Here is a 56,186-nt window from a genome sequence, read left to right on the forward strand (position 1 = left end):
GGCCCGGCGTGTGGCCGGGCGTGTGCACCGGGACCGGACGGCCGGGCAGGTCGAGCGGGCCCTCGTGCGGGAAGGCCTCGGGCTTCGTCATGGTCACGTCCGCCGTGCCGCCGGACCGGATGGCGTGCACCGCCCAGGGCAGCACCCCGGGGCGCCACGCCTGCCGCATGACCTGTCCGATGCTCACCTGGTGGAGGAACTCGCGGCGCGCGTGCGGAACTTCGGCCGTGTGCAACTGGACCGGGGTCCCGTAGGTGCTGTTCAGGAACTCGGCGGAGCCGAGGTGGTCGCTGTGCGCGTGGGTGATGAGCACGGCGGTCACGGCCTCGGGCGCGTGGCCGAGGGTCTTCAGTGACGCCAGGAGTTCCGCGCGGTCACCGGGATACCCGGTGTCGATGAGGGTGACGGAGTCGCCCTCGGACAGCACCACCCAGTTCGTGTTGCTGCCGTGCACCAGATGAACTCCGGCGGCTGCCTCGACGATCGCTTCCTCGCGCATGACCATCCTGACGTTGGATATCTGCTGGTGCCCAAGGGCCCTGACAGGGCGAAAGGTATCGCGAGCGTGTGCCCGGCGGCGTAAGGCCGCCGCTCCTGGCCCTGTTCGTCCTCCCCGCCCCGTTCGTCCGCTTCGGCGCCGTCGGTGCCGGACACCGGCACGGTTGCTCCAGTGACGGGGTGAACGGGCCGTGCGTTCGCCCCGGGCGTGCGCGCGGTCGGTGAAGGGCGGTCCGAAGGTGAACGGCCCTTTGTGGCAAGGGACTTGACGTGGCCCGGCCGAGGCGCTGCCATATGGCGAGCCGCGTTGACTTTTGTTCGACTCTGCGAACGAACCCCTCAAGGGAGAGCCGTATGTCCCCTCTTTCGAACATGCTGTGTCTGGTGCGCCTCCTCAGACGGGCGGGTGTCCAAGGTGCCGTCCTGCTCCTCGCCGTCGCCGCACTGACCGGACTCGGCCGCCCGGCCGCGCCGCTCCGGGCCGCACCGGCCGCGGTCGCCACCAGCCAGGCGCCGGTCACCCCGGCCCCGATGGGCTGGGCGTCCTGGAACAGCTTCGCCAGCGCCATCGACTACGCCACCATCAAGGCCCAGGCGGACGCCCTCGTCTCCTCCGGCATGGCCGCCGCCGGATACAAGTACGTCAACATCGACGAGGGCTGGTGGCAGGGCGCCCGCGACAGCAGCGGCAACATCAGTGTCGACACCGCCCAGTGGCCCGGCGGCATGAAGGCCATCGCCGACTACATCCACGGCAAGGGACTCAAGGCCGGTATCTACACCGACGCCGGGAAGAACGGCTGCGGCTACTACTACCCGACCCCCTCCACGACCCCGGCCACCCCCGGCACCGGTCTCGAGGGCCACAACCAGCAGGACCTCCAGACCTTCCAGAACTGGGGCTTCGACTTCGTCAAGGTCGACTGGTGCGGCGGGGACGCCGAGGGTCTCGACCAGGAGACGACGTACAAGGCGATCCGCGACGCGAACACCGCCGCCACCGCGGTCACCGGACACTCCCTCGTCCTGTCCCTGTGCGAATGGGGCACGGGCAACCCGTGGAACTGGGCCGCCGGCACCGGCGACATGTGGCGCACCAGCACCGACATCGTCTACTGGCCCGACAACCCCTCGATGACGAGCGTCCTCGCGAACTTCGACAAGTCGCTGCACCCCGCCGCCCAGCACACCGGCTTCTACAACGACCCCGACATGATGACGGTCGGCATGACGGGTCTGAGCGCCGCCCAGAACCGTACCCACATGGGCCTTTGGGCCATCTCCGGCGCACCGCTGCTCGCGGGCGACAATCTCGCCACGATGACCTCGTCGACCGCGTCGATCCTCACCAACTCCGAGGCCATCGCCGTCGACCAGGATCCGCGCGGACTCCAGGGCGTGAAGGTCGCCGAGGACACGACGGGCCTTCAGGTCTACAGCAAGGTCCTCGCCGGCACCGGCAAGCGCGCGGTCCTGCTGCTCAACCGCACGTCCGCCGCCGCCGACATCACCGCCCGCTGGGCCGACATGGGCCTGACCACGGCAGCCGCCTCGGTCCGCAATGTGTGGACGGCCACCAACGCCGGTTCCTACACGACGAGTTACACCACCAGCGTGCCCGCGGGCGAGGCCGTCCTGCTCACCGTCGGCGGCACCGAGGGCTCCGGGACGACCTACGAGGACACCACCTCGGCCACGACGCCGACCTTCACCGGCGTCGGCGCGGCCGCCGCCGGTACCGAGCTCGTCGACATCAGCTACGCCAACGGCGGTTCCACGGCCCGCAGGGCGACTCTCCAGGTCGACGGCCAGTACGCGCAGACCCTCGCCTTCCCGCCCACCGGGTCGTCGACCACGTACCGCACCGTGTCCGTCCTCGCCGCACTGGCCAAGGGCTCCAATACCCTGACCTTCGCGGCCTCGGGCACCGCGCCCGACGTGGACGCCGTCACCCTCCGCACCCTCCCCGGGACCAACGGCACCGCGATCGTCGGCACCGGCTCCGGGCGCTGCCTCGACTTCTTCAGGAGCGCCATCGCCAACAACACCCAGGCCGAACTGTGGGACTGCGGCGGAGGCCAGAACCAGACGTTCACCGCCACCTCGCGCGGCGAACTCGTCGTCTACGGCAACAAGTGCCTGGACGCCTACAACAGCGGCACCGCGAACGGCACTCGGGTCGTCCTGTGGGACTGCAACGGCGGCACCAACCAGAAGTGGACCGTCAACTCCAGCGGCACCATCACCAACAGGGTCTCCGGGCTGTGCCTCGACGCGTCGGGCAACGGCACGGCGAACGGGACCGCGATCGTCCTGTGGTCGTGCAACGGGGGAACCAACCAGCAGTGGAGCCGCAACTGAGTGAACCGGGCCTCGACGGCGCCCTGTCGACGCCGATGGACCAGTGAGCGGGCCGGGGAAAAACCCGGTGCGCGTCCCGCGCCCGGTTCCCTACACTCGCCACGGAATCACACACCACCCCTTCCGGTGCCGTGTGTGTCGTGACGAACGAGGGGAGCCGGGCCGTGCGTTACCGCACCGCTGTCGTCGTTCCCCGGTCACAGTACGAGGTGATCCTCGTGTCTCCGTGGGCCCGGTACCGGCTGCGCGGCCGGAACCGGAAGCCCGCGACGACCCTCTGACCTCCGCCCGCACGGTGGGCGACCGTATGTCCGGTCGCCGTGCACCCTGCCCGCCGGAGGTCCGTCACCGCCTGAACTCAGGTGTGTCGTCCGGGAATCGCGCCGACCCGTCTCCGGATCGTCCGAAAGGCCCTGGGCCGTGCGTACCGACCTGCACCGTCACCTCACCGACCCCGACCCCCTCGCCGCCGTCCGCAACCTGGGCATCCTCGCCCATGTCGACGCGGGCAAGACCACCGTCACCGAACGGATCCTCTATCTCACCGGGACCACCCACAAACGGGGCGAGGTCCACGACGGCACCACCGTCACCGACTTCGACTCCCAGGAGCGCGACCGCGGCATCACCATCTTCGCCGCGGCCGTGAGCTGCGCCTGGGACGGCCACCGGATCAACCTGATCGACACACCGGGCCACGTCGACTTCTCCGACGAGGTGGAGCGCTCGCTCCGCGTCCTCGACGGCGCCGTCGCCGTGTTCGACGCCGTGGCGGGCGTCGAACCGCAGAGCGAGTCGGTGTGGCGACGGGCCGACCGGCACGGCGTCCCGCGGATCGCCTTCGTGAACAAGCTGGACCGGGCCGGCGCCGACCTCGACACCGCGGTCGCGTCGATCCGGGAACGGCTGCATCCGGCGCCGCTGGTCGTCCAGTTGCCGATCGGAACGGAGGACGCCTTCACGGGCGTGGTCGATCTGCTCCGGATGCGCGCGCTCGTGTGGGCCGACGGCGGCGAGTCGGCCGAGGAGATCCCGGTGCCGCTCGACCTGCTGGAGGAGGCCCGACGACGACGCCGGCTGCTGGAGGAGGCGGTGGCGGAACTCCACCCGGTCGCCCTGGAGGAGTTCTGCGCCCGCTCCACCCTCTCGGCGAGGACCCTTGCGACGGCGCTCCGCGACCTGACCCGTACCGGCGAGGGCGTGGTGGTGCTGTGCGGCTCGGCCTACCGCAACCGCGGTATCGAACCGCTGCTGGAGGCCGTGGTGGCCTACCTGCCCTCGCCGCTCGACGTGCCCGCGGTCCGCGGCACGCACGCAGGCACGGAACAGGAACGCGCGGCGGACCCCCAAGCACCGTTCGCGGGGCTGGTGTTCAAGGTGAACGCCACCGCGACCGGACGGATGACGTATCTGCGTGTCTACGCGGGCACGGTGGAGAAGGGACAGGCGGTGATGGACGCGGGCACGGGACGCACCGAGCGGATCGGACGGATCCTCCGCGTCCGGGCCGACCGCCACGCGGAGCTGGAACGCGCGGTGGCCGGTGACATCGTCGCCGTGATCGGGCCGAAGTCCGCCCGGGCCGGGGCGACCCTGTGCGCCCCCGCGGCGCCGTTGCTCCTCGAACCGCCGGTCGTCGCCGATCCGGTGGTGTCCGTGGCGGTCGAGGCGCGCAGGAGCACCGAGACCGACCGTCTGGTGACGGCGCTGGCGCGGCTGGTCGAGGAGGATCCCTCGCTGGTCGTCCGCACGGACCCCGAGACCGGGCAGACGGTGCTCTCGGGCATGGGAGAACTGCATCTGGAGGTGGCGGTGGAGAAGATCCGGCGTTCCCACGGGCTCGACGTCGCCGTCGGACGGCCGAGGGTGTCCTACCGCGAGACGGTCGCCCGCGGGGTGTCGGGTCTGGTCTACCGGCACGTCAAACAGGACGGCGGCGCGGGCCAGTTCGCCCATGTCGTCCTCGACGTGGAACCGCTGGGGACCGACTCCGGCGGAGTGGAGGGGAGCCCGGCGGGCTTCGTGTTCACTTCGACGGTCGTCGGTGGCCGGGTGCCGCAGGAGTACGTCCGTGCCGTGGAGGCCGGCTGCCGGGACGCGCTCGCCGAGGGTCCCCTCGGCGGACACCCGGTGACGGGGCTGCGCGTCACCCTCACGGACGGGGCGACCCACTCGAAGGACTCTTCGGAAATGGCGTTCCGCACGGCCGGCCGGTTCGGGCTGCGTGAGGCACTGCGCGCCAGTGCCATGGTCCTGCTGGAACCGGTGGCCGAGGTCACCGTCACCGTGCCCGAGGACGCGGTCGGCGGGGTGCTCGGCGACCTCGCGGCCCGGCGCGGCCGGGTCTCCGGCTCGCTCACCCGCTCGGGTGCGTCGGTGATCACCGCCACCGTGCCGCTGGCCGAACTCTTCGGCTACGCGACCCGGTTGCGCAGCCGGACCCAGGGCCGGGGTGTCTTCACGACCCGTCCCACCGGCCTGGCCCCGGCACCCTCGCAGGGGGCACCGGCCCGGTAACCGCGCGGTCCCGCGCCTGACGACGGCCCCGCCCCGACCACTAGAACTCAAGGACAAGGGCGGGGCCGTCCTCACGTCGGGCGGGCGTGAGGTCGCCTTTCCCCGCGAACGGGTGGGGCCGCCTTTCGCCGCGGGAGGGGTGGAAGGCGGCCGTCCGTGTCCTCAACGGCTCTTGCGGGCCCGGGCCTCGCGGGGCGGGCGGACGAACTGGAGCTCCAGCGTTTCCGGTGGCGCGGCGACGCCCGGCCCGCCGGCCTCGGCCCAGGCCAGGAGTTCGTCGGTGCAGTCGTCGTCCATGGCGAAACCGATCCAGGTCGGCCGGCCGCCCGCGCGCCGCCCGTCGCCCGACGGCTGCACCACGATCACGTTCGCCTGGTCGCAGGGCCCGAGGCAATCCGTGGTCCGGACGGCGAACCGTCCCCCGGACGCCTCGGCACCGGCCCGCAACCGCTCCAACTGCCAGACGTGATCGGTGTCCGGGAACTTGCGCGGGTCGCCGCAGCAGCAGCCCCGGCAGACGACGAGGGTGCACGGCCGTGAACGGGCGGCACCGATCGCCGCCGTGCGGACACGTTCGCGCGGGGCTTCGACGGGCACGGGGTGGGGCCTTTCCTCCGGGGATCGGGCGACCCCACGGGCGATCCCTCACGAGCGGGGTGTCCGGCGCGCGGACGCGATGTCCCGGACGCCGATGATCACCGTACGAGACGCGCCCGACGCGCCGGAGGCCGCCCCGTGCGCCGGACACTCCCCGTTCCACGTTGCCCTCCGGACCGACCGAGCCCCCTTGCCCGCTTCTCCGCACCCGGGAGCGGCTCAGGGCGCTGAACCGGCCCCGCTCGCCCCGGTCCCGACGGCTCGCCGTACATGCCCTGCGATGAGGGCGTAGATCTCCCGTGCCAGGGTGTCGTCCGTGCCGTCGTAGCCGTGATCCGCCTTCGGTACGTCGATGTGGCCGGCCAGCGCGCCCGCCGTCCGCAGCCGTTCCGCGTAGCGTTCGCCCTCCGGTCTGAGGAGGTCGAACTCCGCGGTGACGAGGAGGGCGGGCGCGATGCCTTTCAGGTCACCGGTGTCCGAAGCGTGGGCGGGTGACACCAGCCGGTCGGAGCGCTCGCGCGGGTTCGGCACGTACGAGGAGTCGAAGACCTCGCCCATCCAGGGACGCAGCACCGGCCGGGGGATGGGCGCAGGTTTGTCCTTGACGCTCGTCACCAGATCGAGCGGCGGGTAGTGCAGGACCTGCAGGGCGATCGTGGGTCCGCCCTCCTCCAGGGCCTGGCGGGCCACGGCCGCGGCGAGCCCGCCGCCCGCGCTCTGCCCGCCGATCGTGAGGCGGTTGCCGTCCCAGCCCTGCTCGCCGCCGTGCTGGGCGATCCACCGCACGGCCTCGAAGGCCTGCCGGGGCGGCGCGGGGAACGGGTGCTGCGGTGCGACCACGTAGTCCACGTTGACCACGACGACACCTGCCGTGGCGGCGAGGCAGCGGCACAGGGGGTCGTCCAGCTCCGTCAGCGGCATCACATAGCCACCCCCGTGGAAGTTGACGTGCACCGGCGGTGGCGGCCCCTCGGACGTCGGCAGATACACCGTGGCGCGGGCCGGGGCGACCGAGGTGGGGATCGTCAACTCTCTTGTGCGGCGCGGGAATTCCGGCAGGCGGGCGTGCGAGGCGGCGGCGGAGCCGCGTCCGGCCGGCCGCCGGTCGGCGAGGACCGCGAGACGTTGCAGGGACCTGGCGGCGAGCGAGGCCACCGCCGGACGGGCGAGGAGTGACATACGGGTCCGTTCGTCGGGCGCCCTCGGGCGCTATGCGAAGTCGCAGCCGGGGTTGGGGGCGTCCTCGGAGAAGGGCGCGCCGTGCGGCAGTACATAGAGCACGTCCAGGACCAGTGGCTTCCTGCCGAGGTTGCGTCCGATGTGGACGTTCGTGGGGCCGGGCGGCTCGGTGAGGGAGTCGCCCGCCCGGTAGAGGCCGTCCTTCGCGCACGTCGAGTCGAAGTGGCTGAGGGTGCCCTGCTCGACGTATCCGTACAGCGGGCCGTCGTGGTAGTGCCAGCCGGTCGCCTGGCCGGGCGGGATGGTGATCTCCCGGAGGATGTAGTCCGTGCCGCCCACGGTGGTCTGCGCGATGACCTTGCCGCTGACCCCGGGGCCGGGAGGAGTCGCGTGAGCGGGGGTGGCGACGAGAGCCAGGCACAGGGCGGCGATTGCTGCCGACCCGGTGCGGAGCGAGACGCGCATTCGGGAAGTCCCTTCGGCTGAGGGTGAGTTGGCGTTCGCGCTGTGGTGCGTGCGGCATCCGGGCCCGGGATCCCGGAGTCCGGGTCCTCGGCACACGTGGAGGGGGCGGACCGCCGTCGGCCCCGCGGACCGCGGCGGTCGAGGTTCATGGTGAGGCTGTCCCTCACGCACCACAAGCGGTAGCGGCGGACGACCGGAACGCCTGCCCGGCCGACATCGGCCCCGCGACAGGCGTCAGGGCATGTCGGCAACATACCGAACAAAATTGTTGACAATCTTGTTGGTCTAGATTTACGTTCGACAGGCACTCACTCAGGGAGGGCAGCAATGCAGAAGGAAGCCCGTCCAGGCACCGGCGAGCAGGCCAAGCAGCACGCGTTGGTGCAGCTGCGGCAGGCGATTCTGCGCGGAGAGATGGCACCGGCCCAGCGGCTGGTGGAGAACGAGCTCGCCGAGCAGTTCGGTGTCACCCGGGCCAGCGCGCGGGCGGCACTCATCGAGCTGGAATCGGAGGGACTGGTCGAGCGGATCCGTAACCGCGGATCACGCGTCCGGGTGGTGACGGTGGACGAAGCGGTCGCCATCACCGAGTGCCGCATGGCGCTCGAAGGGCTCTGCGCGGCCAAGGCGGCCGCGCTGGCCACCGACGACCAGCTCGCGGAACTGGCGGACCTGGGCGCCGCCATGGTCAAGGCGGTCGCCGACGGCGAACCGGTCACCTACTCCGAGCTCAACCACGAAGTACACGCCCGGATCAGGGAGTTCTCCGGCCAGCAGACGGCCGTCGGACTCCTGGAACGGCTCAACGCCCAACTGGTGCGCCACCGGTTCCAGTTGGCGCTGCGCCCCGGTCGTGCGCAGCAGTCCCTGAGTGAACACCTGGCCATGATCGAGGCGATCGGGGCCAGGGACCCGCAGGCGGCCGAAGCGGCCGTCCGCGCTCACCTCGGCAGTGTGATCGAAGCGCTGCGCGACTGACGTGCCGCGCGGCGACGCGCGGCACGACGGACAGCCGAGGCGGGCGCTCACCTGTCCACCAAGGAGATTGCTGCAATGACGCACGGCAACGCGCCCGCCGCCCCCGAGCCCTCGGCCCCGCCCGAGCAGGGGGGACGCCCATCACGATCGACCCTGGTGGTCACCGCGCACGCCGGAGACTTCGTGTGGCGGGCCGGGGGAGCCATCGCCCTGGCCGCCTCCCGAGGGGAGAAGGTCACCATCGCGTGCCTGACGTTCGGCGAGCGCGGTGAGTCCGCCAAGGCCTGGCGTGAGGGCAGGAAGCTCGACGAGATCAAGGCGATACGCCGTGAGGAGGCCGAGAAGGCGGCCGCCGCACTCGGCGCCGCGGTCCGCTTCTTCGACGCCGGCGACTACCCGCTGACCCCCACCGCCGAACTCACCGACAAACTGGTGGCCCTCTACCGCGAGACCCAGCCGGACGTCGTCCTCACCCACCCGGCCGAGGACCCGTACAACGGCGACCACCCGGCCGCCCACCGCATGGCGCTGGAGGCCCGGATCCTCGCCCAGGCCATCGGCTACCCCGGTGAGGGCGAGATCATCGGCGCCCCGCCCGTCTTCTTCTTCGAGCCCCACCAGCCCGAGATGAGCGGCTTCCGGCCCGAAGTGCTCCTCGACATCACCGAGGTGTGGGAGACCAAGCGCAAGGCGATGGAATGCCTCGGCGCCCAGCAGCACCTGTGGGACTACTACACCGACCTCGCCGTACGCCGCGGGGTCCAGCTCAAGCGCAACGCGGGCCCCAACCTGGGCCTGGCGCACAAGACCCGGGCCGAGGCGTTCATGCGCCCCTTCCCGCAGATCGCCAAGGAGCTGGCATGAGCGGCGTGATCGTCACCGGCCCGCCGAAGGCGGACGCGAAGGACGTCGAGGCGATCGCCGGGTACGGCACCGCGACCGTGCACGAGGCCATGGGCCGGACCGGCCTGCTCGGCACCCGTCTGCGCCCCATCCAGCAGGGCGTGCGTGTCGCGGGGACCGCGGTCACCGTGCTGTCCTGGCCCGGGGACAACCTCATGATCCACGCCGCCGTCGAGCAGTGCGGCGACGGCGACATCCTGGTCGTCACCACCACCTCGCCCTCCACCGACGGCATGTTCGGCGAACTGTTCGCCACCGCGCTGAAGCGGCGCGGCGTGCGCGGCCTGGTCATCAACGCGGGCATCCGGGACACCGCCGAACTGCGCGACATGGGATTCCCCGCCTGGTCCGCCGCGGTCAGCCCGCAGGGCACCGTGAAGGCGACCGGCGGTTCCGTCAACGTTCCGGTGGCTCTCGGTGGCCAGATCGTCCGGCCCGGCGACGTGATCCTCGCCGACGACGACGGCGTGGTGTGCGTGCCCCGCGAGGACTCCCGCCGCGTCGCCGAGGCCTCCGAGGCCCGTGAACGCAAGGAAGCCCTGGCCCGCGCCGCCTTTCTCGACGGCGAACTCGGCCTGGACCGCTACGGGTTGCGCGAGACCCTCGTACGCCTGGGGGTGACCTACACGTCGTACGACGCGTACGTCCGGGACGGAGCCGCGCCGTGAGCGGGCCCGAAGGGGTGCGCTGCATGCTGCTGCGCGGCGGCACCTCCAAGGGCGCCTACTTCCTGGCCGGGGACCTGCCCGCCGACCCCGCCGAACGCGACGACCTGCTGCTGCGCGTGATGGGCAGCCCCGACCCGCGTCAGATCGACGGCCTGGGCGGCGCGCACCCGCTGACCAGCAAGGTGGCCGTGGTCTCGGTCTCCGCCGATCCGGCCGCCGACGTCGACTACCTGTTCCTCCAAGTCGCTGTCGAGAGGGCCGAGGTGTCGGACCGTCAGAACTGCGGCAACCTGCTCGCCGGTGTCGGCCCGTTCGCCGTCGAACGCGGACTCGTCGAGCCGGGGGAGGGCCGTACGTCGGTACGCGTCCGTATGGTCAACTCGGGTGACCTGGCGGTCGCGAGCTTCCCCACCGAGGGCGGGCGGGTGGTCTACGAGGGCTCCGCCGAGATCTCCGGGGTACCGGGGACCGCGGCGCCCGTGGTGATCGAATTCCCGCGGGGGAGGGCCCCGTTGCTGCCGACCGGCCATGCCCGGGACCTCGTCGCCGGCACCCCGGTGACCTGCGTGGACAACGGCATGCCGACCGTGCTGATCGTCGCGTCCTCGCTGGGCGTCACCGGCTACGAGAGTCCGAAGGACCTGGAGGAGGATCGGGCCCTGGCCGGCCGGCTCCGTGAAATCCGCCTGGAGGCGGGCAAGTCGATGGGCCTCGGGGATGTCGGGAACGCCACCGTGCCCAAGCTGACCCTGCTCGCTCCACCCCGCTCCGGCGGAGCCGTGATGACCCGCACCTTCATCCCGGTGCGCTGCCACACCTCCATCGGCGTCCTCGGCGCCGCGAGCGTCGCCGCAGGGCTGCGCGTCGAGGGCGGTGTCGGACACGCCGTGGCCCGCCCGCCCGAACGGGGCGACCGGCTGCGTATCGAACACCCCACCGGATTCCTCGACATCGAAGCCGGTGTCGACCACGGCCCCGGGGGCGCCGCCCCCGTGGCCCGGCGCACCGCCGTCGTCCGCACCGCACGCAAGATCTTCGACGGCACGGTCTTCCCCCGGCCGGCCGGAGCCGCACACCACTGAGGAGGCCCCATGGCCCCGCCGCTCGGCGACATCGCCCACCTCGGGCACGTCGAACTGCTCACCCCCGACCTGGACGCCAGCGTCCGGTTCTTCACGGACTACCTCGGCCTGACCGAGAACGGCCGCTCCGGAGACTCCGTCCATCTGCGGACCTGGGACGACTACGAGCACCACAGCCTGACCCTCACCGCCCACACGACCTCGGGCCTGCGCCGCACCGCCCTGCGCGCCTCCAGCGAGGAGGCCCTCCAGCGCAGGGTCAAGGAGATCGAGAGCGCCGGCCGCGAGGGCCGCTGGGTGAACGACGAGCCCGGCCTCGGCCCGCTCTACGTCACCACCGACCCCGACGGCCACGAACTCGCCCTGTACTGGGAGAGCGAGTGGTACCAGGCGCCCGACCATCTCAAGCCCGGTCTCAAGAACCAGCCGCAGGCCAAACCCGGCCACGGGGTCGGCGTACGGCGCCTGGACCACGTGAACTACCTGGCCTCCGACGTCGCCGCCAACGGGGACTTCGTCCGCGACGCGCTCGGGGCCCGCCCGACCGAGCAGATCCAGCTCGACAGCGGCCGGATCGCCGCCCAGTGGCTGACCTTCAGCAACAAGTCGTACGACGTCGTCTACACGGAGGACTGGACGGGTTCGAGCGGACGCCTGCACCACATCGCGTTCGCCACGGACACCCGCGAGGACATCCTGCGCGCCGCCGATCTCGCCATCGACACCGGTGTGTTCATCGAGACGGGCCCGCACAAGCACGCCATCCAGCAGACGTTCTTCCTGTACGTCTACGAACCCGGCGGCAACCGCGTCGAGTTGTGCAACCCGCTCACCCGTCTCGTCCTGGCCCCCGACTGGCCGCTCATCACGTGGACCGAGGACGAGCGGAAGAAGGGCCAGGCCTGGGGCCTGAAGACCATCGAGTCCTTCCACACCCACGGCACACCGCCCATCGGCTGACCGGCCTCGGGCGGCTTCCTGTCGGGCGGACAACCGAGCGACCGGATCCAGCCGGTACATACGCGCGGGTGGCATCGAAGGTGTGCCGCCCGCGCGCGTCTTCACCTGCTTCTCAGCCGTCCGCGCGACGGTCGCGGAGGGTGGCCTGATTGTTTCCTCGATTGTTGACAAAAACGTTGACACTCCGGGAGTCCACTCCTTAGCGTCTGTCGCACACTCGGGTCAGCCGCACGAGCCGCGTCGACCCGCACCCCCGATCCCCTTCCAGGGCCCACGCCTCCTGGACGAGAGGAAACAACGATGTCCTCCTCCCTCGCCCTGCCCGCTCGCGGCGGCAGCAGACTGGCCGCACTGGTCGTCGGCCTCTGCTGGCTGGTCGTCCTCTTCGACGGCCTCGACATGTTCATCTACGGCTCCGTGCTGCCGCACATGCTGGAGACGAAGGCGCTCGGCATCGACCCCGGCAAGGCCGGCGACGTCGGCTCGTACGCCACCTTCGGCATGCTGATCGGCGCCCTGTGCTCGGGCACCGTCAGTGACTGGGTCGGCCGCAAGAAGACGATCATCGCCTCGACCGCCGTGTTCTCCCTGGCCTCCGCGGTCTGCGCCTCCGCCGGGAGCCTGGGCGTCTTCAGCCTCGGCCGCTTCCTGGCCGGCCTCGGCCTCGGCGGCCTGCTGCCGAGCGCGATCACCATGGTCACCGAGTACGCCCCGAAGGGCCGCCGCGCCCTGATCGTGGGCTCCCTGATGACCGCGCACCAGGCCGGCGGCATCGTCGCCGGATTCGTGGCGCTGGGGACGGGCGACTGGCGTGTCTCCTTCTGGATCTGCGTGATACCGCTGTTCATCGGGGTGCCGCTGGCGGCCGTGTACCTGCCCGAGTCGATGGCCTTCCTCCAGGCCAAGGGCCGTACCGACGAGGCCCGCGCGCTCGCCGACCGCCACGGCGTCGACCTGGCCGCCCGCGCCGCGGAGCGCCAGGCGGCGGCCGACCGCTTCAGCGCCGTCACCGCCCTGTTCCGCGGCGGCCGCTGGGTCCAGACCCTGCTGTTCTGGATCGCGTCCTTCGGCGGTCTCCTCCTCGTCTACGGCGTCTCGCAGTGGCTGCCCTCGCTGATGAAGGCCAACGGCTACGACCTCGGCTCCTCGATCGGCTTCGTGATCGTCATCAACCTCGGCGGCATCGTCGGCATGCTGATCGGCGGCCGCCTCACCGACCGGTTCGGCGGCTCGCGCATCTCCGCCATCTGGTTCGGCGCCACCGCCGTCGGGATCTACTCCCTCAGCTTCAGGATGGCGCTGCCCCTCACCTACACCGTCGTCTTCCTGACGGGCCTGTTCCTCTTCTCGGCGCAGGCCATGATCTACGCGACCGTGGCCCACCGCTCCGGGGACGACAACCGCGCCACCGCCGTCGGCTGGACCTCCGGCATGGGACGCTTCGGCGCCGTCTTCGGCCCCTGGCTCGGCGGTCAGCTCCTCGCCACCGGATCGACCACCGCCGGCTTCACCGCCTTCGCCCTCGCGGGTGTCTTCTCCCTGGTGTTCGTCAGCCTGACCGGCCTGCGCCGTGTCCAGGTGACGCCCCCGAGCTCCGTGCGGCAGCAGGAACTGGCCGTCAGCGGCTGACCGGAGCGGCGTGGAAACCGCGTCCGGGCGGGGCCTGACCAAGGGTCCGCCCGGACGCCCTCGTGTCCGGGACCGGGCCACCGTGTCCTTCCGGAGAACCCATGGCCCCCTAATTCCCGTTGCCCCAGTCGTCCCGGGGTGCTGGAGTGACCCCATGGATCACGTTGCGGTACTCGCCCTGTTCGACCGGGACATGCGGGAAGGCGCGCGGCCCGACGCGCCGGGCGCCCGGGTCGAGCGCGTCGGTGAGGTGGTGCGCCATGTCGGCGCCGACACGGGCTGGAACGGGGTGATCTGGTCCGACCTGGACGAGACGAGCGCCGACGCGGCCATCGCCGCGCAGGTGCGGTTCTTCTCCGGGCTCGGGGGCGGCTTCGAGTGGAAGCTGTACGGGCACGACCGGCCGGAGGACCTGGGGCAGCGGCTGCGGGCCGCGGGCTTCGTCGCCGAACCCGAGGAGACGCTGATGATCGCCGAGCTGGGCGATCTGGCCCTCGACGCGGAACCGCCCGAGGGCGTACGGCTGCTGCCGGTCACCGACCGCGCGGGCGTCGCCCTCGTGGCCGACGTCCATGAGCAGGCGTTCGGCGGCGACAGCACGCTGCTGCGCCACCAACTGCTCGCCCAGCTCACCGGCGACGCGGACACGGTCGTCGCGGTCGTGGCCCTCGTCGGCGACGTGCCCGTGAGCGCGGCCCGCATGGAGCTTCCGCCAGGGGCCCGGTTCGCCGGGCTGTGGGGCGGCGGCACCGTCGAGGCCTGGCGGGGCCGCGGCATCTACCGCGCCCTCGTCGCCCACCGCGCCCGGGTGGCGGCGGCGCGCGGCTACCGCTACGTCCAGGTCGACGCCTCCAGCCAGAGCCGTCCCATCCTCGCCCGGCTGGGCTTCCAGCCGCTCACCACGACCACCCCGTACGTCTACGAGGGGTGAGGTAGCCTCCGCGGTTCGCCGGCGCGGCCGGGGCCGATGTCACATCCCCGCGTCCGTGATCCGTCGCATCGGTATGACGACGAACCAGAGCGTTCTCCTGGCCGGCGCGAGCGGTGTCCTCGGCCGGCACATCACCCGGGCCCTGACCGAAGCGGGCCACAAGGTCACCGGCCTCGGCCGCGGCCCCGCCAACGACGTCCGGGCCGATCTGATGGACCGCGACGCCGTGCTGCGAGCCGTCGACGGACAGCACTACGACACGGTCGTGCTGGCCGCGACCGCCCTGCGCAAGGCACCCCTGCGCCATCACGACATGTACGCGACCGACGCCCTGCGCGTCGACGGCACCGCCCATCTGATCGAGGCGGCGCGGGCCACCGGCGCACGCCGGCTCGTCGCCGAGTCGATGGTCTTCGGGTACGGATTCGGCGACCACGGGGACCAGGTCGTCACCGAGTCCGACACGTTCGGCCCGCAGGGGACCACGCTCCAACTGGAACGGCACATCGCGGCCATGCGCATCAAGGAGCGACTGGTCCTCGGGGCCGCAGGTCTGGACGGGATCGCGCTGCGCTTCGGGCTCTTCTACGGAGAGGGCGGCACCGACGCCCTGCTGCCCATGCTGCGCGGGAGGCGGCTCCCCGTGGCCGACGACCACGGCCGGGTCCTGCCATGGGTCGACCTCGCGGACGCCGCGCGGGCGGTGGCCGCCGCCGTGGAACACGGCCGCCCGGGTCAGGCGTACAACGTCGCCGACCGTACACCGCTGGGTTTCGCGGCCCATGTCCGCGCCGTGGCCGAGGAGTTCGACCTGCCGAAGCCGATGACCGTACCGCTGTGGATGATGAGGCCCATGGCGTACGCGCATGGCGTGATGCGTACGACGCTGCGGGTGTCGTCGGCGAAGGCGGAGCGGGAACTGGGCTGGACGCCCGCGCATCCGTCCGCCTACGACGGTCTCGCCGCGCTCAAGGCAGCCGCCCGCCCCTGAACACGGTCCCTCGTCGGCTCTCAGAGGTCCAGCCGGTACTCCAGTTCGCGATGGGTGGGCCGATAGCCGAGGGTGTCGTTGATGCCGATCATGGGTGCGTTGCTGTCGGCCGTGTCGGTCAGCAGACCGGCGAGTTCCGGGTACCGCAGACGGGTGCGGCGGATCGACTCCGCCTTCATCCACAGCCCGAGGCCGTGACCGCGGTGCTCGGGCAGGACGCCTGTTCCGTAGTGCTGGGCGTCGCCCCGGCCGTCGCCCGGGACGACGAGTTCCGAGAATCCGACGACGGAGCCGTCCGAGCGGTCCACCACGGCCACGGTGTGGAGCGCGTCGCCCCGTTCGAGGACGATCTCGGCCACCGCCACGACCCGCTCCACGTCCCAGACGTCGATACCGTGATCGCTGTCCTCCATCGGCATGTCGTCCATGGCCCGCCGGGAGTCCGCGTAGGTGTGCGCCAGCCCGGGCGGCACGACGCCGTCCCAGTGCGTCAACTCGTAGCCCGGGTGCGGGCTTTCGGCGATCCGGGTCACGGACGGGAGGTCCGCTTCCGGCAGCGGGAGGCGTGCGAACGTCAGGGCCAGCACCGGGTGGAAGCCGCGCGCCGCGAGAAACCCGTCGCCGGGGGAGCCGGCCGTGACCCGGGAGACCAGTGACCGCCGTCCATCGCTTCGCGCGGCGGACACGGCGGCGTCCAGAAGAGCGCCGCCGACTCCCTTACACCGTTCGGCGGGGTGCACGGCGATCTCCAGCTCGGCGCGATGCTCCTGGCCCTCCTCGGTGAACAGCCGGAGGAACGCCGAGCCCACCGGAGCCCCTTCGGCATCCGAGGCCAGCCAGGCCTGCCGGCGGCTCGACGCGGTGGTCTCGGGATCGGTCAGCGGCGTGATGCGTGGCGGCAAGATCTCTCCGTGGCGTCGGGCGTGCGAGTGCGAAGCCCGCAGACCGTAGCCGCACGCACCCGCGCCCCGCAACGGAATTCAGCGACGTCACGTTGCGGGTCTTCCGACACGTTGCGCCGGTGTCCCGGACCGGATCCGGGTGGCGTGAGGTCGTGGGTCTTCCGGCACTCCGCATCGGCGTCCCGCAACGGAATTCAGCGGCGTGACGTTGTGGGTCCTCCGGCACTCCTCATCGGCGTCCCGCACCGGAACTCGGCGGCGTGGCCTCGCAGGTCGACCAGTACTCCGTACCAGGGCCCCGGCCCCGTCCGCTGATCCCCGGCCGGTCAGCCCGCCGGTCGGCGCCGGCCGCGCGGCCCCCGCTGAACAGCGCAGGCCGCGCAGCCTCGCGCGATCAGCGACGGCCGATGACCCGGCCCATCAGTGCCGCCCCCTCGCCCGGTCCAGTGCCGCGACGCCCAGTGCGGCCAGGCCGATCTGGATGAGCCATTCGATCCAGTCGACGCCCTTGGTGTCGGCGACGCCGAACGCGGCGGCGACCCCCGACCCGATGAAGGCGGCCACGATGCCGACCGCGATCGTCCACAGGATGCCGATGCGCTGGCGTCCCGGCACGACGAGCCGGCCCAGTACACCGATGATGATGCCGATGAGGATGGCACTGATGATGCCCGAGATCTCCATCTCCGCCCCTCTTGGTCGGTCCCCGCAGCTTTGCCTTTGTATCTGCCCCCTACGGGCGGAGCCAGTCCGTTCCGGCGCCCGCACCCCGTGACGCACCCGTCCGGCCTCTGTGCAGCCGCCGTTTGGTCATGTACCGTTCAATAATCTGTTGAGCGGAGGACGGCCAACTTCCGTTCTACGCGCGCAGACTTAGCGCCCGCACCGCCTCTCCCCCACTCCTGACGGAGGTTCGCCGGATGCTCGGATTCAGGAAGTCCCGCCACAGACTCACCACGGCACTCGCCGTGTTCGGACTGCTCCTCACAGGGGCCGCCGTTCAGGCGGCCACCGCCGTCCCCGCCCACGCGGCCACCCCCCACCGCGTGTTGTTCGACAACGGCCACGCCGAGACCGCGGGCAACGCCGACTGGATCATCTCCACCAGCCAGCCCGACCCGCTCGGCCAGAACTCCAGCCCGACCTCGGAGACTTCCTGGACGGGCGCCCTGTCCTCCTGGGGCGTGGCTCTTCAGAAGACCGGCAACTACAGCCTGAAGACGCTGCCTTCGGGCTCCAGTCTCAGCTACGGCGGCAGCGCCGCGACCGACCTGTCGAACTTCGACGAGCTGGTCCTGCCCGAGCCCAACACGCTGTTCACCACCGCCGAGAAGACCGCCATCATGACGTTCGTCAAGAACGGCGGCGGCCTCTTCATGATCTCCGACCACACCGGCGCCGACCGCAACAGCGACGGCTACGACGCGGTCGAGATCTTCAACGACCTGATGACGAACAACAGCGTCGACAGCACCGACCCGTTCGGCTTCTCCATCGACACGCTGGACGTCAGCTCCGACTACCCGACCGCCATCAGTGACAGCACCAACGCGGTCCTGCACGGCTCGTTCGGCACCGTCACCAAGAGCCTGATCGCGGACGGGACCACGGCCACGCTCAAGCCGGCGGACAACTCGGCCGTCAAGGGCTTGGTCTACCGCACCGGTTACTCCGGGAACACCGGCGCGTTCTTCGCGACCAGCACCTTCGGCAGCGGCAAGGTCGCCTTCTGGGGCGACAGTTCACCGATCGACGACGGCACCGGCCAGTCGGGCAACACCCTGTACGACGGCTGGAACGACACCGGCGCCACCAACGCCGCGCTCGCCCTCAACGCCACCGACTGGCTCGCCGGCACGACCAGCAGTGGTGGCGGTGGCGGCGGAACCGGCACCTGCACGGCCGCGCAGCTGCTCGCCAACCCCGGCTTCGAGTCCGGCAGCACGTCCTGGACCGGCACCAGCGGTGTGATCACCAACAGCTCCAGCGAGGCGGCGCGCACCGGCTCGTACAAGGCGTGGCTCAACGGCTACGGGTCGGCCAACACCGACACGCTCTCCCAGGCCGTGACCATCCCCTCGGGCTGCTCGGCCACCCTGAGCTTCTATCTGCACGTGGACACGGCCGAGACGACCACGACCACGGCGTACGACACCCTCAAGGCGCAGGTCGTCAACAGCAGTGGCACCGTGCTGTCGACCCTGGCCACGTACTCCAACCTGAACGCCGCGTCCGGGTACACGCAGCGCTCGTTCAGCCTCGGCACCACCTACGCCGGGCAGACCGTCACGATCAAGTTCACCGGCGTCGAGGGCTCCACGCTCCAGACGTCGTTCGTCCTCGACGACACCGCGCTCAACGTCAGCTGAGCACTCGCCGGACGAGGGGCGGGCCCGAACCGGGTCCGCCCCTCGCGCAGTTCCACCGGTCCGACGGCTCTACCGGGCCCGGACCGTCCGCTCCGGCGTGTTCCACCCGGAGATCCGCACCGCCGGCCCGGCCCCGTGCAGATCGGCCGTCCGGCAGGTCGCCGTCAGTGTCACCGACTCACCCGGCCACAGGCTCACCTGGTTGTCGGACCACCGCACCGGAAGCACCGGCCTGCCCCTGCCGTCCACGAGATGCGCGTCGGTGAGGAGGGCGGGCGTCTTCCCGCTCCCGTCGTTGCGCAGGACGACCCTCGTCGTGGAGGTCCCGCCAGGACCGGAGGTGGTCGACACCGAGGCCGAAACCGGCACCCGCGCCATGGAGTTGAGCCCCTTGAGGTCCGCGTAGCTCGTCGTCGGCGTGTAGTACCAGTCGGTGTTCGCCCAGTCGATGGTGTCCGGCCGGGTCGACAGCCAGTAGACGTTGCGGCTGACCTCCCTGCCCCCGGCGTCGCGCAGGACCAGCCGCGCGAGATACGTCGTCGAGAGACCCCTCACCGAGGACGGCACCGTGAGCGCGGTGCCGCGCGCCCCGTCGCCGCGCACGGTGAGACCGGTCGCCGTCCTGTCGTACCTCTGCGTGCCGTCGGTGTCGAAGAGCGTGACGCGCGCCGTGAGGCCGGACACGGGCGCGTGCCGGTTGTTCACGACGACGACGGACCGGTCGTCGTACGAATACTGGATGTGCAGGGGCTCGTTGGCCTTCTTCGCCCCGAAGTAGGCCCCGCCCTGGTCCAGGTAACGGTCCATCAACTGCCAGTGCAGCGAGGTCCATCCACTGTTGAGCATCCAGTGGACGACCCCGGTCGAGGGCTTCGAGGCGTCGGTGGCATTGCGCCCGTACGCCTCGAACTGCGCCCGCACGTTCTCGTACTGGGCGAGCTGCGCCTTGCGTACGTAGTCGGTGAGGCCGGTCGGCGCGCCGTAGCGGCCGGCGAGGGCGGCGTCGTAGATCTTGAGGGTGCCGAAGACCGGTGACGGTGAGCGGTGGTACTGCTTGACGTCGGGGTTCTTCCAGAGGGTGTCCAGTTCGGCGGGCGACATCATGCGGCGCAGGGTGTCGAGGGTGGGGATGTCGGGGCCCGCCCCGGTCTCGGAGTTGAAGCCGGTGGCGCCGCCCTCGCGCTTGGCGTACCAGTAGCCCGGCGGGATCCAGTCGTATGGCCCGGTCATCTTCATGCCCGAACTGCCGGACACGGGGGAGGACTTGTCGGACGCGGCGGCGACCACGGGGGTCGGCCAGTCGGCTGCCTTCAGCGCGTCGAGGTAGGTCTTCTCGATCCTGGCGTCCGGCGCGAAGTCGCTGCCGATCAGGAAGGAGATGACGCTCGGGTGGTCGCGCAGCCGGGCGGCCTCGGCGGCCATCGACGCCTGGGCGACCGGGTAGTCGGCGGCGGTCCATTTGTCGCCGGTCTCCGTGCCGTTGACCTGTCCCTCCCACTTGTCGCAGCACTCCCAGCCGGGCAGGGTGAGAATGCCGTAGCGGTCGGCGAGGTCGAAGAACTCGTCCGGCTCGATGTGGCCTTCGAGGCGGATGGTGTTGAGGCCCAGGTCGAGCACGTACTTCAGCCGGTCCTCGACGTACCTCCGGTCCCAGCGCAGGAACTCGTCCGGGGACCAGCCGCCGCCCTTGATGAGCAGCCTGCGGCCGTTGACGCTGTACTGCCGGGCGCCGTCGGAGTCCAGGGGTGCCTTCACATCGCGGACGCCGAAGTCCTCGTGCGCGGTGTCGGAGACGGCACCGGCGACGGAGACTGTCAGATCGAGGCCGTACAGCGGCTGCCCGCCCATGCCCGCGGGCCACCACACCTTCGGTGAGGTCAGGTGCAGCCCGGGGACCTCTGACGGCGAGAAGGTGACCGCTCTCGTCTGGTGAGCAGCGAGCGGGACCGTCTTCGAGAACGACACCGGGCCGATGCGGCCGGACACCGTGGCGGTGACGGCCGAGCCGGTCTCGTTGCGCGCCCGCGCCTTGACCGTGAGATCCGCGGACCGGAGCGAGGGGACGTCGAGACGGGTCAGCACGTGCGCGTCGCGCAGCGCGACCGGGCCGCCGCGGCGGACGAGGACGTCACGGACGATGCCCATGTTCTGGTCGGGCGGCGGCTGGAGCCAGTCGATCCAGCCCATGGTCAGGTTCTTGTTCGGGTCGTTGGGCCGGATACGGAAGGCGACCGTGTTGGTGCCCGCGCGCACCAGCGAGGTGATGTCCAACTCGTGGTGCGTGTAGGCGCCGGCCACCTCGGCCGCGTCCGCGACCCGGCGGCCGTCGACGTAGACGTCCGCCGCGGAGATCACCCCGCTGAAGTCCAGATAGCTGCGCTCGGAGGTGTCGGTGACCGTGAAGTCCGAGCGGTACCACCAGGGCACGGTGAAGTCGGCCTTCGGGATCTTCCGCAGGTTCGTCGAGTAGAACGGATCCGCGTACGTCCCGTTCGCGAGCAGTGCCGCGAGGACCGTGGAGCGGGAGCCGGCCGGGTACCAGCCGTCCACCCGGTAGCCGGGGCTGGAGACGGCGGACGCCGGGTCGGCCACCTTGGCGCTGGACTGGATCGCATACCCCGACAGAGCCGTCGCGCTGCCCGGCGCGGAGGCCACCGGTGTGACGCGGACGTGCGGCGCGGCGGCTGTTTCGGGGTCGGGCCCGTCGGCCCAGGCGCTCGCGGAGAGGGTGCACAGCAGGCCCAGGGCGACGGCGGCCGTGGCGAGGCGCCGCCGGGAGGCAGGGCGGTGGAACACGGTGATCTCCTTGGGAGGTGGGGGAGCATCCGCGCTTCGGCACTGCAAGTTAGGAAACTTTACTAACTAGGCCCACAAGCTAGGCCGGTGAGTAAGCCATGTCAATCACCGGCCCCCGCCCGGCCCGGCGCCGCATGCCGCCCGGCTCGCCCCCGGCACCCAACTCACGCCGACCCCACGACCACACACCCGCGGCGCCGACCGCACCACCACACCCGCGGCGCCTACCGTACGACCGCGCCGGACGCGCCCACGGCACGGACTGCGCCCGCCTGGCCGTCCGTGCAGGCCGCGCCAACCGCGCCGGACGCGCCGGTTGCGCAAGCTGCGCCGACCGAGCCCGACCTGCCCGGCGTGCTGAGTGCGTCGGCCGCGCTGGGCCCGCCCGGCGTGCAGGTCGGGCCGGTTGTGTCGCACGCGGGTGGTGGCCTTCCGTTCAGGAGGCCGATCTGCGCTCGAACACCACATCGCGGGCCGTGCCCAGTGCGGTGGCCACCGCGCCGAGCAGCACGGCGTCCTCGCCCAGACGGCCGGGCGCGATCCGGGGGCGCAGGGGTGTGAGGGCGCGCAGGGTCTCGCGGACGGGCCGCAGCAGCAGATCGACGCTGTGGCCGACCCCGCCCCCCAGGACGACCAGATCGGGATCGAGCACCGCCGTCGCGGCCGCCACCGTGTGCGCGATCCGTTCGCCCTCCAGCCGGACCGCCTCGACGGCGGGCCCGTGACCCTCCCGCGCCGCGTCGAAGACGGCCTTCGCGGTCAGCGGCCCGGTCATGCCGAAATGCCGGGCGGCTTCGACGACCGCTTCGCCGGACACCGCGTCCTCGAGGGTCTCGGGCTTGTGCCGGCCCGGCCACGGCAGGAATCCGATCTCCCCGGCCCCGCCGTGCGCCCCCGTGAACAGCCGCCCCTCGCTGACGACACCCATGCCGAGGCCGGTGCCGATCATGATGTAGGCGAACAGCCGGCTGCCGGCGCCGACCCCGTAGGTGTACTCGCCGAGCGCCGCGAGGTTCGCGTCGTTGTGCACCTCCAGCGGGATGCCCAGTTCCTCCCGCATCCGGTCGAACAGGCCCGCCCGGCCCCACCCCGGCAGATGCATCGCGTACCGCACCCGGCGCTGTCTCTCGTCGTACACCCCGGGTGTGCCCACCACCGCGTGGGCCACCTCGTGCGCGCCGACACCGGAGTTGGCGACGACCTGGTGGGCGGTGGCGACCACGAGGTCGGCCATGGCCCCGGAGGTACGGGCGCGGTTGCGCACGTCGGCGCGCGCGACCACCGCGCCGTCGAGATCGGCGACCGCCACGCGCAGCCAGCTACGGCCGATGTCGATGCCGAGCGCGTACCCGGCCGCGGGGTCGGGGGCGTACAGGACGGCGACCCGGCCGCGCTCGGGGGCCCGCGTCCCGACCTCGTGGACGAGTCCCGCCTCCTCCAGCGCGGCGAGCGCGCTGGAGACCGTCGGCTTCGACAGACCCGTCTCGCGGGCGAGTTGAGCGCGCGAGGCGGCACCGCCGGTGCGCAGCCGGTCGAGGAGCAGCCGCTCGTTGGTGCTGCGCAGCCGCCGGCGGTTCCAGGGCTGTTCGGGCTGCTCTGCGGCGTCGCCGGCGGGCATCGGACCATTCTCACTCATTCGTGACGCCCCCTTGACGTGCTTAGTAAGGCTCCTTAACTTTATCGCCCAGTCAGCCTCGCCGGGCGAGCCGAGGGGAGCCCAGCGCCGGCCGGTCACCCGCCGCCCTTGATCCGTCGGCCGCCATCGAAGTCCGGCCGTCACCTCGTACCTCTCCCCGCGTCCTGTCCTGAGGAGGACCCGTGTCCGGTACCCCGCCACCCACCGGCGGTTTCGTTCGCCGTGTCGGCCTGTTCCAGGCCATCGCCATCAACATGAGCCAGATGTGCGGCATCGGGCCGTTCGTGACGATCCCGCTGATGGTCGCCGCGTTCGGTGGCCCGCAAGCGGTCATCGGCTTCATCGCGGGCGCTCTGCTGGCGCTCGCCGACGGGCTCATCTGGGCCGAGCTCGGCGCCGCCATGCCCGGTTCCGGCGGCAGTTACGTCTATCTGCGCCAGGCCTTCCAGTACCGGTCCGGGCGCCTGATGCCGTTCCTCTTCGTGTGGACGGCGATGCTCTTCATCCCGCTGATCATGTCCACCGGCGTGGTCGGCTTCGTCCAGTACCTGGGCTATCTGGCCCCTGACATGGGCAAGACCACCGGCGACCTCGTCGGACTCGGCATGGTGGCCGTCGTGGTCCTCCTGCTGTGGCGGGGGATCGAGCACATCGCGCGGATCACCGCCGTCATGTGGGTGGTGATGATCACCTCGGTCCTCCTGGTGATCGTCGCCGCCGCCACCCACTTCAGCGCCGACCTAGCCTTCACCTACCCGGCGCACGCCTTCGAACTGTCCGGCAGCCACTTCTGGATCGGCTTCGCGGCCGGCCTGACCATCGGCATCTACGACTACCTCGGCTACAACACCACCGCGTACATGGGCGCCGAGATCAAGGACCCCGGCCGCGTCCTGCCCCGCTCCATCGTCTACTCGATCCTCGGCATCATGGTGATCTACCTGCTGCTCCAGATCGGCACCCTCGGTGTCATCGACTGGCACCGGATGAAGAACCCCGGCGACATCGCCTCCACCTCGGTGGCCTCGGCGGTCATGGAGGAGACCTGGGGCAAGGGTGCCGCCGACACGGTCACCGTCCTCATCCTGATCACCGCGTTCGCCTCGGTCTTCACCGGGCTGCTCGGCGGTTCGCGCGTGCCCTACGACGCCGCCCGCGAGCGGGTCTTCTTCCGTCCGTACGCCAAGCTGCACGCCAAGCACCGCTTCCCGACGGTGGGTCTGGCCACCATGGGCGTCATCACGGCGATCGGGTTCCTGATCGGCCGCCACACCGACCTGGCCACCCTCATCCAACTGCTGACCACGGTCATGGTGATCGTCCAGGCGCTGGCCCAGATCGTCGCCCTGTCGGTGCTGCGCAAACGGCAGCCGGGCCTGCGCCGCCCGTACCGGATGTGGCTCTACCCGCTACCGAGTTTCCTGGCCCTCGCCGGCTGGCTCACCATCTACGGCTACGCGGACAAGAACTCCCCGGGCCGCCACCCCATCGAGTGGTCGCTGGCCTGGCTCGCCCTCGGGCTCGTCGCCTTCGTCGTCTGGGCGCGCCTGGAGAAGGTGTGGCCCTTCGGCCCGAAGGAGGTCACCGAGGAGTATCTGGCGGCCCCGACTCCGCAGACGGAGCCCGCCGGGGCGTGAGGGCCCCGTTGGCGCCCCCGGACGCGTGATGCCCGGGGGCGCCCACCGGAATCCGACCGGCTGGGCAGACTTCGGCCGCCGGGCCTGCCGGGCCTGTTAGACCCGCCGGGCCTGCCGGGCCTGCCGGGCTTGCCGGGCCTGCCGGGCCTGCTGGGCCTGTCTGGCCTGCCGGGCCCGCTGGACCCGCGGGGCAGCCAGTCGCCCCGGCCACGGAGCAGCCCCCGGCCACGGAGCGGGCGGTCAGCTCATCGCGGGTGAGTGGGACGGCCGGCCATGGCCGTCGTCTTCCAGATGGCTCCAGGTCCGAAGGACCACGGCCCGGCCCTTCGCCGTGCGCAGGACGGGCTCGTCACCGGCGAGAACGAAACCCGCCGCCTTGGCGACCCCCTCGCTCGCGGTGTTCCCGTCCTCGATGCACAGCACGATGCGCCGCCCGCCGACGTGACGGTGCGCGAAGTCCACCACGAGCCGGACCGCGCGGGTCGCGAGCCCCCGGCCCCGGTAGGCGGCCCCGACGCCGTAGGCCAGTTCGACGTCCCGCTCGTCACCCGTGCCGGGGAACAGCAGGATCTCCCCCCGGGGCCGCTCACCGTCCGTGGTGATCGCCAGGTGCACGCCCCGCCCCTCGGCGTTCTTCTGCTCGGCCGCCGCGAGGTACGCGAGCGCCGCCTCGGTGTCGAACGGCGAGGCGACCGGCGTCCACCGGTCGATCTCGGGATCGTCGTAGAGCGTGACGAGATCCGCGGCGTCGTCGTCGGACCACTCGCGCAGATGAAGCCCCAGCCCGTCGATACGCAGCGGCCCGGGGAAGTCGAACGTCGGTCGGCTGTCCATCGGACGATCGTGGCGCCTCGGGCGGGCGACGGCCAAGGAGGCCGGGGCACGCACATGGATACGGACGCGGGCACGGACATGGACGCGGGCACGGACATGGATGCGGACGCCGACGCGGACACCACGCCGAGGACCACTTGGTGGTTGTCGGGGTGCGCCGGGGCCCGGCCGGGATAGAACTTGGACATCGTCCGATCGTCGGGAGGCCGTGATGCTCGTCCCCTTCGGGGCCCGTGATTTCCTGGACCGCGCCGTGACCGTGTACGGCGACCGCGTGGGTGTCGTCGACGAACCCGACCAGCCGGCCGAGTCCTGGGAGGGGCTGACCTACCGGCGCGTCGGAGAGCTGGCCAGGGCCCAGGCCGCCGGGCTCGACGCGCTGGACGTCCCGCACGGCGCGCGCGTGGCCGTCGTCTCGCCCAACAGTGCCAGGCTGCTCACCTCGTTCTTCGGCGTCAGCGGCCACGGCCGGGTCCTCGTGCCGGTCAACTTCCGTCTGACGGCCGACGAGGTGAGTTACATCGTCGAGCACTCGGGCGCGAGCGTCCTGCTCGTCGACCCCGAACTGACCGACCGATTCGCCGGGGTCCACTGCAAACACCGCTTCACCCTCGGCGCCGGCTCGGACGCCGAGCTGTACCGCTTCGACACCGAACCCCGTCCCTGGGAGGCGGACGAGAACGCCACCGCGACGATCAACTACACCAGCGGAACGACGGCCCGGCCCAAGGGCGTACAGATCACCCACCGCAACATCTGGGTCAACGCCACGACCTTCGCACTGCACGCCGGTGTCACCGACCGCGATGTGTACCTGCACACCCTGCCCATGTTCCACGCGAACGGGTGGGGGATGCCCTTCGCGATGGCGGGCCTCGGCGTCCGGCAGATCGCGCTGCGCAAGGTCGACGGGGCGGAGATCCTGCGCCGGGTGGCCGAGCACGGGGTGACGGTGATGTGCGCGGCCCCGGCCGTCGTGAACGCGGTGCTGGCCGCCGCCGAGTCCTGGGAGGGCGAGATCCCCGGCCGCGACCGGGTCCGTATCATCGTCGCCGGCGCGCCGCCGCCGACCAAGACCGTCGCACGGGTCGAGTCCCTGCTGGGCTGGGAGTTCATCCAGATCTACGGCCTCACGGAGACCTCGCCCCTGCTCACCGTCAACCGCACCCGCTCCGAGTGGGACGACCTCGACCCGCAGGCCCGCGCCGAGAAACTGGTGCGCGCGGGCGCCCCGGCGCTGGGCGTGACCCTGCGCACCGCCGGCGACGGCGAGATCCTCGCGCGCTCCAACGTCGTCCTGGAGGGGTACTGGGAGCAGCCCGCGGAGACCGAACGGGCACTGGCCGACGGCTGGTTCCACACCGGTGACGGCGGGTCCATCGGCGAGGACGGCTATCTGACGATCAGCGACCGAAAGAAGGACGTGATCATCACGGGCGGTGAGAACGTCTCCTCGATCGAGGTGGAGGACGCGCTCTTCAGCCATCCCGCGGTCGCCGAGGTCGCGGTGATCGGCGTTCCGCACGAGAAGTGGGGCGAGACGGTCAAGGCCCTGGTGGTCCTCGCGCCGGGCGCGGAGGCGACGGAGGGTGAGCTGATCCAGTACTGCAAGGAGCGCCTCGCCGGGTACAAGGCGCCGACCTCGGTCGAGTTCCGTAGCGGGCTGGCCCGGACGGCGACGGGCAAGCTCCAGAAGTACAAGCTGCGCGAGCCGTACTGGGAGGGCCGCGACCGGGACGTCAACTGACCGTTTCCCTCGGCCGTCCGCCGACCGGGGCGGACGGGGACACACCGGGCGAGGGCGCGCGGGGCGCACGACGAGGGCACCCGGCCCCCTGAGGCCGGGTGCCCGTACCTCCCCGGGCCTACATCCGTCTGCCGCTTCGGTCCGCCGTGAGCGCGCACACCGCGCCGAGCAGCACGGCCAGGGCGCCGATGATGATGCTGTTGAGCGCGACTCCGGTGTCCGGGCTGCTGCCGACGATCCACGGCGAGATGATCATCCAGGTCCCCATCGCGCAGATCGCCCAGCTGAGGCCGTACATCCTCCCCGGTCTGGCGGTGAACCCCAGAGCCAGAACACCGATCGCGATTCCCATGATCAGGTTGTGTGTCGCCAGGTCGGGCTGGCTCGTCGTGTAGTGGAGTATCCACGGCGACGCGGCGCAGTACAGGCCGAGCAGGAACACCGGCCCGTCCACGAGGGGTACGTCGCGAGCACCGATCACGCGCTCGTACCGGGCGCGCATTTCGGATGCGTCCGGGTGGCTGGTGAAGTCACCCCTGTGATGTGAGACGTCGGCCATGACTCGTCTCCTTCGATCTGTTCCGATCTCCACGGCCGGACCGCGCCCGAAGCGGTGCGCGGTCGACGCCGCGTGCTCCCATTCTGCGCTTATTTCGTCCTTATGTGTAGAGGTATCGCATAGATGTCGATAGGGGTGACCGGCTCGGCGGACCCGCGGGGTGGGCCGGTCCCGCGAGGCCGCGTCAGGGGGCGACGAGCAGACGGGCGATGGCGCGGCGTGCCCGGGTCGGTGCCTGCGGATCGTGGTGCAGCTTGATCGACTGGCCGGCCGCGAGAATCACACCGCCCAGCTCGAAGGCGAGTTGGTCCACATCGGTGCGCTCGGGGAGCTGGCGGGTCTCGATCGCCGTGTTCAGTTCCGCCAGGACGTACGCCGTCCATGCGCCCAGCGCGGTCCTGACCGCGTCGCGGACCGGGCCGGGGCGGCCGTCGAACTCGCTCGCCACCGAGGTGAGGAGGCAGCCCCCGTGCCCCTCGCCCTCGGACATGTAGGCGATCCATTCGTCGTAGGCGCGTGCCAGTCGCTCCGTGCCGGGTCGGGCCCCGACGGCCCGGGCCGGCACGCGCAGGGTGAACCGCTCGACCGCCGCGTCCAGCACGGCGAGCTGGAGCGCTTCCTTGCTGCCGAAGTGGCCGATCACGCCGGCCTTGCTCATCGACAGGTCGGTGGCGAGGCGTCCGATGGTGAGGCCTTCGAGGCCCTCGGTGGAGGCCAGCGCGAGGGCGCTCTTGAGGATCCGGTCGCGGGTGGCGGCTGTTTCGGCGACGGACTTGCGCGGGCTCATGCGGCGAGTTTAACCTAACGATCGTTCGCAATTAGATTACGAACGTTCGTCATCTATGGGGCGACACGGCGCCGTTCCGCTGCCCACGGGCATCCGGGGGCGGCGCCTGAAGGGACTCATCGTGAAGATCCACCACCTGAACTGCGGCTCCCTGCGGACGATCGACAGCGAGGAGGGAAGCCTGCCCGCCGTGTGCCACTGCCTGCTCGTCGAAACCGACCGGGACGGACTCGTCCTGGTCGAGAGCGGCATCGGTACGACCGATGTGGCGCGCCCGGAGGAGAACCTCGGCGCGGAATTCCTCGGCCGCGCCCAGCCGGTCCTGGACCTCGCCGAGACCGCGCTGCACCAGGTCACCGCCCTCGGCTTCCGGCCCGAGGACGTACGGCACATCGTGCTCAGCCATCTCGACCTCGACCACGCCGGCGGCCTTCCCGACTTCCCGTGGGCCAAGGTCCATCTGAGCGAGGCCGAGCATCGCGCGGCCCTGGCGGCACCGGGCGCCCACCCCGAGGACCGCGTCCGCTACCGCCCGGCCCAGTGGGCCCACCGCCCGCACTGGGTGACGTACGCGGAGCCCGCGGGAGACCCCTGGTTCGGCTTCGACGCCGTCCGCCCGCTGGAGGGCCTGGACGCGGAGATCCTGCTCGTCCCGCTCGGCGGGCACACCAGGGGCCACAGCGCGACAGCCGTCGAGGACTCCGGACGATGGCTCCTGCACTGCGGTGACGCCTACTACTTCCACCGCGAGATCGACCCCGACCGTCCCACCGGCCACCCCGGCACGGACCTCCTCCAGCAGATCACCGAGGTGGACCGGCCCCTGCGGCTCGGCAATCACGCCCGGCTGCGGGAACTCGTCCGCCTGCACGGCGACGAGGTCGACGTCTTCAGCGCCCACGACCCCTGGGAACTGGCCCGGTACACGGGCGGAGCCGGGGACGCGGGCGTCCGGTAGCCCGCCGGTCCGGCAGGGCGGCCCGGCGCCTTCGGCGTTCGCGCGCGGTGTTCTCCGACGGTCTTCCGCCCGATCCGAGGAAGATCGTGCCTCGGCCAATCCGTAAGGGCCTCTGCTTCGGAATACCTCCGAGAGCTCCGATCGGGAGCGGGTCGGGAGGAAACCGATGAGGCACAGGTCCGCAGACGCTCCGGACAGCGGCGCGGGGCGCACCGGACGCGGGTGGCAAGAGGGCCGCCGCCCCACGGCCGTGATCGGCGCGGGAGTGGCCGGGCTCACCGCCGCCTACGTGCTGAGCCGTGAGCGGCCCGTCGTCCTCTACGAGGCGGACGACCGGCTCGGCGGCCACGCGCACACCCACGACCTGACCTCGTCCGACGGACGCCTGCACCGCGTCGACTCGGGCTTCATCGTGCACAACCACCGTACCTACCCGAACCTGTTGCGGCTGTTCGCCGAACTCGGCGTCGCCACCCAGGAGTCCGAGATGAGCATGTCGGTGCGGTGCGAGGGATGCGGACTCGAGTACGCGGGCGCGCGGGGCCCCGCCGGACTGTTCGCCAGTCCGCGCAACGCACTGCGCGGCCCCTATCTGCGGATGCTCACCGAAGTCCCGGCCTTCCACCGCGCCGCCCGCCGACTGCTGGCCCAGGGCGGCGAAGACACCCTCACCCTGGGCGAGTTCCTGGCCCGGCAGCGGTTCTCACCCTATTTCACCCGGCACTTCACGACCCCGCTCGTCTCCGCGGTGTGGTCGTGCGACGCGGCCACCGCCCGCCGCTACCCGGCCGCCTATCTGTTCCGCTTCATGGACCACCACGGCATGCTCTCGGTGGGCGACTCGCCCGTCTGGCGCACGGTGACCGGCGGCTCCCGCTCCTACGTCGACCGGCTGGCCAAGGAACTCGACGCGGTGCACACCTCCACCCCCGTCCGGGCCGTGCGCCGCCACACCGACGGCGTGGACATCACCACCGAGGACGGCGCCACCGCCTCGTACGCCTCCGTCGTCATCGCGGTCCATCCCGACCAGGCGCTGCGACTGCTCGCGGACCCCACCCACCCGGAGCGCGAGGTGCTCGGCGCGTTCCGCTACTCCCGCAACAGCACCCTTCTGCACACCGACACCGCGCTGCTGCCGCGTGCCCGCGGGGCCAGGGCCTCCTGGAACTACCTGATGCCCAGCTGCGCCTCCGACGCGGACCGGGTCCGGGTGAGCTACGACATGAACCGCCTCCAGCGGCTGGACGCGCCCGAGACCTATGTCGTCACCCTCGGCGGCGAGGACCGCGTCGACCCGGCCCGAGTGCTGGCCCGCATGGAGTACGAACACCCCGTCTACACCCCCGAGTCCGTCGCCGCCCAACGCCAACTACCCGCCCTGAACGGCCCGGTGACCGCCTTCGCCGGCGCCTACCACGGCTGGGGATTCCACGAGGACGGCTGCCGATCCGGCGTCGAGGCGGCCCGGGCGCTGGGGGTGACCTGGTGACCGACAGCCCCGCCCTGTATCCCTGCACGGTCGCGCACATACGGACGAAGCCCACCCGGTACGCGCTCCGCCACCGCACGTACATGTGGCTGACCGACCCCGACCGTCCGCCCGAACTGCCGTACCCGCTCCGCCCGTTGGCTCGCTTCGATCCCCGCGACCACTTCGACGGCGACCAGCCGACCATCCGGGCGGGCCTGGACCGCTTCCTCGCCTCGCACGGCGTCGACCTGCGCGGCGGACCGGTGCGGATGCTCGCCCACGCCCGCGTCCTCGGCCATGTCTTCAACCCGCTGACCCTGTACTGGTGTCACGACCCCGACGGCACCGCGCGCTGCGTCGTCGCCGAGGTGCACAACACCTACGGCGAACGGCACTGCTATCTGCTGCACCCCGACGACAGCGGCACCGCGCGCACCCGCAAGGAGTTCTACGTCTCGCCGTTCTTCCCCGTCGACGGCGCCTACCGGATGCGGCTGCCCGAGCCCGACAGCCGCCTCGATCTGACGGTGCATCTGGAACGTGAGGGCGCCCGGCCCTTCACCGCCACCGTACGCGGAACGCGACGCGCCGCGACCGTCGGCGCGCTGCTGCGGCAGGCGCTGCGCCACCCGTGGCCCACCGTCGCCGTGTCCGCCGCCATCCGGTTGCACGGCATCCGCCTGTACCTGCGCGGACTGCCCGTCCAGCCCCGCACCCCGCAACGAGCCCAGGAGAGCGTGAAATGAGGACAGCCGAGTCCTGCCCCGTCGAGGCACCCCGACAGGACACCGACCCGCTCCGCTGGCCGGACGTGGTGACCCGGCCGGAATCCTCGCGGGCCCGCACCGCCGTCACCCGGACCCTGCTGCGCCGGGCGCTGGAACGCCTGCCCGTGCAGGCACGGTTCGCCGACGGAACGCGCGTCGGGCTCGGCGGCCCGGCCATCGAGATCCACGACCCGTCCGCCTTCCACCGCCGCATCGGCGCCCAGGGCCTCGTCGGCTTCGGCGAGTCCTACATGGCGGGGGAGTGGGACGCGCCGGACCTGGTCGCCGCGCTCACCGTGCTCGCGGGCAACGCGGCCGAGCTGATCCCGGCCCCGCTCCAGAAGCTGCGGGGACTCTGGGCGACGCGCCGGCCCGACGTCCAGCGCAACACCCCCACCGGCGCCCGCGACAACATCAGCCACCACTACGACCTGTCCAACGACCTGTTCGCGCTCTTCCTCGACGACACCCTCAGCTATTCGGCGGCGCTCTTCCGGGGCTTCCCCGCGTCCTGGCCGCTGCTGGCAGCCGCCCAACACCGCAAGATCGACCGGCTGCTGGATCTCGCCGAGGTCGGCCCCGGCACCCGCCTCCTCGAAATCGGCACCGGCTGGGGCGAGTTGGCGATCCGTGCGGCAGCGCGCGGCGCCCGTGTCACCTCGCTGACCCTCTCCCGGGAGCAACGGGCCCTGGCCCAGGAGCGGGTACGCGCGGCAGGACTCGACGACCGGGTGACCATCGAACTGTGCGACTACCGCGAGGCAACGGGGACGTACGACGCCGTGGTCAGTGTCGAGATGGTCGAGGCGGTCGGCGAGGAGTTCTGGCCCGTCTACTTCACCACCCTCGACGCGCGGCTCGCCCCCGGCGGCCGGGCCGCGCTCCAGGCGATCACCATGCCGCACGACCGCCTGCTCGCCTCCCGCGACACCTTCACCTGGATCCAGAAGTACGTCTTCCCCGGCGGACTTCTGCCCTCCGTGGAGGCGGTCGAAGAGGTGACCCGCGCCCACACCGGCCTGCGCACCACCCGCAGGGACGCCTTCGGGGCGCACTACGCGGAGACCCTGCGCCTGTGGCGCGAACGGTTCGCCGAGCGGGCCGACGAGGTCGCGGCGCTCGGCTTCGACGCGACCTTCCGCCGGATGTGGACCTTCTATCTCGCGTACTCCGAAGCCGGGTTCCGCTCCGGCTATCTGGACGTCCAGCAGTACCTGTTCACGAAGGAGGACAACACGCGATGAGCGGATTCCCCTGGGCGGCGTTCGCGCAGAACCTCGCGCTCGCGGCCGGCGCGGCCTTCGCCGTCATGCTCGCCACGTTCGCCGTCGCCGTACGCAAGGGCCTGCACCGGATCGTGGACGTCGCCTGGGGGACCGCCTTCACCGCGGTGGCCCTCGTCACCTTCCTGGCATCGGCCGGCGAGGGCGACGAGGCCCGCCGTGCGCTGGTCACCGTCCTCACCGCGGTGTGGGGGCTGCGGCTGGCCGCGCACATCGCGCGGCGCGGCCGGGGGCACGGCGAGGACCCGCGCTACGAAGCCCTGCTGGCCAAGGCCCCCGGCAGCCGTGACCTCTACGCCCTGCGCGTGGTGTACCTCCTGCAAGGGGCCCTGGTGTGGCTGGTGTCGCTGCCTGTCCAGGCCGCGCAGTACATTCCCGGGCCCCTGACGGGCTTCGCGTGGGCGGGCGGCGCGCTGTGGGCGTTCGGCCTGTTCTTCGAGGCGGTGGGCGACGCCCAACTGGCCCGGTTCAAGGCCGATCCGGCCCACCGGGGCCGCATCATGGACCGCGGCCTGTGGAGCTGGACCCGCCACCCCAACTACTTCGGGGACTTCTGCGTCTGGTGGGGCCTGTTCCTGCTCGCCTGCGACAGCCCGCAGTCGGCCGCCGTGTCGGTGGTGTCACCGCTGGTGATGAGCTACCTCCTGATCAACGGCAGCGGAAAGCCCATGCTGGAGCGCCACATGGCACAGCGCCCGGGCTTCACCGCGTACGCGGCGCGCACCAGCGGCTTCTTCCCGCTGCCGCCGAAGCGTCGCGGCTGAGCGGTCCGGGTTCTCTCGTCGGCACCGCGGCGTCGCCTGTGGGTCCCCTCCCGCCGGAGGGGACCCACAGGCGGTGCGGCGAGCACTTCGTGCCCTCACCGGTGCAGTGGGTGAGAGCACGAACGCTCAGGTGGGGAAACTCAGCAGAGCCAGCGGATCGGAGGTGGGTTCGGCCGAACCACCGGCCGGTTCCACCGTGATCCCCATACCGGACGCGCCGTCGACGGAACCCTCCATCAGCACCGCCTCGGTGCTGCGGCCCGGGTCCATCAGCCCGGCGGACCGCATGGTGCCCCCGTCGTCGAACCACAGCTGGTAGACCTTGCCGCCCGGCGGCTTCGCCATGCGCGCCGCGATGAACACCGCCTGGTCCCGGCCCTCGGACACCACGACCGTGCCGCTCGCCCCGCCCGACAGCTTCGCCGTACGCGAGGTGGCGTCCGGGGCGGCGAGGACCGCGGCCACCTGGTCGGCACGCCGTTCGGCCTGCCGGGCCTGCTCCTGTGCGTCCTGGGCGCGCTCGTGCTGCCACACCGCCGTACCGCCCAGGGAGGCGGCGGCGGCCAGCGCGGCGGCGAGCGCCCACCGTGCGGGCCGGTGCCGGCGGAGGCCGATGGTCCGGGGCGCCGTGAGGGCCGTCGCGCGCGGCGATTCCTGCCGGACCGTGGTGATCCGGCGCATCACCTGGTCCTTGAGGGCAGAGGCCGGCGAGGCGGTGACGGCCAGGCCCAGCCGCGCGGCGGTGGCGGTCAGCTCACGTACCTCCTGCGCGCAGTCGGCGCAGTCGGCGGCGTGCCGCTCGAAGCGCTCGCGTTCGTCGTCGCCCAGCGCGTGCAGCGCGTACGCGCCCGTCAGCGTATGCAGGTCCACCCTGGTCACGCCGTCACCCCCAGGCAGTCACGAAGCCGGATCAGACCGTCACGCAGGCGGGTCTTGACCGTGCCGAGGGGAAGCGCCAGCAGCTCCGCCACCTCCCGGTAGGTCAGCCCGCGGTAGTAGGCCAGGGTGACCGACTGGCGCTGGAGCTCCGTCAGCGTGCGCAGACAGCGCCGTACCTGCTCACGTTCCAGCCGCGCCTCGACCTGCTCGGTCACCTCGTCGAACTCGGGCGTCCGGTCGAGCAGAGCGGCCTTGTGCTCACGCGCCGTCGAGGCCTCGACCGAGCGCACCCGGTCCACGGCCCGCTGATGGGTGAGGGTGAGGACCCAGTTCATCACCGACCCGCGCTCGGGCCGGTAGCGGGCGGCGGTCCGCCACACCTCGACCAGCACCTCCTGGGCGACCTCCTCCGACTGCGCCCGGTCGCGCAGCACCCTGCGCACGATGCCGAGGACGGGTCCCGCCACGACGTCGTAGAGCGAGGCGAACGCCTCTTGGTCGCCCCGGGCGACCCGGTCCATGAGATCCGGCAGGTCCGGCTCCGCGGACGGGTTCCTCCCGATCTCCACGGCTTCCTTCACAGTGTGGTCCTCCAGGACGTGTTGACGGTTCGGATGTGATCCGAAGCCGGTCGGGCCGCGGATTGGCCCGCGGACCGGAAAAGTCCGGACCCCGCGGACCGGAAAAGTCCGGACGTGCCGGAGACATCACGGCGCGATGCCGTACGGGCGCCCCGCCGCCGCGAAGAGCCGTCGCGCTCAGACCTCCGCCGCCGACCGCAGACCGTCGCGGAGCTGGTGCAGACCGCGTCGGGAATGGCTCTTGACCGTGCCCAGCGGCCAGCCGGTGCGCTGGGCGATCTGGGTCTGCGTGAGGTCCTCGTAGAACGCGAGATGCAGGACCCGGCGCTGCGGGGTGGGGAGCTTGGCCAGCTCGTGCCGGACGAGGACACGGTCGAGCGCCGCCTCGGGGCGGGTCCGGGTGTCGTCGGCGAGGACCAGCAGGGCGCCGGCCGCACCGACCAGCTCGGTGCGCCGGGTCCGCGCGGACAGCGCGTCGGCGATCTTGCGCCGGGTGATGCCGACGAGCCAGCCGACGACGGGGCCGCGCTCCGGGCGATAGCCCCGCCCGCCCCGCCACACGGCGAGGAACACCTGCTGGGTGACGTCCTCGGCCTCGCGCGGGTCCCCCAGCGAACGCCGGGCGAGGCCCTCGACGAGGGGCGCCCAGCGCCGGTACGCGGTGGCCAGGGAGGCTTCGTCCCCGCCGATGATGCCCCGCGCGACGTCCGCTTCCGTGACCGAGTCCCTGTCCGAGTCTCCGACCGTGTCCGAGTCCCCGACTGTGTCCGCGGGCTCGGCGGGCCGCTGTTCGGCGGTCGGATCTGCGCTCATGGCCACGGCTCCTTGCTCCGGGCACCTCCTGCGACGGGTCCCGTGGACCCATCCTGTGAACGATGGGACAGACGCGACAACTCGCATCGTTTCTGCGTCGTATAGTCGCCGTATGGGTGACATCCGGTCGGATCAGGGGCGGGAGCCGGGCGCGGGATCCGCCGAAGCCGGTGTCACCACAGGTGCGCTGGCCCGTCGCCTCGGAGTGTCGCCGACCACGCTGCGTTCCTGGGACCGCCGGTACGGCGTGGGGCCCGCGGTCCGTTCCGACGGGCGGCACCGCCGCTGGACGCCCCAGGACGTGGCGATGCTGGAGAAGATGTGCCGGCTGACCTCGGCCGGAGTGCCGCCCGCCGAGGCGGCCAGGGCCGCCAAGGGCGGGTCGGACCCGGTCGTGCCCGAGGTCAGGACACCGGCCGACGCGCTCGGGCCCCCAGCGCCGGCGGCCGGAGCGGAAGCCCTCGGGGACCCCCGGCAGGAGTGCAAGGGCCTCGCGCGCGCCGCCGTACGCCTCGACGCGCCGTCCGTGGAGGACCAGTTGACCTCACTCGTCACGCGCCATGGCGTGGTCGTCGGCTGGGAGGAGGTGATGGTGCCGACCCTGCACGCGGTGGGCCGCAAGTGGGAGTCCGCCGGGGACCGTTACGTGGAGGTGGAGCACCTGCTGTCCTGGCACATCTCCCGGGTGCTGCACCGCGCCCCCGGGCCGGCCGGGCCCGGCGCGCCGGCCACCGGCGCGGGACCCGTCGTGCTGGCCTGCGTACCGGGGGAACAGCACTGCCTGCCGCTGGAGGCACTGCACGCGGGGCTCGTCGAACAGGGCCTGCCCACCCGGATGTTCGGCCCCGCCGTGCCTCCCGAAGCGCTGACCGCGGCGGTACGGCGGCTGGGGCCGGCCGCCGTCGTGCTGTGGTCCCAGACCCGTTCCACCGCCGACCGTCCGCTGGCCCGGCACATCGCCGCCACCGCCTGGGGGGTCAAGGGCGCCCGCAGCCATCCCGTCGTGCTTCTCGGCGGCCCCGGCTGGGCCGGGCGCCCGGAACCGGGCATGCTCCGGCCGCCGGGACTGCGGGACGCGCTCACCGCGCTGACGGCCCTGTCCGGCGGCTGACCCGGCCGACACTCCATCGACACGGCCCGCCCGGGTCGATGCTCACCAATACGGCCTGCGTACGACGTTCATCGACCTGGCCTGCGTACGAGGCTCGTCAACCTGGCCCTCGTACGCCGTCCCGTAGCCCGTCCTGCCCGCCGATCAGCCCACTGTCGGCGTGGGCGAGGGCTGCACGGGGAGCGAGGCCCCCGTCGCGGGCGGCGTCAGGACGACCTGCGGCTCGCCCGGCTGCGGCGGCGGGGGCGTCAGATTGACCGCGGGTACCTTCGGGAGGGTCGTCTCCTGGATCACGATCTGGTCGAAGTTGACCAGTCCGGTCTTCTCCATCACGGTGATGTGGTCCAGCACGGTGTCGTTGGCCTGGTCGGCGAGCTGACGTACGAGGGTGTTCTCGGTGGAGGCGCGGATCTTCGCGACGGTCGAGAAGATCTGTCCGTGCGTCAAGCGCAGGATGTTGGCGAAGTCGGTGTCGAACTTCTTGCCGGTGTCCGCGGTCAACGTCGCCACGAAGCCCTGCTGCTGCGGGGACGGCTTGTTGGGCAGCGTCACGCCGAGCTGCTGGGAAATCTTGCGGTCCGTGGCGTCGAGCCCGGCATGGCCCGCGATCAGGTGCTGCCCCGCCGTACGGACCGCCGGTATCGTCCCCTTCTGCAGGGCCAGTTGCCCCACCGGGTACTCCCACAGTCCCGCCGCGCGCACCTTGACGAGGAAGTCGCGGTCGGCCTCGGTCAGCGGCCCCGACGGCGGATTGGCGATGATGCGGACCGGGGCGGCCGACGTGGTCTGAATCCCCAGCATGGCCGGATACGCGAGGGCGGTCAGAGTGATCGTCAACGCGCCGCACACGAAGAGTGTTCCCGCGTTCCGTGCAATGCGCATCGAGCAGCCTCCTGGGGGCGGGGCGGCGGTCCCGGAGCCATGGGCTCAGGTCGGCCGCGCGGTGGATCCGGTACGGACGGATCCGGTACGAGTGATTCGGACGACCACCTATACGGCGGCGCACCGGTGAAGAATCTCTACAACAGGTAAAATCACAGGCAGTTTATATTCCGCCCGAGCCTCTTGAGCACGGGGTCACGGCACCGATGTCACGCACGGCACCGATGTCGGTCATGGCACCGATGTCGGGTCATGGCGCCGAGCCGCTCACGGCACCGAGCCGGTCACCGTGCCGCATCAGTCACGGCCCCGGGCCCTCCTGAACCGGGCCAGCCCCTCGGACAGATCGACGATCGGCTCGGGGTAGTCGCAGGCCGCGCGGTCCGGGCCCCGGAGCTTCCACGGCTCGTGCACCGCACGCCCCGCGACTCCCGCCAACTCGGGCACCCAGCGCCGGACATATGCCCCGTCCGGGTCGTAGCGCCTGGCCTGGATCACCGGATTCAGGACGCGGTTGGGCCGGCTGTCCGTGCCCGTTCCCGCCATCCACTGCCAGTTGAGCTGGTTGTTGGCGACATCGCCGTCCACGAGCAGGTCCAGGAAGTGCCGGGCCCCGATCCGCCAGTCCACGTACAGCGTCTTGGCCAGGAAGCTCGCGGTGAGCAGGCGCCCCCGGTTGTGCATCCAGCCCTCGTGGCGCAGTTGCCGCATCGCCGCGTCCACCACGGGATAGCCGGTGCGCCCGTCCCGCCACGCATCGATGTCGTCCCGCGCCTCGGCGGCCGAGCGCCAATGGTCGTGCTGGGTCCGGTAGTCGGCCGTGGAGGCCTCCGGCCGGGCGGCCAGCACCTGGTGGTGGAAGTCCCGCCACGCCACTTGCCGTACGAACGCCTCGGCGCCCGGACCGCCCGCGTCGCGCGCCCGGTGGACCAGCTCGACCGGCGACAGGGTGCCGAAGTGAAGATGGGGGGAGAGCCGGGAGGTCGCGTCACCGGGCAGGTCGTCATGGCGGTCCTCGTACGCCCCGATCCCGGCGTGCAGCCAGGCCGCGAGCCGTCTCCTGGCTTCCCTCTCGCCGCCCCGGGCCAGTCCCTCGGACACCTGCGACACGTCCGAGCGGGCCGGGATCCCCTCCGAGCCGACGCCGTCCGGCACCCGGACGGCCCGGGGAGCGGCCACCGCGTCCCGCAACGGCTGCCGCGCCCACCGGCGGTGGTACGGCGTGAAGACGGCGAAGTGGTCCGAGGACGCGGGGGTGACCGCGCCGGGAGCGAGCGCGGTGACGACGGTCTCATGGACGTGCAGGCGACACCCCTCCGCCTCCAGCGTGCTGCGCAGCCGCTCCTCCCGGCGGCGCGCGTAGGCGCTGACACCCGCCGCCATGTGCACCTCGTCGGCGTCGGCCTCGGTGACCGTCCTGGCCACCTCGGCCACCACGTCGCCGGAGCGCACCACCAGACGTCCGCCGCGTTCCCGCAGCCCGGCGTCCAGGTCCGCCAGACAGTCCGCGAGGAAGGCCATCCGGTTGGGCGCGGTGAATCCGGCCTCGGCGACGGCCCGGTCGCGGACGAAGAGCGGCACCACCGCGTCCGAACCGTCGAGGGCCGCTCGTAGCGGCGGGTGGTCGTGCAGGCGCAGGTCCGAGGTGAACAGGACGATCGAGACGGTCATGGGGTGGCTCCGGGGCGGGGCTGCGAGGGGTGCGGCGTCGGACTGCTTCGGCCCGGCCGGCCGACGCGGATGCGTGATCCGGCCGACGGGAACGATGCGTGGTCGGGCGAACTTCTGTGGATGCGTGGCCGGGACGGCTCCCGTGGACGAGGGGTCGGACGGCTCCCGCGGACGAGCGATCAGGCCGCCGCGCGCGGGGGTGCGGTCAGTGGGTGAGCGCGGGTTCCTCCCGGCCGGCGGGAGTGTTCTCGGCGGCCCGCGCGATATTGCGGGCCATGCCCCCGAACACGACGGTGTGGAACGGCGAGACACTCCACCAGTACAGGTGGCCCAGCAGCCCGTGCGGATGGAACAGGGCCCGCTGCCGGTAACGCGTCCGCCCGTCGTCCGTCACCTCGGCGTACATCTCCAGCCAGGCCAGGCCCGGCAGTCTCATCTCGGCGCGCAGCCGCAGCAGATGACCCGGCTCGATCTCCTCGACGCGCCAGAAGTCGAGCGAGTCGCCGACGCGCAGCCGGGCCGAGTCCCGGCGCCCGCGCCGCAGCCCCACCCCGCCCACCATGCGGTCCAGCCAGCCGCGCACCGCCCAGGCCAGCGGGAAGGAGTACCAGCCGTTGTCACCGCCGATGCCCTCGATCACCCGCCACAGCGCCTCGGGCGACGCGTCCACGGGCAGCCCGCGGCGGTCGGTGTAGAGGCTGCCGCCCGCCCAGTCGGGGTCGGTGGGCAGCGGGTCACTGGGTGTGCCGGGATACGAGGCCGACGACCAACGGGTGGTCACCTGTGCGTCGCGCACCCGCTGGAGCGCCAGGGTCACCGCGGCGTCGAAGCCGATCGGCCGTCCCGGAGGATCGGGAACGTACCGGACGATGTCGTGTTCGTGGCACACGACCTCATGGCGCAGTGACTCCGTGAGCGGACGCGCGATGGACGCGGGCACCGGCGTGACCAGTCCGACCCAGTGACTGGACAGCCGGGGAGTGAGCACCGGCACCGGGAAGATGAGCCTGCGGGGCAGCCCCGCGATGACCGCGTACCGCCGCATCATCTCCAGGTAGGTGAGGACTTCGGGACCGCCGATGTCGAAGGCGCGGTTGACCTCCGCGGGCATCCGGGCGCTGCCGACCAGGGTGCGCAGCACATCGCGTACGCCCATCGGCTGGATCCGGGTGTGCACCCAGCTCGGCGTCACCATCACCGGCAGTCGCTCGGTCAGATAGCGCAGCATCTCGAAGGAGGCCGAACCGGAACCGATGATCACCGCGGCGCGCAGCACGGTGGTCGGTACCCCCGACTCCAGCAGGATGCGACCCACCTCGGCCCGTGACCTGAGATGCGGTGACAACTCCCGCTCCGGTACGCCCTCGGGGGTGAGACCGCCCAGGTAGACGATGCGCCGCACACCCGCCGCGCGGGCCTGTTCGCCGAAGATCCGGGCGGCTGCGCGGTCGGTCTCCTCGAAGTCGTGCCCCGTGCCGAGGGCGTGCACGAGGTAGTACGCGACCTCGCACCCGCGCATCGCGTCGGCGACGGAGGTGGCGTCCAGGACGTCCCCGCGCACCACCTCCGCCTCGCCCGCCCAGGGGTAGTCGCGCAGCTTGGCGGGGGAGCGGGCCAGACAGCGCACCCGGTACCCCTCGGCCAGCAGCTCGGGGACCAGCCGTCCGCCGATGTAACCGGTGGCACCGGTCACCAGACACCTCGGGCCGCCGTCGTCGTCGTGGTCGCTCATGGGTCCTCCGTCGGTCGCCGCTGTCACCCCTGGTGGGTCCGCTCCCCTCCCTGATCCCTTCCACGCGGGCGCCGCCCCCGGATGCGCCGAACGGGACGGCCTTCGCGCGAGACGCCCGAACGGGTGCGGCGCCCGGACTTCTATAGGCTGATCACGTGGCCATACGAGACGACCGTGACGACCGGACGGGTGACCCGGACCCCGACACGGGCCCCGAGCGGGAGCGGACCGCGGCCACCGATCTCCAGGCCTTCGCCGTTCAGCTCCGCCGGATGAACGGCGAGATCAACCGGCTGGTCCACGGCTTCGCGGGGGAGCACGGTCTGCACGCCACGGACGTGCAGGCGCTCGCCGCGATCCTCGACGCGCCCGAGCCGCTCACCCCCGGCCGGCTGCGCGAGCACCTCGGACTCACCTCGGGCGCCGTCACGGCGTGCCTGGACCGGCTCGAACGCGCCGGCCACATACGGCGCGTCCGGGAGAGCCCCGACCGCAGGGTGGTCCACCTCCACTACGTCCCCGACGCCAGATCGGCCGCCCGCGCCCACTTCCGGCCGCTCGCCGAGGTCACCGCGAACGTGCGGTCCGGCTTCAGCGAGGACGAGCTGTCGGTGGTCCTGCGCTTCCTGACGACGATGAACGAACAGCTCTCGGGCGTGCGGTCTCCCGGACGCTGAAGCCGCCGGACGGCACGGTGTCCCACGCGTCTGCGTGCGGCCGGTCACCGCGCGGTGCTTCTTGGTGGGTACAGGGGCCGGCGGCCCGGGCGTGGTCTACGATCTGGGGCGCGAGATACCTCAATGATTGAGATTGTCATTCATCGAGACACCTGTCCGTGAAATCTGGAGAGCGATGTCCCTCACCCCGCGTCGAGCCCTGTGGCTGATCCCCGTCGTCCTGCTCGTCGCGTGGCTCGGCATCGGAGGCACCCTCGGCCCCTACGCCGGCAGACTCGGCGAGGTCTCCACCAACGACCAGGCCGCCTTCCTGCCGCGCAGCGCCGAGTCCACGAAGGTGGTGGCCCAGCAGCGTGCCTTCCGGCAGGCCGGGACGCTGCCCGCGATCGTCGTCTGGACCATGGACGGCGACGGTTCCACGGCGGCGGCCCGGCAGTCCGCAGCGACCGGCTTCCTCGCCTCGCTCGCCGGTACCCCCGGAGTGGTCGGCCGGACGTCACCCGCCCTGCCGTCACAGGACGGCAAGGCCCTGGAGGGCGTCGTCCAGCTCAGGCCCGACCTCGGCAAAAAGCTCCCCGACGCCGTCGCACGCGTTCGTGCCGCCGCCGAACGCGTCCCGGGAACGACCGTGGCGATCGCCGGACCGGCGGGCAGTCAGGCCGACCTGGCCGGCGCCTTCTCCGGGATCGACGGACTGCTCCTCGGGGTGGCCCTGGCGGCCGTCCTGGTGATCCTGCTGCTGGTCTACCGCAGCGTGCTGCTGCCCTTCCTCATCATCCTCGGGGCGGTGTTCGCGCTCGGCCTGGCGTGCGCCGTCGTCTACGTCCTCGCCGACCACGGCGTCGTACGGGTCGACGGTCAGGTGCAGGGCATCCTCTCGATCCTCGTGATCGGCGCCGCGACCGACTACGCCCTCCTGCTGACCGCCCGCTTCCGCGAGGAACTCGCCCTCCGCCCCGACCGGTTCACGGCGGTCCGGGCGGCGCTGCGGCAGTCCTGGGGCGCGATCGTCGCGAGTGCCGGCACCGTGGCCCTCGGACTGCTGGCGCTGCTGCTCAGCGACCTGACGAACAACCGGTCACTCGGTCCCGTGGGCGCCATCGGCGTGGTCTGCGCCGTGCTGAGTTCGCTCACCTTCCTGCCCGCCGTCCTGGTGCTGCTCGGCCGTGCCGCCTACTGGCCGGCCAGACCCCGCCCGGCGGGCGACCCGCGGTCCGGCGGCGCACGGACGAGCAGCGGCATCTGGAACCGGGTGGCGGACCTGGTGGACCGGGCGCCGCGCAAGGTCTGGGCGATCGCCCTGGCCGGACTCCTCGCCTGCGCCGCCTTCGCGCCCACCCTCACCGCCAAGGGCGTTCCGCTCAACGAGCTCTTCGTCAACGACGCGCCGTCCGTCGCCGCGCAGGAGACCCTCGGGCGGCACTTCCCCGGCGGCTCCGGCAACCCCGCCGTGATCATCGCGAACGCCGACCGCGTCGCACAGGTCACGGCCGCCGCCCGCGCGACGGACGGTGTCGCGTCGGCCGCCGCGGTGACCGGGTCGGGGCGGCCCGGCGGGGGAGCGCCCCAGGTCGTCGACGGCCGGGCGCGGGTCGACGTCACCCTGCGGTCCGCCGCGGACAGCGACGCGGCCAAGGACACCGTCGCGCGGCTGCGCGAGGCGGTGCGCGCCGTACCGGGCGCCGACGCGCTCGTCGGGGGCTACACGGCCCAGCAGTACGACACCCGGCAGACCGCCGAACGCGACCGAACGCTCATCGTGCCGGTGGTCCTCGCCATCATCCTGGTCATACTGGCCGGCCTCCTCCGCTCGCTGCTCATGCCGGTGCTCCTGGTGGCCACGGTGGCCCTCAACTTCCTCGCCACTCTCGGCATCTCGTCGCTCGTGTTCCGGTACGGGTTCGGCTTCACGGGCACCGACGCGTCCGTCCCCCTGTACGGCTTCGTGTTCCTGGTGGCCCTCGGGGTCGACTACAACATCTTCCTGATGTCACGGGTCCGCGAGGAGTCGCTGCGCCACGGGGTGCGCCAGGGTGTGCGGCGCGGACTCGTGGCCACCGGCGGGGTGATCACCTCGGCGGGCGTGGTGCTCGCCGCGACCTTCGCCGCCCTGGGCGTGATCCCGCTGGCCTTCCTCGTGCAGATCGCCTTCATCGTCGCCTTCGGTGTCCTGCTCGACACCTTGGTGGTCCGCTCCCTGCTGGTGCCCGCCCTGGTCCGGGACATCGGCCGGCGCGCCTGGTGGCCGGGGGCGCTGAGCCGCGAGCCCGAGGCCTTGTCCGAGCCGGCGCCCGAGCCCGAGGCCCGCGGGGGCGAGCGCGTCGAGGCGTGAGGGGGCCGGGTTCGAGTGTCCGCCCGCGTGGTGCGCGCGGGCGGACCGTCCGTCGGCCGCCGTTCGTCGCCGACGGACGGCGAAACGGGCCTGGCATGTCCCGGTGAAACCCGGGCAAGCGCATTCCACGGGACTCGTCGCTCCGGGTCCGCCGTCAGAGCTGGAGGTGTCTGCCGCCATGGGCACAAAGGTGCTGGAACGATTTCCCGCCGGCGCTCCGCGCGGATCCTGGACCGCGGAGGAGTACGCGGCACGACGGCGTACCGAGGGGCTGGCGGCGACGGTCGTGATGGACCTGAACTCGGACGCCTTCCTCGTGGTCGTTCCGCTCGGCGACGAGGACTGAAGGGGACCGAGGCGGAGCACGCGCCACGGGGTCCGTTCACCGGCCCGCCTCGGCAGCTCGCCTCACCGGCTCGCTTCATCGGTTTGCCGGGCCGCCGATCGCGGCAGGTGACAGACCGCTCGGAGCTTCCGAGGAGTCAGGAACCGGCAGTTCCACGACGAGGGCGTTCCCGCGGGGTCCTCGCGTGCGAGGGGGTCCGGGATGCGAGACCGGTCCGTCATTCCTTGACTGTCCGGACCGGGGGCTGCGACGATCTCGTCATGAAGACGCGACTGGACCTCACGCGGCGACGCCACGTCGACCTCGCGCGTGTCTCCAGTTCCTTCTGTTGCCGCGCAGCCTGACGATCCCGACGGCGGGGTCCCCTTCGCGGGACGGTTCGCCCGCGGTGATCTCCCTCCCGTCGCGATCCCGCGCGTTTCCGCGCCTGTCGCCGGTGTTTCGACATCTGAACTCCGGCTGATTTCAAGGACCTTGAAGCGTCCTCCGGTAACCGGCTCTCCTCCGACGTCGCGCTGCTGCCCCGGTGTGCGCGGAGTCCGACGGTCCGTCTCGGTATCCCCTCCACCTGCGTAACTCTTTTCGAAAGAGGACTCATGGCCACCGTCCTGTCCGTCTCCGGCAGCCCCTCGGTCTCCTCCCGTACCGCCAAACTCCTGCGCCACCTCGACGCCCGGCTCGCCGCGCAGGGGCACGAGGTGATTCCCCTCGACGTCCGCACGATCCCGGCCGAGGCCCTGCTCGGCGCCGACTTCCGGCACCCGGCCATCGTCGAGGCGACCGAGCTGTTCGCCCGCGCCGACGGGGTGGTCATCGGTACCCCTGTCTACAAGGCCGCCTACTCCGGTGTCCTGAAGGCGCTGCTCGATCTGCTCCCGCAGTACGCGCTGGCGGGGAAGACCGTGCTGCCGCTGGTGACGGGAGGCAGTACCGCCCATGTGCTCGCCCTGGACTACGCACTCCGCCCGGTCCTCAACTCCATGGGAGCGGCTCACATAGTGCAGGGCTGGTTCACCCTGGACAAGGACATCATCACGGGCCAGGACGGGAGCGTCACCGTGGCTCCGGGCACCGCCGAGGCCCTGGCGCAGGTGGTGGACCAGTTCTCGGCCGCCCTGGGGCGTATCCCTCTGATGGCGGTGGCCGGTTGACATCTGTGAGCCCCAAATAGTGGCCGCAGAAGTCGAGTTACCAGCCCCCGTCGCCGACCCACGCCTGTCCGGCCCCCCCGATCGGAGAACGCCGCCGTGTCCCTCACCTTCCACTGGTTCCTGCCCACCAACGGCGACAGCCGGCACGTCGTCGGCGGTGGCCACGGCACGCCCGCCACCGCCTCCGGGGGAGACCGGCCGCCGACGGTCGCCTACTTGAGCCAGATCGCCCGTGCCGCTGAGGACCTGGGGTTCGTGGGTGCCCTCACCCCGACGGGTGCCTGGTGCGAGGACGCGTGGCTGACGACCGCGATGGTCAGTCAGCACACCGAGCGGCTCAAGTTCCTCGTCGCCTTCCGGCCCGGCTTCGTGTCGCCCACCCTCGCCGCGCAGATGGCTTCCACCTTCCAGCGCCAGAGCGGCGGACGGCTGCTGCTCAACGTGGTCACCGGCGGCGAGAGCCACGAGCAGCGCGCGTACGGCGACTTCCTCGACAAGGACGCCCGGTACCGCCGTACCGGCGAATTCCTGCGGATCGTCCGGGACTTGTGGGACGGCAAGACCGTGGACCTGTCCGGCGAGCACCTCCGGGTCGAGGACGCCCGGCTCACCCGGGTCCCCGACCCGGTACCGGAGGTCTACTTCGGCGGCTCCTCACCCGTCGCCGGTGAGGTCGCCGCTCGCTACGCCGACGTGTACCTCACCTGGGGCGAACCACCCGCCCAGGTGGCCGAGAAGATCGCCTGGATCCGCGGGCTCGCGGCCGAGGAGGGGCGGACCCTCCGGTTCGGCGTCCGGCTGCACGTCATCACCCGCGACACCTCCGAACAGGCCTGGGCCGAGGCCCACCGGCTCCTCGACGGCTTCGACCCGGCGACCGTACGGTCCGTGCAACAGGGGCTCGCCCGCAGCGAGTCGCAGGGCCAGCAACGGATGCTCGCGCTGCACGGCGGCAGCCGGGACGGACTGGAGATCCACCCCAACCTGTGGGCCGGCATCGGTCTCGTGCGGGGCGGAGCGGGCACCGCCCTGGTCGGCAGCCACGACGAGGTGGCCGAGCGGATCAGGGAGTACCACGCCCTCGGCATCGACGAGTTCGTGCTCTCCGGCTACCCGCACCTGGAGGAGGCCTACTGGTTCGGCGAGGGCGTCCTGCCCCGCCTCGCCGCGCGCGGCCTGTGGCAGCACCCCTTCGCGACCCCGGCCGCCCTCGCCCCCCAGGTCCCGTTCACCGGCTGAACGGACTCATCGACGCGACCGGCCGACCAAGACACCCCGACCGCCCGGACCGACCAAGGCATCCCGACCGCCCGGACCGACCGAAGCAACCCCTCCGGACCTACCCGGCCAACCCGGCCGTCCGGCCAACCCGGCCGGTCGGGGCGAACCAGGTCTCCCGGTCCCGCCGATCAACGTGTCCCGGGCGATCCGGCCGGTCGAGGTCACCCGTCCGATCCCAGCGACCCGAGGTGCGCGGCGCGCACCTCGGCCGTCTGCCCCTGCACCAGCAGGAACATCCCCTCCCGCGCCAGCCGCTGCGCCGGACTGCGCAGATCCATCGACCGCCCGCCGCCGGCCACGACCGCCGCGGTCGTGGCCGCCCGCATCACGTCGTACGCCCGCGTCTTGCACGCCAGCCGCTCGTCGATCCGTTCCGTCGGCACCGGGTGGTCGGCGAGTTCGTAGGCCTCCTTCCTCACCGCGTCGAGACGGGTCCGCAGAGCGGCCGCCGTCTCCTTCGCGGAGGCGGAGGAATCGTCCTCCAGCAGGCCGATCGCCGTCGCCGTCACCCCGAGGACGGCCGGTGAGGCGTTGGTGTTCCTGGGCCGGTCGGTGAACGCCCAGGACGCGTACGGGGTGCGCAGGGCCACCGCCTCCTCGGGCAGCCACAGCCCGTCCAGCTCCAGCGAGACCGTCCGGGACGCGGTGAGCGCGGCGAGCCGCATCGGCGGGGACGGACGCAGCCCCGGCCGCTCGCGCGCCTCGGTGAACGCGAACAGCGCCTCGTCCGCGTCCGTCACTCCGGCCAGCAGCATCACGTCGTTCAGCCCCCAGCCCGTGTACCAGGGGACGTTCCCGTCGAAGCGCCAGCCGCCGCGCTCGCGCGTGACCCGCACCGGGATCCGTGGGTAGGCGCGCAACTGGGCGTACGCGACACCGGACAGCAGCTCGCCGCGCGCGAGCGGGCCCAGCAGGCGCTCCCGCACCGGAAGATCAGTCTTCGCCAGCGTCGTCACCGGCGTGTGGTGCTGGGTCTGCACGAACCAGGTCGAACAGCACGCCCCGGCCAGGATCTCCGCCGTCTCCCGGACCACGGCGGCGGGCGCCGCCGACCCGCCGTACGACACCGGGGCGAGCGCCCCGAGCAGCCCCGAACCCTTGACCGCCTCGACGCTGCTCGCGGGAATGCCTTCCTGGTCCACTTGCTCCGCCAGGGGCGCCAGTACCTCCGCCGCCAGATTCCGGGCCGCGGTGACGAGCGGATGCGGTGGGAAGGTCATCGAAGGAATCTCCCGTTGTCGTCGTGGCGTGTGTCGATCCGGCGCGTTCTCGTTCGTGTAGTCAGTGAGACGCCGAGTCAGACATCCGAGGAGGACACATCATGAAGTACTACCTGTTGAGCGTGATGCAGCCGCAGGGCGAGCGGCCCGCCCCCGAGGTCCTGGAAGAGATCATGCACAACGTGGAGGTGTTCCACGGGGAGCTGCGCGAGGCCGGTGCCTGGGTCTTCGCCGGTGGCCTGCACGGGCTGGACTCGGCCACCGTGCTGAGGGCCCGCGACGGCGACGTCCTGGTCACCGACGGACCGTACACCGAGAGCAAGGAGTATCTGGGCGGGATCTGCCTGCTCAAGGCGCCCGACCTCGACGCGGCGCTGATGTGGGGGCGCAAGGCGGCGCTGGCGACCACGCTTCCCATCGAGGTACGCCCGTTCATGCACGAGACCGAGGACTGATGGCTGTCGGCGCCGCCGAGATCGAGGCCGTCTTCCGCGCGGAGTACGGCCGGGCGGTCGCCGTCCTGATCCGCTTCCTGGGCGACATCGACCTCGCCGAGGAAGCGGTCCAGGACGCGTTCGCCACGGCCGTGGCGAAGTGGCCGGAGGCCGGCGTACCGCCGAGCCCGGCCGGCTGGATCATCACCACCGCCCGCAACCGTGCCGTCGACCGGCTGCGCCGCGAGTCCACCCGGGCGGCCCGGCACGCCGAAGCGGCTTGGCTGCACGCCCCGGACGAACCCGTGGAGGAAGGCCCCGTGCGCGACGACCGGCTCCGTCTGATCTTCACCTGCTGCCACCCCGCGCTCGCGCCCCAGGCCCAGGTCGCCCTCACCCTGCGGCTCCTCGGCGGCCTGACCACCCCGCAGATCGCGCGCGCCTTCCTCGTCCCCGAAGCGACCATGGCCCAGCGGATCGTCCGCGCCAAGGCCAAGATCCGCGACGCGGGCATCCCCTACCGCGTCCCGCGCGACGCGGACCTGCCGGACCGCGTCAGGGGCGTGCTGGCCGTCGTCTACCTCGTCTTCAACGAGGGGTACGGCGGCCGCGAGGACCTCTGCGCCGAGGCCCTGCGCCTCGGACGCCTCCTCGTCGAGCTCATGCCGGACGAGCCCGAGGCGCTCGGCCTGCTCGCGCTGATGCTCCTCATCGAGGCCCGCCGTCCTGCCCGCGCGACGGCGGACGGCGACCTGGTCCTCCTCGCCGACCAGGACCGTACGCGGTGGGACCGGGACCTGATCACCGAGGGCCAGGACCTCGTACGCCGCTGTCTGCGCCGCAACCGGCCGGGGCCCTACCAGATCCAGGCGGCCGTCAACGCCGTCCACAGTGACGCGCCGACCGCCGCGGCCACCGACTGGGGCCAGATCCTTCAGCTCTACGACCAGCTCATGGAACGCGCGCCCAGCCCGGTCGTGGCGCTCAACCGCGCCGTCGCCGTGGCCGAGGTGCAGGGACCGGAGGCCGCGCTCGCCCTCGTGGAGAGCCTCGACCTGGACGGCTACCACGCCTTCCACGCCGTACGGGCGGATCTGCTGCGCCGCCTCGGACGGCGCACCGAGGCGCTCCAGGCGTACGACGCGGCCATCGCGCTCACCGGGAGCCCGCCGGAACGCGCCCACCTGGAGCGGACCAGAGCGGCCCTCGCGGAAAACTGATCGCACGGAGAGCCCGCGCGCCGACCACGCTCCGAGTCCGCCGGATCGCGGAAAGTGGTGGAGCGGGCCCGGAATGCGCCGGGGCCCGTTAAAGGTTGGCATATACATCAAGCTGCGGTCGCGGTACGGCTCCGGGCCGGACCGGCCCGTACGCCCCGCCGCACCGCGTGTTCGCGCGGCCGGCCTCCCGTCCGCGCCCCGACCAGCGAGGCACCGTGAACCACCCGACCCCCGAAGAGCCCGCCGACGTCGTCTCCCGGCTGCGCGCCGGCTTCCGTTCCGGCCGCACCAAACCCGTCGCCTGGCGCACCGATCAGCTGCGCCGACTGCGTGAGCTGCTCACCTCGCACGGCGAGGAACTGGCCGCCGCCCTCCACGAGGACCTCGGCAAGAGCTCCACGGAAGCCTTCCGCACCGAGATCGACTTCACGATCCGCGAGATCGACCACACCCTGGATCACCTCGACGGGTGGCTGCGCCCCGAGTCCGCGCCGGTCCCGGCGCACCTCGGCGCGGACGCCACGGCCTGGACGCAGTACGACCCGCTCGGCGTCGTGCTCGTCATCGCGCCCTGGAACTATCCGCTCCAGCTCCTGCTGACGCCGATGCTGGGCGCGCTGGCCGCCGGCAACGCGGTGGTCGCCAAGCCCAGTGAACTGGCCCCGGCCACCTCCGCCGCCGTCGCCCGGCTGATCCCGCGTTACCTGGACACCGACGCGGTCGCCGTCGTCGAGGGCGGTATCCCGGAGACGACGGCCCTGCTGGCCGAGCGGTTCGACCACATCTTCTACACCGGCAACGGCACGGTCGGACGCGTCGTGATGCGCGCGGCCGCTGAACACCTCACCCCGGTCGCCCTCGAACTCGGCGGCAAATCACCGGCGTTCGTCGACCGCGACGCCGATCCGGCCGTCGTCGCCGACCGGCTCGTCCGCGGCAAGTTCCTCAACGCCGGGCAGACCTGCGTCGCGCCCGACTACGTCCTGACCGACCCGGACACCGCCCGCGCCCTGGAGCCGAAGCTCGCCGAGGCCGTCGAGGCGCTCTTCGGCGCCGAGCCGCGGCGGTCCGCCGCGTACGGACGGATCGTCAACGAGCGGCACTTCGACCGGCTCGCCGCGCTGCTCGACTCCGGCCGCACCGTCACGGGCGGCGACAGCGACCGCGCCGCCAAGTACATCGCGCCGACCGTCCTGGCCGACGTCGACCCCGGTTCGCCCGTCATGGCGGAGGAGATCTTCGGCCCGATCCTGCCCGTCGTCACCGTCGCCGGCCTCGACGAGGCCATCGGCTTCATCAACGACCGCGACAAGCCGCTCGCCCTGTACGTCTTCACCGAGTCGGACACCACGCGGGCGCGGATCGCCGCCGAGACCTCGTCGGGCGGCCTCGGATTCGGACTGCCGCTCGCCCATCTGACCGTCTCCGACCTGCCGTTCGGCGGAGTCGGCGAGAGCGGCATGGGCAGCTACCACGGCCGCTACTCGATCGAGACGTTCAGTCACCGCAAGGCCGTGCTGGAGAAGCCGCTCGGCTGACCGGCCCGAGCCGAGACCCGGGCCGTCCACCCGACAGGCATGTGGAAAAGGGCCGTTCAGCCCTGGGTGGACGGCCCTTCGGCATCGGGCACGGCGTGGGCCGCGAGGGGAGAGTGATCCGTGCCGGGCAGCGGACCGGCATCCTCGGTACCCTCGAAGGGATCACCATCATGGCCGTGCACGCGAGGACTCCCACCGGCGCACAGGGTCCCGCCTCACGCCGTCGGCGGGGCGCGGACCGCACCGGCGCCGGGGGCCATGACCACCTCGGCGACGGCGGCTCGGCCGTACGTCCTCGCGGGGGCCGCGTCCGCCGACCGGGTCCGTCTTCCCGTGGACCTTCCTCGACAGGATGGTCGGGCTCAGCCACGCCACCTCGACCGGCAAGGGCTGGGCCGACCGGCTGTTCATGGCCGGCCCGCCCGGACTCGGGCCGCCCCTGATCGGCGGTATCGCGCTGCGAATCTCCGCGGTCGCGGGCACCGTGAAGACGGGGCTGACGCGGGTCGCCGAACGGCCGCCCGCCCGGCACCCGTCCGACGGCTCGCCGAGCTTGCCGGTCAACCCGTTCGTCGACCACCACCTCGTCACACCGCCGTCCTGGTAGTTCCCGCACCGGCCTGCGCGGGCGACGCCCTGGATGTCGGCAGGCTCCGGGCCGAGCTCCCGGTCGTCCGCACCGGCCGCCGGCCGCGCCGCTGACCGCGGACGGGAGCGGGCCCCGTCCAGGGCCCCGCCACACGGTCACGCGGCCCGCGTTGGGCCGAACGGCCCTCACCGGGGACCTGCGGCCCCTGCCCCACCCGACCGCTCGACACGACGCTGGAATCGGACCCGTTCGGGCCCCGATTCAGGAGGTGGACACCATGCCCCGCACCGTCACCGTAGGCCTCGACGGTTCTCCCGAGAGTCTCGCCGCCGCCGAATGGGCCACCCGCGAGGCGCGACTGCGCGCCCTGCCGGTCAGACTGGTCAACGTATGGGAACCGGCCCCGGAGCCCATGGCCCAGGCACCGCTGCTCGGCGCCGAGACGCACCAGCAGTGGAGCGAGAGGATCCCGCGCGAAGCGGCCGAGGGGATCCGGGCGCGCCATCCCGGCGTCGAGGTCACCACGGAGCAGCTCAACGGGCGTCCCGCCGAGGCGCTGCTGAAGGCCGCGGACGACGCCGAACTCCTGGTGCTCGGCACCCGCGGGCTCAGCGGCGTGGGCGGTTTCATGGTCGGCTCGGCCGGCCTGGCCGTCGCGGCGCACGCCGAGCGTCCCGTCGTGTTCGTACGCGCCGGTGAACAGGCCGCGGACGAGCACCTGATGGATCCGACGGGCATCCCGTCCGCGGCCGCGCCGTTCCGCCCCGTCGTGCTCGGGCTGGACACCGGCGCCCCCGACGACACGCTGATCGGCTTCGCCTTCGAGGCCGCCCTCCTGCGCGCCACGGCGCTGCGGGTCGTGCACTCCTGGAACGAGCCGCCCTACATCGCGTACGGCCTGCCCCCCGACATCAAGATGAGCGCCCGTCTCGCCGCCCAGGACGCCGCCGCCATGACGGAGGCACTGCGGCCCTGGCGCGAGAAGTTCCCGGTCGTGGAGATCATCGAGGACTCCCTGTCCGGAAAGCCGGCCAACCACCTCGTCGACGCCTCCCACGAGGCCTCGCTCGTCGTCGTGGGCCGCCGGATCCGCGGCGCCGCGCTCGGCGCCCACCTCGGGCCCGTCACGCACGCCGTGCTCCACCACGCCACCGCCCCCGTCGCCGTCGTCCCGCACCCCTGATCACCACGGTCCGCCCCTCGACCGCGTGTTCATCGGGGCTCGATCGCGCAAGGAGAGACATTCCATGAAAGCAGCAGTCGTACGAGCGTTCGGTGAGCCGCTGGTCATCGAGGAGCGCCCGGACCCCGAGCCCGGCCCCGGCCAGGTCCGCATCCGGGTGGAGGCCTCCGGGCTCTGCCACACCGACATCCACGCCGCCAACGGCGACTGGCCGGTCAAGCCGAGCCCGCCGTTCGTCCCCGGGCACGAAGGTGTCGGCCTGGTCGAGGCACTGGGCGAGGGCGTCACCCATCTGGCGGTGGGGCAGCGAGTGGCCGTGCCCTGGCTGGGCCGGGCGTGCGGACGCTGCGAGCACTGCCTCTCCGGCTGGGAGACGCTCTGCGAGCAGCAGATCAACACCGGCTACGGGTGCGACGGCGGCTACGCCGAGAAGATGCTCGCCTGGGCCGACTTCGCCCAGCCGGTGCCCGAGGGGATCTCCCCGCTCGACGCCGCCCCGCTCACCTGCGCCGGCGTGACCACGTACAAGGCACTGAAGGTCGCCGACGTGCGGCCCAGCCAGCTCGTCGCCATCTCCGGGGTGGGCGGACTCGGCCACCTCGCCCTGCAGTACGCGAAGATCGCCGGGGCGACCGTCGCGGCGATCGACGTCACCGACGAGAAGCTCGAACTCGCCGCGGAACTCGGCGCCGACATCGTCATCGACGCCCGCAAGGAGGACCCGGGCGAGGTCCTCAAGAGCCACGGCGGCGCGCACGCCGCGCTCGCGCTCGCGGTGAACGAGGACGCCTTCTCCGCGGTGTACAAGGGACTGCGGCGCGGCGGAAAGCTCGTCATGGTCGCCATGCCGGCGCACGGCACCATCCAGGTCCCGATCTTCGAGACCGTGCTGAACGGCACCTCCGTGATCGGCTCCATCGTCGGTACCCGGCAGGACCTGGCCGAGGTCTTCGACCTGCACGCCGCCGGCCGGACCAGGGTCATCCGGGAGTCCCGGCCCCTCGCCTCCGTCAACGAGTCCATCGACGACGTGCTGCACGGCCGGATCCAGGCCCGGATCGTCTTCGACTTCGGCGACGGGAGCTGACCGTCGTGGACCTGCCCCTCGTCGTGGGCGTCGACGGGTCCGAGCCCGGTATGCGCGCCGTCGACTGGGCCACCGACGAGGCCGCCCTGCGCGGTCTGCCGCTGCGCCTGGTGTACGCCTCGCTCTGGGAACGCTACGAAGGCGCCGCCCTCGCCGAAGGGCTGGGCAGGTCCTCCGAGCAGATCATGGCCGACACCGTCGTGGAGGCCGCCTCCAAGCGTGCCCACCGCCGTGACGTCGACGTGCGGATCTCCACCGAGGTGGTGCCCGACGACGCCGTCGGCACGCTGCTCAGGGAGGGACTGAACGCCACCGCGCTGGTGCTCGGGTCGCGGGGCCGCGGCGGTATCGCCGAGAGGCTCCTCGGGTCGGTGAGCCTCACGGTCGCCGCCCGCGCCCACTGCCCGGTGATCGTGCTGCGCGGCGGTCACGACAACCAGGGCGGGGCAGGCCGTCACCGGCGCGTCGTCCTCGGGGTCGGGGACCCCGCGCACGGCTCGGCCGCCGCCCGCTTCGCCTTCCGGGAGGCGGCCGAACGCGGGGTCGCGCTGGAGGCCGTACGAGCCTGGCGGTGGTCCGCGCACGAGCCGGCCGGTCACCCGCTGACGGCGGGCGAGGCCGCCCGGCTGCACGAACAGGGCGCGATGGAGGTCCTGGACAAGGCGCTGAGCGGCGCGGTGGCCGAGTACCCGGCCGTGGAGGTGTGCCGGCGCACCGTCGAGGGGACCGCCCGCACGGTGCTGCTGGACGCCTCCACCGCGGCCGACCTGCTCGTCGTAGGGGTCCGGCGGCACGACAGCCACGGGCACACCGGGATGCAGCTGGGCCGGGTCGCCCACGCGGCCCTGCACCACGCGGCCTGCCCCGTCGCCGTCGTACCCCAGCGCGTATGAGCGCCTCAGAGGCTCGCCGCGTGGTCGGGGACGTACGTCTGCAGATCGCGCGGCGGGCGGACGTAACCGGTCGACGGCGGCCGGGCGGGCAGCTCCAGCACCGGCGGCGGCACCTCGTGGTAGGGCACGGAGGACAGCAGATGGGCGATCATGTTCAGCCGGGCGCGCCGCTTGTCATCGCTCTCGACCACGAACCAGGGCGCCTCCGAGATGTCCGTGTGCACCAGCATCTCGTCCTTCGCCCGGGAGTACGCCTCCCAGCGGGTGATCGACTCCAGGTCCATGGGCGAGAGC

Annotated in this window: 52 protein-coding genes (2 of these 52 cut by a window edge); 33 read left to right on the forward strand and 19 right to left on the reverse strand. The window is 72.0% G+C overall.

The genetic code is table 11. The annotated features are described in order from the left end of the window. Positions 1-499, reverse strand: partial view of an MBL fold metallo-hydrolase gene (locus tag ACIQRL_RS39095; protein WP_401340765.1) — the 5' portion only. The gene continues 254 nt to the left of window position 1, outside the view; the window shows 499 of its 753 coding nt (coding positions 1-499); the start codon lies at positions 497-499; its stop codon lies beyond the left edge, outside the window. 371 nt (positions 500-870) lie between these two features. On the opposite strand from ACIQRL_RS39095, the gene ACIQRL_RS39100 reads away from it, so the two are divergent. Together ACIQRL_RS39100 and fusA are read left to right on the forward strand one after the other, a co-directional pair. Beyond that, positions 871-2,859: an RICIN domain-containing protein gene (locus tag ACIQRL_RS39100; protein WP_401340875.1), complete on the forward strand. Its 1,989-nt coding sequence runs from the start codon at positions 871-873 to the stop codon at positions 2,857-2,859. A gap of 420 nt (positions 2,860-3,279) precedes the next feature. Beyond that, the gene (gene fusA, locus ACIQRL_RS39105) at positions 3,280-5,376 is read left to right on the forward strand and encodes an elongation factor G (protein WP_401340766.1); all 2,097 of its coding nucleotides are present in this window, start codon (positions 3,280-3,282) and stop codon (positions 5,374-5,376) included. Between the two features lie 162 nt (positions 5,377-5,538). On the opposite strand, the gene ACIQRL_RS39110 is transcribed toward fusA, so the two are convergent. The 3 genes from ACIQRL_RS39110 to ACIQRL_RS39120 form a co-directional block, all read right to left on the reverse strand. Beyond that, positions 5,539-5,973 (reverse strand): (2Fe-2S) ferredoxin domain-containing protein, encoded by a 435-nt coding sequence (locus tag ACIQRL_RS39110; RefSeq protein ID WP_401340767.1) that lies wholly within the window; start codon positions 5,971-5,973, stop codon positions 5,539-5,541. A 219-nt stretch (positions 5,974-6,192) separates the two neighbouring features. Further along, positions 6,193-7,152, reverse strand: coding sequence for an alpha/beta hydrolase fold domain-containing protein (locus ACIQRL_RS39115; RefSeq protein ID WP_401340769.1), 960 nt, complete (start codon positions 7,150-7,152; stop codon positions 6,193-6,195). Between the two features lie 30 nt (positions 7,153-7,182). Then, positions 7,183-7,617: a cupin domain-containing protein gene (locus tag ACIQRL_RS39120; RefSeq protein WP_401340771.1), complete on the reverse strand. Its 435-nt coding sequence runs from the start codon at positions 7,615-7,617 to the stop codon at positions 7,183-7,185. A 327-nt stretch (positions 7,618-7,944) separates the two neighbouring features. Between ACIQRL_RS39120 and ACIQRL_RS39125 the strand changes: the two genes are divergently transcribed. The 8 genes from ACIQRL_RS39125 (at position 7,945) to ACIQRL_RS39160 (ending at position 15,759) form a co-directional block, all read left to right on the forward strand. Then, entirely contained in the window at positions 7,945-8,595 is a 651-nt protein-coding gene (locus ACIQRL_RS39125) for a GntR family transcriptional regulator (RefSeq protein WP_401340774.1), read from the forward strand. Positions 8,596-8,670: 75 nt separating this feature from the next. After that, entirely contained in the window at positions 8,671-9,459 is a 789-nt protein-coding gene (locus ACIQRL_RS39130; RefSeq protein WP_401340775.1) for a PIG-L deacetylase family protein, read from the forward strand. Next, positions 9,456-10,166: a 4-carboxy-4-hydroxy-2-oxoadipate aldolase/oxaloacetate decarboxylase gene (locus ACIQRL_RS39135; protein ID WP_401340777.1), complete on the forward strand. Its 711-nt coding sequence runs from the start codon at positions 9,456-9,458 to the stop codon at positions 10,164-10,166. Before ACIQRL_RS39130 ends, ACIQRL_RS39135 begins: the two co-directional genes overlap by 4 nt. Next, positions 10,163-11,248, forward strand: a complete 1,086-nt coding sequence (locus tag ACIQRL_RS39140) for a 4-oxalomesaconate tautomerase (protein ID WP_401340779.1) — start codon at positions 10,163-10,165, stop codon at positions 11,246-11,248. Before ACIQRL_RS39135 ends, ACIQRL_RS39140 begins: the two co-directional genes overlap by 4 nt. 9 nt (positions 11,249-11,257) lie before the next feature. Beyond that, positions 11,258-12,208: a catechol 2,3-dioxygenase gene (locus ACIQRL_RS39145; protein ID WP_401340781.1), complete on the forward strand. Its 951-nt coding sequence runs from the start codon at positions 11,258-11,260 to the stop codon at positions 12,206-12,208. Between the two features lie 300 nt (positions 12,209-12,508). After that, positions 12,509-13,837, forward strand: coding sequence for an MFS transporter (locus ACIQRL_RS39150; protein ID WP_401340783.1), 1,329 nt, complete (start codon positions 12,509-12,511; stop codon positions 13,835-13,837). Positions 13,838-13,991: 154 nt separating this feature from the next. Continuing rightward, positions 13,992-14,768 (forward strand): GNAT family N-acetyltransferase, encoded by a 777-nt coding sequence (locus ACIQRL_RS39155; RefSeq protein ID WP_401340784.1) that lies wholly within the window; start codon positions 13,992-13,994, stop codon positions 14,766-14,768. A gap of 73 nt (positions 14,769-14,841) precedes the next feature. Then, entirely contained in the window at positions 14,842-15,759 is a 918-nt protein-coding gene (locus ACIQRL_RS39160) for an NAD-dependent epimerase/dehydratase family protein (RefSeq protein WP_401340786.1), read from the forward strand. A gap of 20 nt (positions 15,760-15,779) precedes the next feature. On the opposite strand, the gene ACIQRL_RS39165 is transcribed toward ACIQRL_RS39160, so the two are convergent. Both ACIQRL_RS39165 and ACIQRL_RS39170 read right to left on the reverse strand, forming a co-directional pair. After that, positions 15,780-16,661 carry a GNAT family N-acetyltransferase gene (locus ACIQRL_RS39165; RefSeq protein WP_401340788.1) on the reverse strand — a complete coding sequence of 294 codons (882 nt, stop codon included), beginning with the start codon at positions 16,659-16,661 and terminating at the stop codon, positions 15,780-15,782. Between the two features lie 420 nt (positions 16,662-17,081). Continuing rightward, the gene (locus ACIQRL_RS39170) at positions 17,082-17,345 is read right to left on the reverse strand and encodes a GlsB/YeaQ/YmgE family stress response membrane protein (RefSeq protein WP_401340790.1); all 264 of its coding nucleotides are present in this window, start codon (positions 17,343-17,345) and stop codon (positions 17,082-17,084) included. A 236-nt stretch (positions 17,346-17,581) separates the two neighbouring features. Here ACIQRL_RS39170 and ACIQRL_RS39175 point away from each other — a divergent pair, with 236 nt between their 5' ends. Beyond that, on the forward strand, positions 17,582-19,030 hold the full coding sequence (locus tag ACIQRL_RS39175; RefSeq protein WP_401340791.1) for a hydrolase: 1,449 nt from the start codon (positions 17,582-17,584) through the stop codon (positions 19,028-19,030). Between the two features lie 69 nt (positions 19,031-19,099). Here ACIQRL_RS39175 and ACIQRL_RS39180 read toward each other — a convergent pair whose 3' ends face one another. Both ACIQRL_RS39180 and ACIQRL_RS39185 read right to left on the reverse strand, forming a co-directional pair. Further along, on the reverse strand, positions 19,100-21,826 hold the full coding sequence (locus tag ACIQRL_RS39180; protein WP_401340793.1) for a glycosyl hydrolase 2 galactose-binding domain-containing protein: 2,727 nt from the start codon (positions 21,824-21,826) through the stop codon (positions 19,100-19,102). A 436-nt stretch (positions 21,827-22,262) separates the two neighbouring features. Next, complete coding sequence (locus tag ACIQRL_RS39185) at positions 22,263-23,444, reverse strand: ROK family protein (protein ID WP_401340876.1); 1,182 nt, start codon at positions 23,442-23,444, stop codon at positions 22,263-22,265. A gap of 200 nt (positions 23,445-23,644) precedes the next feature. Between ACIQRL_RS39185 and ACIQRL_RS39190 the strand changes: the two genes are divergently transcribed. Further along, complete coding sequence (locus tag ACIQRL_RS39190; RefSeq protein WP_401340795.1) at positions 23,645-25,099, forward strand: APC family permease; 1,455 nt, start codon at positions 23,645-23,647, stop codon at positions 25,097-25,099. A gap of 240 nt (positions 25,100-25,339) precedes the next feature. Here the strand turns inward: ACIQRL_RS39190 and ACIQRL_RS39195 are convergent, their stop codons facing one another. After that, the gene (locus tag ACIQRL_RS39195) at positions 25,340-25,933 is read right to left on the reverse strand and encodes a GNAT family N-acetyltransferase (RefSeq protein ID WP_401340797.1); all 594 of its coding nucleotides are present in this window, start codon (positions 25,931-25,933) and stop codon (positions 25,340-25,342) included. Positions 25,934-25,987: 54 nt separating this feature from the next. Between ACIQRL_RS39195 and ACIQRL_RS39200 the strand changes: the two genes are divergently transcribed. Both ACIQRL_RS39200 and ACIQRL_RS39205 read left to right on the forward strand, forming a co-directional pair. Further along, entirely contained in the window at positions 25,988-26,110 is a 123-nt protein-coding gene (locus ACIQRL_RS39200; RefSeq protein ID WP_401340799.1) for a hypothetical protein, read from the forward strand. Positions 26,111-26,144: 34 nt separating this feature from the next. Next, complete coding sequence (locus tag ACIQRL_RS39205) at positions 26,145-27,680, forward strand: AMP-binding protein (protein WP_401340801.1); 1,536 nt, start codon at positions 26,145-26,147, stop codon at positions 27,678-27,680. Between the two features lie 118 nt (positions 27,681-27,798). Here ACIQRL_RS39205 and ACIQRL_RS39210 read toward each other — a convergent pair whose 3' ends face one another. Continuing rightward, positions 27,799-28,239, reverse strand: coding sequence for an SPW repeat protein (locus ACIQRL_RS39210; protein WP_401340803.1), 441 nt, complete (start codon positions 28,237-28,239; stop codon positions 27,799-27,801). Positions 28,240-28,423: 184 nt separating this feature from the next. Further along, positions 28,424-29,026 (reverse strand): TetR/AcrR family transcriptional regulator, encoded by a 603-nt coding sequence (locus ACIQRL_RS39215; RefSeq protein WP_401340805.1) that lies wholly within the window; start codon positions 29,024-29,026, stop codon positions 28,424-28,426. A gap of 55 nt (positions 29,027-29,081) precedes the next feature. Here ACIQRL_RS39215 and ACIQRL_RS39220 point away from each other — a divergent pair, with 55 nt between their 5' ends. The 5 genes from ACIQRL_RS39220 to ACIQRL_RS39240 all read left to right on the forward strand — a co-directional run bounded on the left by ACIQRL_RS39220 (position 29,082) and on the right by ACIQRL_RS39240 (position 34,272). Next, positions 29,082-29,984 (forward strand): MBL fold metallo-hydrolase, encoded by a 903-nt coding sequence (locus tag ACIQRL_RS39220; protein WP_401340806.1) that lies wholly within the window; start codon positions 29,082-29,084, stop codon positions 29,982-29,984. A gap of 166 nt (positions 29,985-30,150) precedes the next feature. Beyond that, complete coding sequence (locus ACIQRL_RS39225) at positions 30,151-31,476, forward strand: NAD(P)/FAD-dependent oxidoreductase (protein ID WP_401340808.1); 1,326 nt, start codon at positions 30,151-30,153, stop codon at positions 31,474-31,476. Continuing rightward, complete coding sequence (locus tag ACIQRL_RS39230; protein WP_401340810.1) at positions 31,473-32,204, forward strand: DUF1365 domain-containing protein; 732 nt, start codon at positions 31,473-31,475, stop codon at positions 32,202-32,204. The genes ACIQRL_RS39225 and ACIQRL_RS39230 overlap by 4 nt, the downstream gene beginning before the upstream one ends. Then, positions 32,201-33,469, forward strand: a complete 1,269-nt coding sequence (locus ACIQRL_RS39235; protein WP_401340812.1) for a class I SAM-dependent methyltransferase — start codon at positions 32,201-32,203, stop codon at positions 33,467-33,469. Before ACIQRL_RS39230 ends, ACIQRL_RS39235 begins: the two co-directional genes overlap by 4 nt. Next, on the forward strand, positions 33,466-34,272 hold the full coding sequence (locus ACIQRL_RS39240; protein ID WP_401340814.1) for a DUF1295 domain-containing protein: 807 nt from the start codon (positions 33,466-33,468) through the stop codon (positions 34,270-34,272). Before ACIQRL_RS39235 ends, ACIQRL_RS39240 begins: the two co-directional genes overlap by 4 nt. A gap of 126 nt (positions 34,273-34,398) precedes the next feature. On the opposite strand, the gene ACIQRL_RS39245 is transcribed toward ACIQRL_RS39240, so the two are convergent. From ACIQRL_RS39245 to ACIQRL_RS39255, 3 genes are all read right to left on the reverse strand, one after another. Next, positions 34,399-35,151, reverse strand: coding sequence for an anti-sigma factor domain-containing protein (locus tag ACIQRL_RS39245; protein ID WP_401340815.1), 753 nt, complete (start codon positions 35,149-35,151; stop codon positions 34,399-34,401). Next, positions 35,148-35,732: a sigma-70 family RNA polymerase sigma factor gene (locus tag ACIQRL_RS39250; RefSeq protein ID WP_401340818.1), complete on the reverse strand. Its 585-nt coding sequence runs from the start codon at positions 35,730-35,732 to the stop codon at positions 35,148-35,150. Before ACIQRL_RS39250 ends, ACIQRL_RS39245 begins: the two co-directional genes overlap by 4 nt. Before the next feature lie 177 nt (positions 35,733-35,909). Continuing rightward, positions 35,910-36,545, reverse strand: a complete 636-nt coding sequence (locus tag ACIQRL_RS39255) for a sigma-70 family RNA polymerase sigma factor (protein ID WP_401340819.1) — start codon at positions 36,543-36,545, stop codon at positions 35,910-35,912. Positions 36,546-36,657: 112 nt separating this feature from the next. Between ACIQRL_RS39255 and ACIQRL_RS39260 the strand changes: the two genes are divergently transcribed. Continuing rightward, positions 36,658-37,656 (forward strand): MerR family transcriptional regulator, encoded by a 999-nt coding sequence (locus tag ACIQRL_RS39260; RefSeq protein WP_401340821.1) that lies wholly within the window; start codon positions 36,658-36,660, stop codon positions 37,654-37,656. Positions 37,657-37,800: 144 nt separating this feature from the next. Here the strand turns inward: ACIQRL_RS39260 and ACIQRL_RS39265 are convergent, their stop codons facing one another. The 3 genes from ACIQRL_RS39265 to ACIQRL_RS39275 form a co-directional block, all read right to left on the reverse strand. Continuing rightward, positions 37,801-38,538, reverse strand: a complete 738-nt coding sequence (locus ACIQRL_RS39265) for a DUF4142 domain-containing protein (protein WP_401340823.1) — start codon at positions 38,536-38,538, stop codon at positions 37,801-37,803. A 297-nt stretch (positions 38,539-38,835) separates the two neighbouring features. Continuing rightward, positions 38,836-40,209 carry a cryptochrome/photolyase family protein gene (locus ACIQRL_RS39270; protein ID WP_401340825.1) on the reverse strand — a complete coding sequence of 458 codons (1,374 nt, stop codon included), beginning with the start codon at positions 40,207-40,209 and terminating at the stop codon, positions 38,836-38,838. Between the two features lie 205 nt (positions 40,210-40,414). Then, positions 40,415-41,941: an SDR family oxidoreductase gene (locus ACIQRL_RS39275; protein WP_401340827.1), complete on the reverse strand. Its 1,527-nt coding sequence runs from the start codon at positions 41,939-41,941 to the stop codon at positions 40,415-40,417. Between the two features lie 155 nt (positions 41,942-42,096). Between ACIQRL_RS39275 and ACIQRL_RS39280 the strand changes: the two genes are divergently transcribed. The 6 genes from ACIQRL_RS39280 (at position 42,097) to ACIQRL_RS39305 (ending at position 47,686) form a co-directional block, all read left to right on the forward strand. Then, the gene (locus ACIQRL_RS39280; protein WP_401340829.1) at positions 42,097-42,618 is read left to right on the forward strand and encodes a MarR family winged helix-turn-helix transcriptional regulator; all 522 of its coding nucleotides are present in this window, start codon (positions 42,097-42,099) and stop codon (positions 42,616-42,618) included. A gap of 175 nt (positions 42,619-42,793) precedes the next feature. Next, complete coding sequence (locus ACIQRL_RS39285; RefSeq protein ID WP_401340831.1) at positions 42,794-44,950, forward strand: MMPL family transporter; 2,157 nt, start codon at positions 42,794-42,796, stop codon at positions 44,948-44,950. A 178-nt stretch (positions 44,951-45,128) separates the two neighbouring features. Beyond that, the gene (locus ACIQRL_RS39290) at positions 45,129-45,296 is read left to right on the forward strand and encodes a hypothetical protein (protein ID WP_401340834.1); all 168 of its coding nucleotides are present in this window, start codon (positions 45,129-45,131) and stop codon (positions 45,294-45,296) included. A gap of 260 nt (positions 45,297-45,556) precedes the next feature. Further along, positions 45,557-45,640: a putative leader peptide gene (locus tag ACIQRL_RS39295; RefSeq protein ID WP_401340879.1), complete on the forward strand. Its 84-nt coding sequence runs from the start codon at positions 45,557-45,559 to the stop codon at positions 45,638-45,640. A gap of 252 nt (positions 45,641-45,892) precedes the next feature. Continuing rightward, complete coding sequence (gene ssuE, locus ACIQRL_RS39300; RefSeq protein WP_401340837.1) at positions 45,893-46,447, forward strand: NADPH-dependent FMN reductase; 555 nt, start codon at positions 45,893-45,895, stop codon at positions 46,445-46,447. A gap of 96 nt (positions 46,448-46,543) precedes the next feature. Further along, complete coding sequence (locus tag ACIQRL_RS39305; RefSeq protein ID WP_401340840.1) at positions 46,544-47,686, forward strand: LLM class flavin-dependent oxidoreductase; 1,143 nt, start codon at positions 46,544-46,546, stop codon at positions 47,684-47,686. 203 nt (positions 47,687-47,889) lie between these two features. On the opposite strand, the gene ACIQRL_RS39310 is transcribed toward ACIQRL_RS39305, so the two are convergent. Beyond that, a complete protein-coding gene (locus ACIQRL_RS39310; protein WP_401340842.1) occupies positions 47,890-48,948 on the reverse strand; it encodes an acyl-CoA dehydrogenase family protein in 1,059 nt (352 codons plus the stop codon). Between the two features lie 101 nt (positions 48,949-49,049). Between ACIQRL_RS39310 and ACIQRL_RS39315 the strand changes: the two genes are divergently transcribed. The 7 genes from ACIQRL_RS39315 to ACIQRL_RS39345 all read left to right on the forward strand — a co-directional run bounded on the left by ACIQRL_RS39315 (position 49,050) and on the right by ACIQRL_RS39345 (position 55,892). After that, positions 49,050-49,403, forward strand: a complete 354-nt coding sequence (locus tag ACIQRL_RS39315; protein ID WP_355849352.1) for a YciI family protein — start codon at positions 49,050-49,052, stop codon at positions 49,401-49,403. Further along, positions 49,403-50,602 (forward strand): RNA polymerase sigma factor, encoded by a 1,200-nt coding sequence (locus tag ACIQRL_RS39320; RefSeq protein WP_401340844.1) that lies wholly within the window; start codon positions 49,403-49,405, stop codon positions 50,600-50,602. Before ACIQRL_RS39315 ends, ACIQRL_RS39320 begins: the two co-directional genes overlap by 1 nt. Positions 50,603-50,817: 215 nt before the next feature. Next, on the forward strand, positions 50,818-52,140 hold the full coding sequence (locus ACIQRL_RS39325) for an aldehyde dehydrogenase family protein (protein WP_401340847.1): 1,323 nt from the start codon (positions 50,818-50,820) through the stop codon (positions 52,138-52,140). A gap of 352 nt (positions 52,141-52,492) precedes the next feature. Next, positions 52,493-52,747 carry a hypothetical protein gene (locus tag ACIQRL_RS39330; RefSeq protein WP_401340849.1) on the forward strand — a complete coding sequence of 85 codons (255 nt, stop codon included), beginning with the start codon at positions 52,493-52,495 and terminating at the stop codon, positions 52,745-52,747. 259 nt (positions 52,748-53,006) lie between these two features. Further along, entirely contained in the window at positions 53,007-53,912 is a 906-nt protein-coding gene (locus ACIQRL_RS39335) for a universal stress protein (protein ID WP_401340851.1), read from the forward strand. 64 nt (positions 53,913-53,976) lie between these two features. After that, complete coding sequence (locus tag ACIQRL_RS39340) at positions 53,977-54,999, forward strand: zinc-dependent alcohol dehydrogenase (RefSeq protein WP_401340854.1); 1,023 nt, start codon at positions 53,977-53,979, stop codon at positions 54,997-54,999. Positions 55,000-55,004: 5 nt separating this feature from the next. After that, positions 55,005-55,892, forward strand: coding sequence for a universal stress protein (locus ACIQRL_RS39345; protein ID WP_401340856.1), 888 nt, complete (start codon positions 55,005-55,007; stop codon positions 55,890-55,892). Between the two features lie 5 nt (positions 55,893-55,897). Here ACIQRL_RS39345 and ppk2 read toward each other — a convergent pair whose 3' ends face one another. Then, positions 55,898-56,186, reverse strand: the 3' portion of a protein-coding gene (gene ppk2 / locus ACIQRL_RS39350) for a polyphosphate kinase 2 (RefSeq protein ID WP_401340859.1). 515 nt of this gene lie beyond the right edge of the window; only the last 289 of its 804 coding nucleotides appear in the window; its start codon lies off the right edge, out of view; the stop codon is at positions 55,898-55,900.

This window comes from Streptomyces sp. NPDC091209, assembly GCF_044757755.1.
Classification (GTDB): domain Bacteria; phylum Actinomycetota; class Actinomycetes; order Streptomycetales; family Streptomycetaceae; genus Streptomyces.

Excerpts from the sequence above, each read along its gene's own strand:
- ACIQRL_RS39145 (WP_401340781.1), top strand. The coding sequence starts at position 11,258 with ATGGCCCCGCCGCTCGGCGACATCGCCCACCTCGGGCACGTCGAACTG.
- ACIQRL_RS39150 (WP_401340783.1), top strand. The coding sequence starts at position 12,509 with ATGTCCTCCTCCCTCGCCCTGCCCGCTCGCGGCGGCAGCAGACTGGCC.
- ACIQRL_RS39170 (WP_401340790.1), bottom strand. The coding sequence starts at position 17,345 with ATGGAGATCTCGGGCATCATCAGTGCCATCCTCATCGGCATCATCATC.
- ACIQRL_RS39295 (WP_401340879.1), top strand. The coding sequence starts at position 45,557 with ATGAAGACGCGACTGGACCTCACGCGGCGACGCCACGTCGACCTCGCG.
- ACIQRL_RS39315 (WP_355849352.1), top strand. The coding sequence starts at position 49,050 with ATGAAGTACTACCTGTTGAGCGTGATGCAGCCGCAGGGCGAGCGGCCC.
- ACIQRL_RS39185 (WP_401340876.1), bottom strand. The coding sequence starts at position 23,444 with ATGCCCGCCGGCGACGCCGCAGAGCAGCCCGAACAGCCCTGGAACCGC.
- ACIQRL_RS39120 (WP_401340771.1), bottom strand. The coding sequence starts at position 7,617 with ATGCGCGTCTCGCTCCGCACCGGGTCGGCAGCAATCGCCGCCCTGTGC.
- ACIQRL_RS39320 (WP_401340844.1), top strand. The coding sequence starts at position 49,403 with ATGGCTGTCGGCGCCGCCGAGATCGAGGCCGTCTTCCGCGCGGAGTAC.
- ACIQRL_RS39275 (WP_401340827.1), bottom strand. The coding sequence starts at position 41,941 with ATGAGCGACCACGACGACGACGGCGGCCCGAGGTGTCTGGTGACCGGT.
- ACIQRL_RS39240 (WP_401340814.1), top strand. The coding sequence starts at position 33,466 with ATGAGCGGATTCCCCTGGGCGGCGTTCGCGCAGAACCTCGCGCTCGCG.
- ACIQRL_RS39235 (WP_401340812.1), top strand. The coding sequence starts at position 32,201 with ATGAGGACAGCCGAGTCCTGCCCCGTCGAGGCACCCCGACAGGACACC.
- ACIQRL_RS39265 (WP_401340823.1), bottom strand. The coding sequence starts at position 38,538 with ATGCGCATTGCACGGAACGCGGGAACACTCTTCGTGTGCGGCGCGTTG.
- ACIQRL_RS39255 (WP_401340819.1), bottom strand. The coding sequence starts at position 36,545 with ATGAGCGCAGATCCGACCGCCGAACAGCGGCCCGCCGAGCCCGCGGAC.
- ACIQRL_RS39125 (WP_401340774.1), top strand. The coding sequence starts at position 7,945 with ATGCAGAAGGAAGCCCGTCCAGGCACCGGCGAGCAGGCCAAGCAGCAC.
- ACIQRL_RS39210 (WP_401340803.1), bottom strand. The coding sequence starts at position 28,239 with ATGGCCGACGTCTCACATCACAGGGGTGACTTCACCAGCCACCCGGAC.
- ACIQRL_RS39160 (WP_401340786.1), top strand. The coding sequence starts at position 14,842 with ATGACGACGAACCAGAGCGTTCTCCTGGCCGGCGCGAGCGGTGTCCTC.
- ACIQRL_RS39195 (WP_401340797.1), bottom strand. The coding sequence starts at position 25,933 with ATGGACAGCCGACCGACGTTCGACTTCCCCGGGCCGCTGCGTATCGAC.
- ACIQRL_RS39215 (WP_401340805.1), bottom strand. The coding sequence starts at position 29,026 with ATGAGCCCGCGCAAGTCCGTCGCCGAAACAGCCGCCACCCGCGACCGG.
- ACIQRL_RS39285 (WP_401340831.1), top strand. The coding sequence starts at position 42,794 with ATGTCCCTCACCCCGCGTCGAGCCCTGTGGCTGATCCCCGTCGTCCTG.
- ACIQRL_RS39200 (WP_401340799.1), top strand. The coding sequence starts at position 25,988 with ATGGATACGGACGCGGGCACGGACATGGACGCGGGCACGGACATGGAT.
- ACIQRL_RS39340 (WP_401340854.1), top strand. The coding sequence starts at position 53,977 with ATGAAAGCAGCAGTCGTACGAGCGTTCGGTGAGCCGCTGGTCATCGAG.
- ACIQRL_RS39310 (WP_401340842.1), bottom strand. The coding sequence starts at position 48,948 with ATGACCTTCCCACCGCATCCGCTCGTCACCGCGGCCCGGAATCTGGCG.
- ACIQRL_RS39205 (WP_401340801.1), top strand. The coding sequence starts at position 26,145 with ATGCTCGTCCCCTTCGGGGCCCGTGATTTCCTGGACCGCGCCGTGACC.
- ACIQRL_RS39220 (WP_401340806.1), top strand. The coding sequence starts at position 29,082 with ATGGGGCGACACGGCGCCGTTCCGCTGCCCACGGGCATCCGGGGGCGG.
- ACIQRL_RS39100 (WP_401340875.1), top strand. The coding sequence starts at position 871 with ATGCTGTGTCTGGTGCGCCTCCTCAGACGGGCGGGTGTCCAAGGTGCC.
- ACIQRL_RS39225 (WP_401340808.1), top strand. The coding sequence starts at position 30,151 with ATGAGGCACAGGTCCGCAGACGCTCCGGACAGCGGCGCGGGGCGCACC.
- ACIQRL_RS39270 (WP_401340825.1), bottom strand. The coding sequence starts at position 40,209 with ATGACCGTCTCGATCGTCCTGTTCACCTCGGACCTGCGCCTGCACGAC.
- ACIQRL_RS39335 (WP_401340851.1), top strand. The coding sequence starts at position 53,007 with ATGCCCCGCACCGTCACCGTAGGCCTCGACGGTTCTCCCGAGAGTCTC.
- ssuE (WP_401340837.1), top strand. The coding sequence starts at position 45,893 with ATGGCCACCGTCCTGTCCGTCTCCGGCAGCCCCTCGGTCTCCTCCCGT.
- ACIQRL_RS39260 (WP_401340821.1), top strand. The coding sequence starts at position 36,658 with ATGGGTGACATCCGGTCGGATCAGGGGCGGGAGCCGGGCGCGGGATCC.
- ACIQRL_RS39115 (WP_401340769.1), bottom strand. The coding sequence starts at position 7,152 with ATGTCACTCCTCGCCCGTCCGGCGGTGGCCTCGCTCGCCGCCAGGTCC.
- ACIQRL_RS39155 (WP_401340784.1), top strand. The coding sequence starts at position 13,992 with ATGGATCACGTTGCGGTACTCGCCCTGTTCGACCGGGACATGCGGGAA.
- ACIQRL_RS39130 (WP_401340775.1), top strand. The coding sequence starts at position 8,671 with ATGACGCACGGCAACGCGCCCGCCGCCCCCGAGCCCTCGGCCCCGCCC.
- ACIQRL_RS39175 (WP_401340791.1), top strand. The coding sequence starts at position 17,582 with ATGCTCGGATTCAGGAAGTCCCGCCACAGACTCACCACGGCACTCGCC.
- ACIQRL_RS39135 (WP_401340777.1), top strand. The coding sequence starts at position 9,456 with ATGAGCGGCGTGATCGTCACCGGCCCGCCGAAGGCGGACGCGAAGGAC.
- ACIQRL_RS39290 (WP_401340834.1), top strand. The coding sequence starts at position 45,129 with ATGGGCACAAAGGTGCTGGAACGATTTCCCGCCGGCGCTCCGCGCGGA.
- ACIQRL_RS39330 (WP_401340849.1), top strand. The coding sequence starts at position 52,493 with ATGGTCGGGCTCAGCCACGCCACCTCGACCGGCAAGGGCTGGGCCGAC.